At 69.5% G+C, this 45619-nt stretch carries 43 protein-coding genes and 1 pseudogene; 23 read left to right on the forward strand and 21 right to left on the reverse strand.

Annotation, left to right across the window (positions count from 1 at the left end; translation table 11 throughout):
* Positions 1-67: 67 nt before the first annotated feature.
* From H512_RS0120475 to H512_RS0120485, 3 genes are all read right to left on the reverse strand, one after another.
* Positions 68-1096, reverse strand: coding sequence for a LacI family DNA-binding transcriptional regulator (locus H512_RS0120475; protein WP_026784978.1), 1029 nt, complete (start codon positions 1094-1096; stop codon positions 68-70).
* Positions 1097-1108: 12 nt separating this feature from the next.
* Entirely contained in the window at positions 1109-1546 is a 438-nt protein-coding gene (locus H512_RS0120480; protein WP_026784979.1) for a VOC family protein, read from the reverse strand.
* 87 nt (positions 1547-1633) lie between these two features.
* Positions 1634-2455: an aldo/keto reductase gene (locus H512_RS0120485; protein WP_026784980.1), complete on the reverse strand. Its 822-nt coding sequence runs from the start codon at positions 2453-2455 to the stop codon at positions 1634-1636.
* A gap of 146 nt (positions 2456-2601) precedes the next feature.
* On the opposite strand from H512_RS0120485, the gene H512_RS0120490 reads away from it, so the two are divergent.
* The 8 genes and pseudogenes from H512_RS0120490 to H512_RS27715 form a co-directional block, all read left to right on the forward strand.
* The gene (locus tag H512_RS0120490; RefSeq protein WP_026784981.1) at positions 2602-3498 is read left to right on the forward strand and encodes a carbohydrate ABC transporter permease; all 897 of its coding nucleotides are present in this window, start codon (positions 2602-2604) and stop codon (positions 3496-3498) included.
* On the forward strand, positions 3495-4397 hold the full coding sequence (locus H512_RS0120495; protein ID WP_026784982.1) for a carbohydrate ABC transporter permease: 903 nt from the start codon (positions 3495-3497) through the stop codon (positions 4395-4397). The genes H512_RS0120490 and H512_RS0120495 overlap by 4 nt, the downstream gene beginning before the upstream one ends.
* A gap of 12 nt (positions 4398-4409) precedes the next feature.
* Positions 4410-5495 carry an ABC transporter ATP-binding protein gene (locus tag H512_RS0120500; protein WP_026784983.1) on the forward strand — a complete coding sequence of 362 codons (1086 nt, stop codon included), beginning with the start codon at positions 4410-4412 and terminating at the stop codon, positions 5493-5495.
* A 23-nt stretch (positions 5496-5518) separates the two neighbouring features.
* Positions 5519-6763: an ABC transporter substrate-binding protein gene (locus tag H512_RS0120505; protein WP_026784984.1), complete on the forward strand. Its 1245-nt coding sequence runs from the start codon at positions 5519-5521 to the stop codon at positions 6761-6763.
* Between the two features lie 75 nt (positions 6764-6838).
* The gene (locus H512_RS0120510; protein ID WP_026784985.1) at positions 6839-7318 is read left to right on the forward strand and encodes a VOC family protein; all 480 of its coding nucleotides are present in this window, start codon (positions 6839-6841) and stop codon (positions 7316-7318) included.
* A gap of 21 nt (positions 7319-7339) precedes the next feature.
* Positions 7340-8107, forward strand: a complete 768-nt coding sequence (locus tag H512_RS0120515) for a sugar phosphate isomerase/epimerase family protein (RefSeq protein WP_026784986.1) — start codon at positions 7340-7342, stop codon at positions 8105-8107.
* 11 nt (positions 8108-8118) lie between these two features.
* The gene (locus H512_RS0120520; protein ID WP_053240108.1) at positions 8119-8943 is read left to right on the forward strand and encodes a TolB family protein; all 825 of its coding nucleotides are present in this window, start codon (positions 8119-8121) and stop codon (positions 8941-8943) included.
* 380 nt (positions 8944-9323) lie between these two features.
* Positions 9324-9852 (forward strand): annotated as a pseudogene (locus tag H512_RS27715) (transposase); the annotation flags it as partial.
* A gap of 193 nt (positions 9853-10045) precedes the next feature.
* On the opposite strand, the gene cls reads toward H512_RS27715, so the two are convergent.
* Positions 10046-11467, reverse strand: a complete 1422-nt coding sequence (gene cls, locus H512_RS0120530; protein ID WP_026784988.1) for a cardiolipin synthase — start codon at positions 11465-11467, stop codon at positions 10046-10048.
* Positions 11468-11656: 189 nt separating this feature from the next.
* Between cls and H512_RS25320 the strand changes: the two genes are divergently transcribed.
* The 5 genes from H512_RS25320 (at position 11657) to H512_RS0120555 (ending at position 15245) form a co-directional block, all read left to right on the forward strand.
* The gene (locus H512_RS25320) at positions 11657-12139 is read left to right on the forward strand and encodes an MFS transporter (protein WP_053240110.1); all 483 of its coding nucleotides are present in this window, start codon (positions 11657-11659) and stop codon (positions 12137-12139) included.
* A 111-nt stretch (positions 12140-12250) separates the two neighbouring features.
* Positions 12251-12751 carry an MmcB family DNA repair protein gene (locus H512_RS0120540; RefSeq protein WP_169507200.1) on the forward strand — a complete coding sequence of 167 codons (501 nt, stop codon included), beginning with the start codon at positions 12251-12253 and terminating at the stop codon, positions 12749-12751.
* A 351-nt stretch (positions 12752-13102) separates the two neighbouring features.
* A complete protein-coding gene (locus tag H512_RS25325; RefSeq protein WP_156899597.1) occupies positions 13103-14323 on the forward strand; it encodes a polyhydroxyalkanoate depolymerase in 1221 nt (406 codons plus the stop codon).
* A 94-nt stretch (positions 14324-14417) separates the two neighbouring features.
* Positions 14418-14846 carry an Hsp20 family protein gene (locus H512_RS0120550; protein WP_026784990.1) on the forward strand — a complete coding sequence of 143 codons (429 nt, stop codon included), beginning with the start codon at positions 14418-14420 and terminating at the stop codon, positions 14844-14846.
* A gap of 123 nt (positions 14847-14969) precedes the next feature.
* Complete coding sequence (locus tag H512_RS0120555; RefSeq protein WP_425414196.1) at positions 14970-15245, forward strand: BQ00720 family protein; 276 nt, start codon at positions 14970-14972, stop codon at positions 15243-15245.
* A 127-nt stretch (positions 15246-15372) separates the two neighbouring features.
* Here H512_RS0120555 and H512_RS0120560 read toward each other — a convergent pair whose 3' ends face one another.
* On the reverse strand, positions 15373-16422 hold the full coding sequence (locus H512_RS0120560; RefSeq protein ID WP_036793064.1) for a hypothetical protein: 1050 nt from the start codon (positions 16420-16422) through the stop codon (positions 15373-15375).
* A 72-nt stretch (positions 16423-16494) separates the two neighbouring features.
* Here H512_RS0120560 and H512_RS25330 point away from each other — a divergent pair, with 72 nt between their 5' ends.
* The gene (locus H512_RS25330; protein WP_169507201.1) at positions 16495-17499 is read left to right on the forward strand and encodes a heparan-alpha-glucosaminide N-acetyltransferase; all 1005 of its coding nucleotides are present in this window, start codon (positions 16495-16497) and stop codon (positions 17497-17499) included.
* Positions 17500-17584: 85 nt separating this feature from the next.
* Here the strand turns inward: H512_RS25330 and H512_RS0120570 are convergent, their stop codons facing one another.
* Positions 17585-18781 carry an NnrS family protein gene (locus tag H512_RS0120570; RefSeq protein WP_026784993.1) on the reverse strand — a complete coding sequence of 399 codons (1197 nt, stop codon included), beginning with the start codon at positions 18779-18781 and terminating at the stop codon, positions 17585-17587.
* Between the two features lie 121 nt (positions 18782-18902).
* Between H512_RS0120570 and H512_RS0120575 the strand changes: the two genes are divergently transcribed.
* Positions 18903-19232 carry a hypothetical protein gene (locus tag H512_RS0120575; protein ID WP_026784994.1) on the forward strand — a complete coding sequence of 110 codons (330 nt, stop codon included), beginning with the start codon at positions 18903-18905 and terminating at the stop codon, positions 19230-19232.
* A 74-nt stretch (positions 19233-19306) separates the two neighbouring features.
* Here H512_RS0120575 and fabI read toward each other — a convergent pair whose 3' ends face one another.
* The 4 genes from fabI to H512_RS27265 are packed head-to-tail and all read right to left on the reverse strand — an operon-like array spanning position 19307 to position 22215.
* The gene (gene fabI, locus H512_RS0120580; protein ID WP_026784995.1) at positions 19307-20137 is read right to left on the reverse strand and encodes an enoyl-ACP reductase FabI; all 831 of its coding nucleotides are present in this window, start codon (positions 20135-20137) and stop codon (positions 19307-19309) included.
* A gap of 50 nt (positions 20138-20187) precedes the next feature.
* On the reverse strand, positions 20188-21414 hold the full coding sequence (gene fabB, locus H512_RS0120585) for a beta-ketoacyl-ACP synthase I (protein ID WP_026784996.1): 1227 nt from the start codon (positions 21412-21414) through the stop codon (positions 20188-20190).
* Positions 21415-21461: 47 nt separating this feature from the next.
* Positions 21462-21971, reverse strand: coding sequence for a 3-hydroxyacyl-[acyl-carrier-protein] dehydratase FabA (gene fabA, locus H512_RS0120590; protein ID WP_026784997.1), 510 nt, complete (start codon positions 21969-21971; stop codon positions 21462-21464).
* A 22-nt stretch (positions 21972-21993) separates the two neighbouring features.
* Positions 21994-22215: a hypothetical protein gene (locus H512_RS27265; RefSeq protein ID WP_156899598.1), complete on the reverse strand. Its 222-nt coding sequence runs from the start codon at positions 22213-22215 to the stop codon at positions 21994-21996.
* On the opposite strand from H512_RS27265, the gene irrA reads away from it, so the two are divergent.
* Positions 22214-22717, forward strand: a complete 504-nt coding sequence (irrA, locus tag H512_RS0120595; RefSeq protein WP_084798699.1) for an iron response transcriptional regulator IrrA — start codon at positions 22214-22216, stop codon at positions 22715-22717. The genes H512_RS27265 and irrA overlap by 2 nt on opposite strands.
* Positions 22718-23026: 309 nt before the next feature.
* Here irrA and H512_RS25335 read toward each other — a convergent pair whose 3' ends face one another.
* From H512_RS25335 to H512_RS0120620, 5 genes are all read right to left on the reverse strand, one after another.
* Positions 23027-23809, reverse strand: a complete 783-nt coding sequence (locus H512_RS25335) for a GntR family transcriptional regulator (RefSeq protein WP_053240113.1) — start codon at positions 23807-23809, stop codon at positions 23027-23029.
* Complete coding sequence (locus H512_RS0120605; RefSeq protein ID WP_026784999.1) at positions 23809-24678, reverse strand: glucosamine kinase nucleotide-binding domain-containing protein; 870 nt, start codon at positions 24676-24678, stop codon at positions 23809-23811. Before H512_RS0120605 ends, H512_RS25335 begins: the two co-directional genes overlap by 1 nt.
* Positions 24679-24933: 255 nt before the next feature.
* On the reverse strand, positions 24934-26388 hold the full coding sequence (locus H512_RS0120610) for an NAD-dependent succinate-semialdehyde dehydrogenase (protein WP_026785000.1): 1455 nt from the start codon (positions 26386-26388) through the stop codon (positions 24934-24936).
* Positions 26385-27140, reverse strand: coding sequence for an RluA family pseudouridine synthase (locus H512_RS25340; RefSeq protein ID WP_084798670.1), 756 nt, complete (start codon positions 27138-27140; stop codon positions 26385-26387). Before H512_RS25340 ends, H512_RS0120610 begins: the two co-directional genes overlap by 4 nt.
* 73 nt (positions 27141-27213) lie before the next feature.
* Positions 27214-28806, reverse strand: a complete 1593-nt coding sequence (locus H512_RS0120620; protein ID WP_156899600.1) for a Tad domain-containing protein — start codon at positions 28804-28806, stop codon at positions 27214-27216.
* A 241-nt stretch (positions 28807-29047) separates the two neighbouring features.
* Between H512_RS0120620 and H512_RS0120625 the strand changes: the two genes are divergently transcribed.
* Both H512_RS0120625 and rbsK read left to right on the forward strand, forming a co-directional pair.
* Positions 29048-29500 (forward strand): RbsD/FucU family protein, encoded by a 453-nt coding sequence (locus tag H512_RS0120625; RefSeq protein ID WP_026785002.1) that lies wholly within the window; start codon positions 29048-29050, stop codon positions 29498-29500.
* A 9-nt stretch (positions 29501-29509) separates the two neighbouring features.
* The gene (gene rbsK, locus H512_RS0120630; RefSeq protein ID WP_036793066.1) at positions 29510-30442 is read left to right on the forward strand and encodes a ribokinase; all 933 of its coding nucleotides are present in this window, start codon (positions 29510-29512) and stop codon (positions 30440-30442) included.
* A 10-nt stretch (positions 30443-30452) separates the two neighbouring features.
* Here rbsK and xylB read toward each other — a convergent pair whose 3' ends face one another.
* Complete coding sequence (xylB, locus tag H512_RS0120635) at positions 30453-31931, reverse strand: xylulokinase (RefSeq protein ID WP_026785004.1); 1479 nt, start codon at positions 31929-31931, stop codon at positions 30453-30455.
* A 159-nt stretch (positions 31932-32090) separates the two neighbouring features.
* On the opposite strand from xylB, the gene H512_RS0120640 reads away from it, so the two are divergent.
* The 3 genes from H512_RS0120640 to H512_RS25350 all read left to right on the forward strand — a co-directional run bounded on the left by H512_RS0120640 (position 32091) and on the right by H512_RS25350 (position 38607).
* Entirely contained in the window at positions 32091-34568 is a 2478-nt protein-coding gene (locus tag H512_RS0120640) for a beta-glucosidase family protein (protein ID WP_036793067.1), read from the forward strand.
* Positions 34569-35015: 447 nt separating this feature from the next.
* A complete protein-coding gene (locus H512_RS25345) occupies positions 35016-36062 on the forward strand; it encodes an HD domain-containing phosphohydrolase (protein ID WP_053240114.1) in 1047 nt (348 codons plus the stop codon).
* 19 nt (positions 36063-36081) lie between these two features.
* Positions 36082-38607: an ATP-binding protein gene (locus tag H512_RS25350; RefSeq protein WP_169507202.1), complete on the forward strand. Its 2526-nt coding sequence runs from the start codon at positions 36082-36084 to the stop codon at positions 38605-38607.
* Here the strand turns inward: H512_RS25350 and kdsA are convergent.
* Together kdsA and galE are read right to left on the reverse strand one after the other, a co-directional pair.
* Positions 38601-39458, reverse strand: coding sequence for a 3-deoxy-8-phosphooctulonate synthase (kdsA, locus tag H512_RS0120655; protein ID WP_026785007.1), 858 nt, complete (start codon positions 39456-39458; stop codon positions 38601-38603). The two genes, H512_RS25350 and kdsA, sit on opposite strands and share 7 nt — an antisense overlap.
* A gap of 62 nt (positions 39459-39520) precedes the next feature.
* Complete coding sequence (gene galE, locus H512_RS0120660) at positions 39521-40513, reverse strand: UDP-glucose 4-epimerase GalE (protein ID WP_026785008.1); 993 nt, start codon at positions 40511-40513, stop codon at positions 39521-39523.
* Positions 40514-40826: 313 nt separating this feature from the next.
* Here galE and H512_RS26090 point away from each other — a divergent pair, with 313 nt between their 5' ends.
* Both H512_RS26090 and gdhA read left to right on the forward strand, forming a co-directional pair.
* Positions 40827-41888, forward strand: coding sequence for a response regulator (locus H512_RS26090; RefSeq protein ID WP_026785009.1), 1062 nt, complete (start codon positions 40827-40829; stop codon positions 41886-41888).
* A gap of 450 nt (positions 41889-42338) precedes the next feature.
* Positions 42339-43694, forward strand: coding sequence for an NADP-specific glutamate dehydrogenase (gene gdhA / locus H512_RS0120670; RefSeq protein WP_026785010.1), 1356 nt, complete (start codon positions 42339-42341; stop codon positions 43692-43694).
* 58 nt (positions 43695-43752) lie between these two features.
* On the opposite strand, the gene rnk is transcribed toward gdhA, so the two are convergent.
* From rnk to H512_RS0120685, 3 genes are all read right to left on the reverse strand, one after another.
* On the reverse strand, positions 43753-44172 hold the full coding sequence (gene rnk, locus H512_RS0120675; RefSeq protein WP_026785011.1) for a nucleoside diphosphate kinase regulator: 420 nt from the start codon (positions 44170-44172) through the stop codon (positions 43753-43755).
* 388 nt (positions 44173-44560) lie between these two features.
* Positions 44561-45166: a recombination mediator RecR gene (gene recR / locus H512_RS0120680; RefSeq protein ID WP_026785012.1), complete on the reverse strand. Its 606-nt coding sequence runs from the start codon at positions 45164-45166 to the stop codon at positions 44561-44563.
* A 28-nt stretch (positions 45167-45194) separates the two neighbouring features.
* The gene (locus H512_RS0120685; RefSeq protein WP_026785013.1) at positions 45195-45521 is read right to left on the reverse strand and encodes a YbaB/EbfC family nucleoid-associated protein; all 327 of its coding nucleotides are present in this window, start codon (positions 45519-45521) and stop codon (positions 45195-45197) included.
* Positions 45522-45619: the final 98 nt, after the last annotated feature.

The raw sequence follows: 45619 nt of genomic DNA on the forward strand, positions 1-45619 counted from the left end.
CGGCGCCGCTTGGCGCCGGAAGCCGCTGACGAGGCTTCAGTCTGATTTTTCGGCATTGGCGTTGGCGTCAGCCCAGGCCGCGCAGACCGGCGGAGCTTTCGCGAACCACCAGGTCCGGCGTGACCTGCGTGTTGCGCGGCGGCGGCAGTTCGTCCCGACGACGGATCAGTTCGATCACCCGCTCGACGGCAAGCTGCGAGACGCGCGAGGCGTTGTAGTCAACCGTGGTGAGCGGCGTCACGGCGAATTCCGCGAACTCGATGTTGTCGAAGCCGACGATGGCGATATCGGCCGGCACGCGAATGCCGGCCTGGGCGCAATAGCGCAGCACGCCGAGCGCCAGCGAATCATTGGCGGCGAACACTGCCGTCGGCCTGATATCGCGGGCCATCAGCGTCGCCATCGCCCAATAGCCGGCCTCTGCCGAATGGCCCTTCGGATCGACGAACAGTTCGGGATCGGCGACGAGCCCGGCGTCGGCATGGGCCTGAAGGTAGCCCTCCTTCTTCTCGGCGTTGCCGAGGGCCGGCGCCGGATCGATCAGGCCGATGGCGCGGTGCCCGTTGCCGATCAGGTGGCTGACCGCCTTGTGGGCGCCGAGCTGCTCGTTCATCGATACGGCATCGATGCCCGAATCGCCGGCGCCGACCAGCAGCACCACCGGATAGTTTCGCTGGCGCAGTGCCCGGATGTGGTCGAGGCGGCGATGATGGGTCGGGAAGATCAGCATGCCGTCGGCTCGCCGCGCCCGGAAGGTCTCGATCATCCGCGTCTCCACCTCGAGATTGTTGTTCGAGGTGGCGAACAGCGTCGTGTAGCCGGCTTTGGCGAGATGGTTCTCGATCGCCTGGGCGACGTGGGTGAGGATGGGGTTTTCGAGGTCGGTCAGAATCAGGCCGATCGACTTGGTTTCCTGGTTGACCAGCGATTTCGCGACGTAGTTCGGCAGATAGTTGAGTTCGGATGCCGCCTCGCGGATGATCACCTTGGTCTCGGGCGGAATGCGCGGGCTGTCCCTGAGCGCCAGCGACACGGTGTTGATGGAAAAGCCGGTCTTCTCCGCCACGTCCTTCAGTCGCGCCAGCGGCTTTCCCATCGGGCACCTCTCTCAGCGGTTGGCGGGCAGGGCGGAGATCGCCCGGTATTGCAGACAGTCCGCCGCCATTTCCATCAGTTCTATCCGGTTGCCGTCCGGGTCTTCAATCCAGGCGCCGCGATTGCCGTCGAGCCCGGCCTGGATCGGCGAGGTGAGCGTGACGCCCGCCGCCGCGAAGCGGGCGGCCGTCGCCTCGATGTCCTCCACCGAGAAACAGACGTGGTTGACGCCCACCGCCGCCTCGTCGGCCGCCCGTCCGGCATGGCCGGCGGGAAACAGTTCCAGGAATGAGGTGTCGGTGATGCGGAGGTAAACGATCCACGGCTCGCCCTTGTCGTCGACGAGACGCGTCATTTCCCTGAAACCGAGCCCGCCGCAATAGAAGGCGAGCGAGGCCCCGAGGTCCTGGACCTTGAGCGCCAGATGGCCGAATCCGTTGATACCTGACAAGATTTTCCTCCAGTTCCGGACTGTTTGTAGGAGCGTTAATACGAAAGTTGTAGTCGGGCGTTTCACTGAGAGAAACCACCCGGCCGGTCAAGCATCCCAGGCCGGCCCCCAATCGGGAGCGATACCGCGCGGGCCATCGGCAAGCGCGTCGATGGCGGCGATGTCGTCGGGTGGAAGATGCAGCCTGGTCGCCGCGAAATTGGAGGCGATCCGCTCGCGCCGCGACGAAGTGGGGATGGCCGCATATCCCTTGGCCAGTTCCCAGGCGAGGGCCACCTGCTCGACGCTGGCGCCGTGCCGGGCGCCGATCGCCTCCAGCCGCGGATTGCCGGCAAGGCTGCCATGGGCAATCGGCAGGTAGCAGGTGACGAGAATGCCGCGGCGGCGGCACTCTGCGGCAACTTTGTCGTTCTTGAACAGTGGGTTGAGTTCGATCTGGTTGGTGGCGATCCGCCCCGGACCGAGCCGTCGCTCCGCCTCGTCGAGCAGCGCGATGGTGAAATTGGAGACGCCGATCAGCCGGGTCAGCCCGGCCTGATGCGCCGCGACCAGCTGGTCGAGATAGACGGCAAGCGGCAGTTCGCCACGCGGTGACGGCCAGTGCAGCAGCGTTAGGTCGACCATGTCGACGCCGAGCTGATCCAGGCTGCGGCGCAGCGAGGGCGCCAGCTTGCCCGGCCGGTAGTTGTCCGGATCGATCTTGGTGGTGACGAACACCTCGTGCCGCGACAGGCCGGAGCGTCGCAGGGCCTCGCCGACCATCGGCTCGGTGCCGTAGCCCTGTGCCGTGTCGAGATGCCGGTAGCCGACGCCAAGGGCGGCCAGCATGGCCTCGACTCCTTCATCGCCAAGCCGCCCCCAGGTGCCGTAACCCATTCTCGGAATGATGTTTCTCGCCTCGACCGCCATTCCGTACCCCTCCTCCGGCTCTTGGTTGTTCGTCGTGGAGCGCCGAAACCGCCTTGACGAGATCTGTTTCCTATGCTCATATTAGCGTTAATACAAGACCGGCGCAAGAGGAACGACGGTCAAACGACAAGCTTACGGGAGGGACCATGGGCATCCGCTGGAGCCGGCTGACGCCGCAGCTTGCCCTGACGCCGGCCGTCGCGATCACCGCCATCGCCTTCATCGGTTCGATCGGCTGGACGATCCTGCTGTCGCTAACCTCGAGCCGCCGCCTGCCGGACTACGCGATCGACTGGACCAACCCGTTTCGCCAGTACGACCGGCTGTTCGCCGACGTCGGCTGGCGCATTTCGCTGTCCAACCTGATCGTGCTGGCCATCGGCTCGGCACTGGCCATCGTATTCGGCTTCGTGCTGGCGGCGATGATCGAGCGCGAGCGGCGCGGCGAGGACTTCTTCCGCACCGTCTTCCTCTATCCGCTGGCCATTTCGCTGATCGTCACCGGCGTCGCCTGGCGCTGGATCTTCAACCCGGCGCTGGGCATCGAGAGCTTCTTGCATTCCCTCGGCATGACCTGGGTGTCGTTCAACTGGCTCGCCGACGGACGCACGGCCATGTACGCCATCATCCTCGCCTCGGTCTGGCAGAGTTCGGGCTTCTACATGGCCCTGATGCTGGCCGGCCTCAAGGCGATCAACGTCGAGATCTGGAGCGCCGCGCGCATGGACGGCGTGCCTCTCTGGCGCGTCTACATCGAAGTCATCATTCCGATGATGAAGTTCACCTTCCTGACCTGCGCCATCCTCTTGTCGCTCGGGGTGATCAAGGCCTACGACATCATCGTCGCCATGACCAACGGCGGCCCCGGCCAATCCACCTGGCTGCCCGCCTACTTCACCATCAAGGCGTTGTCGGCCAAGGGCAATCTCGCCTTCGCCTCGGCGGCGGCGGTGATGATGCTGGCCATCACCGCCGTGGTGTTCCTGCCGCTCGTCCTCCTCACCGCCTGGCAGCAGCGCGTTCGCAAGGGAGCCGCCGGATGACCGTCTCCGCTTCGCCCGCCCCGGCCGTGCTGTTCCCGCGCCCCAGCAAGCGCATCCGGGGACGCAGCATCGCCGTGCTGGTGTTCCTCGCCATGGCGGCGCTGTTCTTCTCGGTTCCCCTCTACGTGCTGGTCGTCACCTCCTTCAAGACCATGGACCAGATCCGCGAGGGCGCCATCTTCTCGCTGCCCGAGGTCTGGACCTTCGACGCCTGGCGCTACGCCTGGGACGAAGCCTGCTCCGGCCTGACCTGCGAGGGCCTGAAGCGCGGCTTCGTCAATTCGCTGGAGATCCTGTTCCCGTCGCTGATCGCCTCGATCGCCATCTCGGCGGTCACCGGCTACGCGCTGGCGCTCTGGAGCGTCCGCTGGGCCGGCGGCTTCCTGTTCCTGTTGTTCCTCTGCGCCTTCGTGCCGTTCCAGATCATCATGTACCCGCTGATCGTCATCACGGTGAACATGGGCGTCTACGGCACCATCTGGGCGGTAGCCTTCATCCACACCGTGCTGGCCATGCCGGTGCTGACGCTGATCTTCCGCAACTACTACAAGGACATCCCGCCGGAGATCATCAAGGCCGCCATCATGGACAGCGGCTCGTTCTGGCGGATCTTCGTCGAGATCATCCTGCCGATGTCGGGCAATATCCTGATCGTCGTGCTGATCATGCAGATCACCTCGATCTGGAACGACTACCTGATCGGCGTCACCTTCGGCGGCCTCGGCGCGCAGCCGATGACCGTCAACCTCGCCAACATGGTCACCGTCACCACCGGCACCGTTTCCTACAACGTCAACATGGCCGCGGCGCTCCAGACCGCCATCCCGCCGCTGGCCATCTACTTCGTGCTCGGCAAGTTCTTCGTGCAGGGCATCGCCGCCGGTGCCGTCAAGGGTTAACGAGGAGAGTCCATGCCCCGCGTGTCCTTCGAGCATATCGTCAAGAAATTCGGCGCGCTGACCGTCCTCGACGATCTCGACCTGACGGTCGAGAGCGGCGACTTCCTGGTGCTGCTCGGCCCGTCCGGCTGCGGCAAGACCACGCTGCTGAACCTGTTGGCCGGCCTCGCCGACGTTACCTCCGGCCGCATCATGATCGGGACGCGCGACGTCACCGACCTCGATCCCAAGGACCGGCGTCTGGCCATGGTGTTCCAGTCCTACGCGCTCTATCCGACCAAGACGGTCCGTGGCAACCTGAGGTTCGGCCTGTCGGCCAGCAAGCTCCCCAGGGAGGAGATCGACAAGCGCATCGCCTGGGCCGCCGACATGCTGCAGATCGGCCCGCTGATGGACCGCCGGCCGGCCCAGCTCAGCGGTGGCCAGCGCCAGCGCGTCGCCATCGGCCGGGCGCTCGTCAAGCATGCCGACGTGCTGCTGTTCGACGAGCCGCTCAGCAACCTCGACGCCAAGCTCCGTACCGAAATGCGGATGGAGATCAAGAAGCTGCACGAGGAGCTGGGTCCGACCGTCGTCTACGTCACCCACGACCAGATCGAGGCGATGACCATGGCGACGCGCATCGCCATCATGAACGGCGGCAAGATCGAGCAGTTCGGCACGCCGGACGACGTCTACGAGCGGCCGGCCAACCTGTTCGTCGCCGGCTTCATCGGCTCGCCGTCGATGAACCTCTTGCCGGCCACCGCCGAGGACGGCGGGCGGGCGCGCCTTGCCGACGGCAGCCTCATCGACCTCACTGCCTATGCCTTCGACGCGGCGCCTTCCCCCGGCGCCGCGCTGGTGGCCGGCCTCCGTCCCGAGCATTTCACGCTCGCCGCGCCGGCGGAGGCCGCCTGCCGCCTCGATCTTCCGGTGCGCCACATCGAGCGCACCGGCTCGGATGCGCTGCTGTCGCTCGCCTTCGCCGACCGGCGGATCACCGTGCGCGTCACGCCGACTGACGCCGCCCATCTCAGGACCGGCGACCGGGTCGCCGTGGCGTTTCCAAAGGATCGCCTGAATCTGTTCGACGCCCGGAGCGGGCGCCGCATCTAGCTTCGGGCAGGGAGGAGAGGAAGATGACAAAGCATCGCTACAGCCTGGGCCTCGCTTTCGCCGCCACGCTCCTGTCGGGCGCGGCCATGGCCGAGGACCTGGTGATCTATCAGGACTGGTCGTCACCGGCCGAGGTCAAGGCGCTCAACGTGCTGAAGGCCGCCGCCGCGCAGAAGGGGATCAACTGGATCGACATCACCATACCCCATGACACCGGCTCCAACGTCACGCTGCTCAATCTGGTGACCGGCGGCAACCCGCCCAACGTCTTTTCCGAGAACAATCCGGCCGTCTACATGGACCTCGACAAGATGGGTCTCGGCCGCACGATCACCGGCCTGTTCACCGACATCGGCGCCGTCGACCACTTCCCGGCCGTGGTGAAGAAGGTGATCACCATCGACGGCGAGATTCGCAAGATCCCGCTCGGCATCCAGATCGACGGCATGGTCTACTACAGCAAGGACGTTGCCGCGAAGGCCGGTGTCGACCCGGAAGCCTGGACCTCGCTCGACGCCATGTTCGCCGACTTCGACAAGGTGAAGGCGGCCGGCTTCATCCCGCTGGCCATCGGCGCCCAGCAGTGGCAGATCGGCTATCTCACCCACGCCCTGGTGGCGACGCTGGGCGGCGCCGACTATTTCACCGACATCTACGGTGCGGCGCCCAAGGCCGAGGCTCTCGACGCGCCGGTGCTGCGGGACGTGTTCACCTGGCTGCGCAAGTTCCAGGAGGCCGCCGACCCCGGCTCGGTCAATCGCGACTGGAACATGACCACCAACACGGTGATCTCCGGTCAGGCGCTGATGCAGATCCACGGCGACTGGATGAAGGGCGAATGGCGGGCCGCCGGCAAGGAGGCCGGCAAGGACTTCGGCTGCGCGCAGATTCCCGGCGCCAAGGCCGTCGTCGTGTCGGTCGACAGCTGGGGCCTGCTGGGCGGCCAGCCGGAAGCCAAGGACAAGGCCGAGCTGGACTTCGCCGCCACCGTCGTCGATCCGGTGGTCAACGCCGACTTCGCCGCCGCCAAGGGCGCGACGCCGGTACGCGCCGACGCGCCGACCGACAAGCTCGACGTCTGTTCGCACGGCGTCCTCGACATCCTGAAGGACCCGGCGCGGCAGGTGCAGAATCCCCACTCGATGGTCGACCCCGACTGGCAGGCCTCGATCTGGGAGGTGGCCTTCAACTTCTGGAGCAATCCGGACATGAGCGTCGACGAGGCGATCGCCGCCATCAAGAGCAACTACGAAACGATCCTCAAGTGATCCCGACCGACTGAACCGGCGGCATCCGGCCCGGAGCCCTCCGGGCCGGGTATCGCCCAGCATGAGCAGGATATTATGGACAACAGACTTCTCGACGAAGACCGCGTCTTCCAGATCTGCTTCGTCACCCACGACGTCGAGGCGTCGGCGAAATGGTTCTCCGAGCTGACCGGCAAGCCGATCCCGCCCGAGGGCAAGGCCGCCGATCCCGAGGAGGCGCAAGCCGTCTACATGGGCATGCCGGCCGCCGTCGGCTGCCGCATCATCATGTTTGCCTTCGGCAACATCGACGTCGAGTTTCTTCAGCCCGGCCCGGAAAAGAGCGCCTGGCGCGACCTTCTGGAGGAGAAGGGTCCCGGCTGTCACCACATTGCCTTCAAGACACGCAACCTCACCCGGCGGCACGCCTTCCTCGAAGGGCACGGCCACAAGCTGCTGCAACGCGGCGAGTTCGACGGCGGCCACGGCCGCTACGCCTATTACGACACGGTCAAGGACCTCGGCGTGCTGATCGAACTCTTGGAATTCGACGACGACAAGGAGCCGCAGCCGTAAGGCCGACGCAGGAGGACCGCCGTGCGCTACCGGATTTCCTACCAGCTCTATTCGTCGCGGAACTTTCCGCCGCTCGAAGCGCAGTTCCCCATCCTGAAGGCGCTCGGCTACGACGCCATCGAGCCCTGGCTGCCGGCCTACGAGGCCGACGCCCGGGGCTTCCGCCGGGCCCTCGACGATGCCGGCCTCGCCTGTCACGGCTTTCACATGCCGCTCCAGGGCCTGATCGACGAGCCGAACCGCTTCATCGACATCGCGCTTGCCCTTGGCGCCGGCTATCTGATTCCGCCCTTCGTGCCGGAGGAGGAACGGGTCGCCAGCCCGGATTTCTGGAAGGGCATCGGCGGAAGGCTGGCCGAAGCTGCCGAGAGGCTGCGGCCGCACGGCCTCAAGGTCGCCTGGCACAACCACGATTTCGAGTATGCGCCGCTGCCCGACGGCTCGCGGCCGATCGACCACATCCTCGGCGCGGGCGACGACGTATGGTTCGAGATCGATTGCGGCTGGGTGACGCGGGCCGGTGCCGATCCGGCCGCCGAGCTTGTCCGCTATGCGAACCGTATCGCCTTCATCCAGATGAAGGATACCGCGCCGCCCGGCGTGACGGCCGACGACGGCTGGACGGCGACCGGCGATGGCATCATCGACTGGCCGGCGCTGCTGCCGCTGATGCGGAAGACGGCCGCCGAACACATCGTCGCCGAACACGACAACCCCGCCGACTGGCAGCGTTTTGCCGACCGGTCGATCCATTACATGCGCTCGCTCGGCCTGGCGGGCGGCAACTGAGGAAATATGGCATGGCAAGCGAAGTGGCAATTCTTCGGCTCGACGGCCGCGGCGTCGAAACCGTGCTCCGCACCGACCGGCTGGTCGAGGCGCCCAACTGGACCAGGGACGGCAAGTCGCTGATCATCAACGGCGACGGCCGGCTCTATCGGGTGCCGCTCGACCGTCCGGAGATGATCGAGATCGATCCCGGCTTCGCCCGCGACTGCAACAACGACCACGGCATCTCGCCGGACGGCGGGCGGCTGGCGATCTCCGATTCCAGCGAGGCGGGCGACAGTGCCATCTACACGCTGCCGATCTCCGGCGGCACGCCGCAGCGAGTCACCGACCGGACGCCGTCCTACTGGCACGGCTGGTCGCCGGACGGCAGCCGGCTTGCCTATGTCGGCAAGCGGGACGGCAGCTTCCAGGTCTACACCATCGCCGTGGATGGCGGCCCGGAGACGAAGGTCACCTCCGGCTTCGACCATTGCGACGGTCCCGACTACTCGCCGGACGGCGCCTGGATCTGGTTCAACGGCGAGCGGAACGGCGCCGTCGACCTCTGGCGCGTCCGCCCCGACGGCCGCGATCTCCAGCGGATGACCGATGACGGCCGCGTCAACTGGTTCCCGCATCCCTCGCCCGACGGCCGGCACGTCGTCTATCTCGCCTATCTGCCGGGCGTGAAGGGCCATCCACGCCACGAGCATGTGGAATTGCGCCTGATGCCGGGCGGCGGCGGGCGGCCTGAGGTGTTGCTGCCGCTCTACGGGGGCCAGGGCACCATCAACGTGCCCTCCTGGGCGCCCGATTCAACGGCCTTCGCCTTCGTCCGCTACGACCAGCATTGACGGCGATCCGGCGCCGTTGCCCGCCGGATTCGCGGCTCAAGGTGTGATCTCCTTCCAGGCTTTGAAACAGGCCAAATGCCGCAACGGACTCCCTGAATGCAGGCGCCATCCAGCTATCAAGTCCGGGCAGTTGATGGACTGGATCGAGCCTGAGTCTTTCGGGCTCCTCGGTGCGGACGCTGCGGATGTATTCATAGGCTGTCAGGCCGCTGGGGATCCTGAACCCTCGGGCGAAATTGTAGGCCAGGAGGAAATCGCCGATGTATCCGCTCCAGGTGTCGGGCTTACTCGGCCCAGGAGATCGCAAAAGCGTCGAGCCGATGTCGCCGCGGCTTGTCCGTGATGGCTACGACCGTCTTCGTCCTGTCATTTCGATCGAGGTCTGGGACCATAAGTCGCTTGTTGGGGAGCCTGCCCGGCAGGCGGTCGGCGGCCCGGACGCCTTGTCTGATGTTCGACGATACCGGTCTGCCGAAGACGGGAACGCATTCGGTCGGGGTGGCGCCGCAACATGCATCGATGCTGGGCAAACGGTCCAACTGCCAGACCCTGGTATCGCTGGCGCCGGCCAGAGACGAGGTTCCCGTCGCCGTCGGCCCGCGACTGTTCCTGCCCGGCGAGGAAGCCTGGCTGATCGGCGGGTGGCGCTCGTCGGACGAGCGCAGATACGACCTCTCCAACCTGCCCGCCGGTACCGATATCCTGATGCTGGCGGCATGCATCAAAGCCGGATGGGTGTGTGAACAGGCGCATCGGCAGATGAAGGAGAAACTCGGGCCCGATCACCTTGAAGGGCGCTCCCGGCGCGGTCTTCACCGGCATGCGCTGATGATCATGATCGCTTGCGCTTTACAGCGACTGACCGAGGCGCAGCAGGAAAAAGAGTCCCGAACGGCCCGCCGGCAGTGACGCTGCCAGCAGTCCGGAGAGCACTCATTGCAGCGCTGCCTGAGCCGCCGAAACCGCCCTGTCACCGCGACCCGTTCCATCGGCGAAGCAGCAGGGCTGTTCAAAAATTCTGCCGAAGTAATGCCAGAGCGCCGTAAAGCTTTCGGATGTCGTCAGCCGGAAATAACCATTCGGGAAATTCCGCGCAATACCGCTACAGAACAGGTCCGACGATGGTGATCACATTATTCCACAGTCGCCGCCAGACGGCCCAGTCCTGAACCTCTTCCGGCAAAACCCTGCGGCTTTGGGCGAGATAGCTTTCCTGCCTCGCGCGCAGAACCTCCGCCAGTTCCGGATTCTCGACGAGAATGTTGTTTTCATAATTGAGGTCGAAGCTGCGCCGATCCATGTTCGCCGAGCCGATCAGCAGAATCTGGCCGTCCATGGTCAGCGTCTTGGCGTGCAACAGCCCTGCTTCATATTCAAAGATTTTCACGCCGGCACGAAGAAGGTCGAGATAGTAGCTGCGGCTTGCGGCCCCGACGGCAAAGTCGTCGTTGCGTGCCGGAAAGATGATCGTGGTGTCAACGCCCCGGTTAGCGCAGGCGCAGAGAGCCGCCTGCATCGCGGCATCGGGCACGTAATACGGCGTCGTGATGAAGACCGAGCGCTTCGCCGCATAGAGCAGGGTCACGAACATTTCCGGCATGGCCGAATTGCGGAATGTCGGCCCCGTGGCGATGACCTGGGCCTTGAAACCGGCGGTTACCTCCCGCAGCGGCACGCGCAGGAGATCGCCGATGTCGCCGCCGCCATTGCCTATCCAGTCGCTGATGAACAGATGCTGGTTCTGCCGCACCACCGGCCCCTCGAAGCGCAACAGCACGTCGACCCACGGCGCGAACTTCGCCTTGGGCAGGAATTCGGGATCCGCGCAGTTCTGGCTGCCGCAATAGGTGATGCGGTTGTCGATGACGGCGATCTTGCGATGGTTGCGCAGGTCGATGCGGCCGGTGAGGGCGCGAAGAAGCGGATTGCCGATCACCAGCGCCCGGCGGGTTTCCACGCCGGCCGCCGCCATGTTCTGCCAGAGCGGCCCCCGCACGAGATCGCGCGAGCCGAGATCATCGACGAGCACCCGGCAGGCGACACCGCGCCGCGCCGCGCGTTGCACCGCCTCGGCGACCTTCGTGCCGTTGCGGTCGGCAAGCCAGATGTAGAACAGGAGGTGGACGTGATCCGTCGCTGCATCGATATCCGCGACCATTGCGTCGATGGCGGTGTCGGAATTCTCCATCAGGCGGGCGCTGTTGCCGTCGACGGGGACATAGGAGCTGATCGACCGTCCGACGGCGAACAACGCCTCATGCGCGCCTGTCGGCGTGGGAGTGGCGGGCCATCCCGGAGCGTCCTGCGGCAGCGGAAGGTCGTGGAAGGCGGCCTTCAACAGCTCCACCCGCCGGCGCCCGACATTCGTCCGCCCGAGGAAGATATAGGCCAGTGCGCCGACATAAGGCAGCGCCAGCACCAGCAGGAGCCACGCCGCCCGGGACTCCGGCTGACGATGCGCGCGCAGGAGAATATGGGCGGCGGCAAGAACGACAACAAAAACATGCAAGGCTACGAAGATCAAAGCATCCCCCGCGTCGTCGCATTCTCTTGCCGCGGCGCTTCTCCCTGGCGCGGCATTTCCGCTTGCCCTCATCCTTCTCCAGGAGAGCCGGCGCGGTCAAGGCAATGTCGAAGTGCCGGCTGGTATCAATCCGCTCGCTCTATTCCGACTTGACGACACGCTTCGCGGAGTGGCTGCCCCCTTTCCGTCTTGTTCATCGTTCAACTGATCGGCCAGGTTCCCGCTGCCCTGCGGATCATCCATGGCGAGAACCGCCTTCAACGGGACACCGCGACCGTCGGTATGTCTCCCGCGGCGTCTGGTGCGATTCACGCGATGATCCGGGCGTTCATCACCGGACCGCTTACCATCCGGCTCGGCGAGCGGCACATCCTGCTCCCTGGCATGATGGCCGATGCGGCGGGATGGGTCCTGCTGGCGCTTGCCGTGCAGGGATGGATGACAGTGCCGATTCTCGTCCTGCCTGCCGCCGGCGGCAGGCAGTCCTCTCGAAAAGCTTCGACAAGCGGTCAGCAAGGCGCGTTGCAAGGAACGCTCACCAGCCTCGTCAATCTTGCCCCATCGTGGGGCTGCTTGCTTTTGCAGCGCTCCATTCTGCGGTGGATTGTCGGCGCGGCGCTCCGTCTTGTCTGCCTGCCGCTGTTCCGCAGGGCTTTCGCCCCCGCGGCGTGATCGCGATCGTGGCGCGACCCCATGCATGGACGGGAAGAGACGAGACCGGAGACCATGCGTGGCGGTTGATTTTCCGAAACAAATCGGGAACAATGGCGATGGAGATCCATGATGCCCCTGTCGCCCGTCGCCTTTGCCTCGCCCATCGAGAGTTTCGTCAATGACGGCCGCCAGTCGGAAGCCGCCCGCCTGGTGCAGCGCGGCGTCGGCCGCCTTCTCGCCGGCCACGGCTTCTCCGTCCTTTACGAGCTGCCGCTCGCCTCCGGCCGAAGGGCCGACGTCGCCGCCCTCGGGGCCGGTGGCGACATCTTCATCGTCGAGATCAAGTCGTCGATCGAGGACTTCCGCGCCGATCGCAAGTGGCCCGACTATCGCCTCCATTGCGATCGCCTGTTCTTCGCCACCCACGCCGGCGTACCCGCCGACATCTTCCCCGAGGACGCCGGGCTGATCGTCGCCGACGGCTATGGCGGCGCCATCCTACGCGAGGCACCCGACCATCGCCTGGCCGCCGCCACGCGCCGGGCGATGACGCTGCGCTTCGCCCAGGTGGCAGCGCGGCGCATCCAGCAATTGATCGATCCGCAGCTCCCCGACATGGGCGGCTTCTGAATCGTTACGCTAAAAGTTGGATGACTTCTAAAGTCTATGCCGAAAAGGCCGGCCGGCGGGCCTTGTCGCGACTAAGGACGGGGGTGCGGCCGCTTGCCGCGACGGGGCCGGGCGCTATCCTTTCCAGCGATCAATAACGAAACGGCGGAGGGGACCGGCGGGGGCGGTTCTGACTGCCCGGAGGGCGGCGTGCCGTATTATCACAGCTATTCCGGCACAGGGCCCGCCAGTCGGGCGCCGCCGCCGGCTCCCGGACTGCGGCCACCGGAGGCATCCGGCCTCTCGGCCGACCTCTATGCCCGTACCGTTCGCCGCTACCGCCATCCGAATTTCTGCCTCCTGAGCACCGTCGTGTCCGGGGTCCGCGGGCCGGTCGTCGAACGGGTAGTGCATGCCGCGCCCTTCTGGACGCTGACCGCCTTCGACCGTCTGCCGCCCGATCCGGATGTCGCCTTCCCTGCCGTGCTGCTGCTGCCGCCGCACGCCGGCCATTGCCCGACGCTGATCCGCGACACGGTCGCCGCCTTCCTGCCCGGCCACGCCGTGCATGTCGCCGCCTGGACCGACGCGCGCGACGTGCCGCTTGCCGCCGGCGCCTTCGGACTCGGCGAGGCGGCCGAGGCGGTGGCCGACATGACGGCGCTGATCGGCGGCAGCGTTCACCTGGTGGCGATGGCCGAGGCCGGCGTCGTCGGCATCGCCGCCGCGGCGCTGCTTGAAGCGCGCGGCGCGGCGCCCGCCACGCTGACGCTGATCGGCGGCCCGGTCGACTGCCGCGCCGACCACGCCGGCCTGGCCGCCGGCGCCGCCGCCCTGGGGCTCGACTGGTTCGTGCGCACGGTGATCGCGCCGGTGCCGGCGCCGTTCGCCGGCGCCTACCGCGAAGTGTTCCCCGGCTTCTTCACGCTCACCGGCTTCCTGACCAGCACCCTCGACCGCTCGCTGTCCGACCACAAGGAGCTGTTCCTGCGCCTCGTTGCCGGCGACGGCACCGACGGCCACCGCGCCTTCTTCGAGGAGTTCCTGGCGGTGATGGACGTGCCGGCCGAATTCATGCTGCAATGGATCGAGGCGGTGCTGATCGACCGGCCCTTCGCGCTGGATGCCGACGGCGAGGAACCGCTTCGGGTCGCCACGCCGCTGATGACCGTCGAAGCCGGCCGCGACGCCTTCGGAGGTGGCGGCCAGACCCATGCCGCCCATCTCCTCGCCGCCGACCCCGACGGCGGCTGCCGCCATACCGAGCCGGAGGCCGGCCGCTTCGCTCTGTTCCACGGCGCCCGCTGGCGCGCCTCGGTGTTCCCGCGCGTCGCCGACTTCATCGCCAGTCACGCCGCCCCGCCGGCCCGGCGAGCGGCGACGCCGGCCGAGGACCTGTTGACGCTGCCCGGCCTGACGCCGGCGCTGGCCGCCCGGCTCAACCGCGAGGGCGTCTATTTCGTCCGCCAGATCGCCCGGCTCGACGACTCCGCCGCCGACGATCTCGACCGGCGGCTCGGCACCGACGCCCATCCCGTCGTCGCCGCGCTCGGCCGCGAGGCGCGCCGGCGGCTCATGGCGGGGCGGCCTTGAACGGGGGTAGTGGCAAGGCCATATAGGATGGGCTTATGGACGCCGGGTGCCTCAGGGGCCCGGACAAGGTCGCTTCTCTGCGAGGACTTTGGACATGACGAGACTGGCAGGCTTCTCGAGCCCGTTCCTGTTGGGCTTCGACGAGATCGAGCGGGCGCTCGACCGGGTGTCGAAGGCCGCGAACGACGGCTATCCCCCCTATAATATCGAACGCGTCGAGCGCGACGCCCCGGACGGCGACGTATTGCGCATCACGCTGGCCGTCGCCGGCTTCACCCGCGAGCAGCTCGACGTCTCGGTCGAGGAGAACCAGCTGGTGATCCGCGGCCGGCAGTCCGACGACAAGTCACGCCTCTACCTCCACCGCGGCATCGCGGCGCGACAGTTCCAGCGCACCTTCGTGCTGGCCGAGGGCATCGAGATCCTCGGCGCCGACCTCAGGAACGGCCTTCTGTCCATCGATCTGGTGCGGCCACCGCTCGAACGGACGGTGCGACGGATCGAGATCAACGCCGAGGACTGACGATAAACGCGGCGGTAGCTTTTTCCCGATAGAGTGAGTATTGGACCCGCCCGCCTTCGCCGGCTGGTGGCGTCTTCCCTTCCGTCCGGTCCGACCGGACGCGTGGGGCAAGGAGTGACAACGATGGCTTCTTTCACCAAGGACACGTCCGCCGACGAACGGAAGATCATGCCCGACGCCGCTTTCCGGCAGCTCGGCGGCGGTCGCGTCGCCTACCTGCGCCGCGTCTCGTCCGACGACGTGATCGCCGCCCATCCCGGCTATCTCGATCTCCGGCCCGGCATGAAGCTGTGGGCGCTGCATTCGGCCGACGGCCAGCCGATCATGCTGACCGACAGTCGCGAGGCGGCGATCGCCAATGCGGCCGAGGCCGACCTGACGCCGATGCTGGTGCACTGATCGGCTTCTCCGGCAGGTCGCCAGGCGACGCCGGAGGGAGACTTCGGAAAACCCCCGGCCCGTCGCCGGACTTTCCGGAGAGCAATGCGAAAGCCCGTGCCGAGCGGACGAATTTCGCAAATGGCGTTCAGCCCGAACGGGCGGCGAGGGCAAAGCCCTCGTCATTGGGGAATCGCGCGGCGGCCTCCACCGCGACGCGCCGCGCCAGGGCGGCCTCCCCCATCGCCGCGAGCAGCCGGATGCGGCGGCGCGGCACCTCCTTCAGATAGCGCTTCGGCAGGCCCGACAGCACGGCATCGGCGACGACACCCGCGTCGAGGCCGGCCAGCAGCCGCTCGGCGCGCGGCGCGTCGCCCGCCCGCTCGGCTGCCTCGGCGGCCAGCAGCGTCAGGCCGGGGTTGACACCCGGCACCAGCCCCAGCACCTCCTCGGGATCGAGCCCGGCGCCTTCGTCGAAAGCGGCGCGGGCGGCGGCCAGCCGCGCGTGGGCCGGCCAGTCGACGTCCGGAACCAGCAGGCGCCGCGCCGCCGCCTCGGCGGCGATGTCACGGCGGAAGGTGGCGACGACCTTGCGGACGACGTTCAGGCTGTAGAGGTGGTCGTGCACCTCGTGGCTGGACCTGAGCGGCACGACCGTCACCGCCTCCGGCAGCGACAGCGCCGCGAGACGGGCGCCGACGCCGGCGTCATAGGGATCGTAGAGGCCGACGATCAGCCGCGCCGCGCCCCGGCGCGGCGTCGAAAGCAGCCCGCCGAGCTCGGCTTCGCCGTCCCGCATGGCGAGGCCGGCCGTCGCCGAGCGGCTGCCCGGCTCGCCGATGCGCCAGTCCGGCGCGAAGGCGTAGAGTTCGGCCTCCGGCCAGCGCGCCGCCGCCGCCGCCGCGCCAAAGGCGCCCATCGAACTGCCGTAGAGGATGAGGCGGGCCGCGCCGCAGGCTGTCGCTGCGTCGCCGATCCGCCGGTCGATGGCGTCGCCGCGATCGCGATACCAGGCGTTGTCCGGCTCGTTCAGCAGCAGGAGGCTGTGGGTGGTGCCGGCGAACAGCCGTTCGAGGCCGAATTTTCCTTCCGGCACGCGCACCTGGCTGAACACCACCACCAGCGTATCGCCGCCCGGTCGTAACCGGTGGGCGAGGCCGTCGGCGCCCCTGCCGGCATCGAGACAGGAATCTATCATTTTTCCGGACCGGCCGGTTGCCAGGACCGCCCGGCTGCCGCACATCCTTGGACTATGGTGGAGAGAGGGTCCATGGCTGATTCGTTACCTCGCGAGGCGAGCGCCGGGGGCCGACGCCTGCCGCTGGTCGACGTCGCCCGCGGTGCATTGCTCCTCGCCATGGCCTCCTATCATTTTTCCTGGGATATCGCCAACGTCCGGCTGGTCGACTGGGGCGTCGCCAGCGATCCGCTCTGGCGCGCCTATGCGGCGGCGATCGCCGGCAGCTTCCTGTTCCTGTCCGGCCTGTCCTTCCGCCTCGCCGAGCGCGGCGGCCTCGATCCGCTCCGCTATGGAACGCGCCTGGCGCGCCTGGCGCTCGCCGCCGCCGCCGTATCGGTCGGCACCTACATCGTCTTCCCCGAGGCATGGGTATTCTTCGGCATCCTGCACATGATGCTGCTGGCCAGCCTGCTGGCGCCGCTGCTCGTCCGCCTGCCGGCGGCGCTGCTCCTGATGCTGGCGGCGGCGGCGCTGGTGCTGCCCGAGGTCTGGCGGTCGCCGGCCTTCGACGGCCTCGGCTGGGGCTTCCTCGGCCTTGCCGGGACGCCGCCCGTCTCCAACGACCTGGTGCCGGTGTTCCCGTGGATCGCGCCCTATCTCGCCGGCCTCGTCGCTGGCGGGCCGCTGATCCGCCGCGCCGAGAGCCGGACCGGCGCGCCACCGCTGCGGCGCGGCACCGGCTGGCTCGCCGTGCTCGGCCGCCACTCGCTTCTCTTCTATCTGCTGCATCAGCCGCTGCTCTACGGTCTCGCCGTCGGCCTTGCCGCCGTGCTGCCGGTCGATCCGGCCGTGCAGCGGGCGAGCTTCATCGGCGACTGCCGGCTCGAATGCACCCGCCAGGGTGCCGACACCGGCGTCTGCGAGCGCTTCTGCGGCTGCGTCGCCGCCTCGGTCGACGACACCGGCATCTGGAACCAACGCAGCAGCGACCCGTCCTTCGAGCCGCTCCTCTCCACCGCCGTGCAGGCCTGCGGCGCGCCGGCCGCCGGGCTGCCGGTCGATCCGCTGGCCGGGCCGCCGGCCGACGGCGACTAGAACAACGGGCATGCCTGCAGTCGCGATGGCGGGAAGATGCCGCGCCGGTGCTCGCAGGGCAGCGGGCTGGTGAACGCGGGGGACGTCATCCCCGCCGGCGCCGGCACAGCATCGGCCCGTAGAGAAGCGCGAACAGCAGGAAGGCGGCGACCCAGGCGATCGCCGCCAGCGCCAGCGCCGGCGCGATGAGCGCCGGCCACAGCGCCGCGACGATCCGGGCGATCGCCGCGATGAAGGCTGAGGCGTAGAGGATCACCGTGCCGGGCGGCGCGGTCAGCGGCTGGCCGGCATGGCTGCGCGACGCCCGCGTCATCACCGCCAGCGTCATCAGGCCGATGGCGCCGACGGTCCAGGCATGGAGTGCCGCGGTGGCGAGCGGCGGATCGTCCAGCGCCAGGGCGGCGGCGGCGATAAGGAAGCCGAGCGGCACGAAACCGTAGGCGACGTGCAGCACGGTGACCAGCGGCTCGGCCAGGGTGCGCCAGCCCTGCCAGCGGACGAGGCGGACGCCGTGCAAGAGGCCGGCGGCCAGGAGCAGCGCGGCAACGGCGAGCCGGGCGGCGGCGGCCGATGGCGATACCACCCAACCGGCGAAGGCGACGACGCCGATCACCATGGCGACGCGGTCGAAGCGGCCGAACGGCGGCGGCAGCGCGCCGGGATTACACCGCTTCAGCCAGTTGGTGGTGAAGCTCGGCACGATGCGGCCGCCGATGATCATGATCAGCGACACCGCCGCCGCGATGGCCAGCCGGTGGCCGTAGGCCGACGCGCCGTAGCGCCAGACCTCGTAATGGAACAGCGCCTGGGCGATGAGCAGGATCGCCAGCGCCACGATCACCTTCAGGTTGCGCCAGTTCTTGCCGTAGATGACCTCGCGGCCCATGATGGCCAGCAATCCGACCGGGAAGGCCAGCGCCAGCAGCACGACCGCCGGCTGCGGCAGCATCAACGACAGGGTGATGGCGACGCGGCCGGCGAGCCACAGTCCGAACAGGCCGACGAGCGGCCAGCCGACCGCCGGCAGCTGTCCGGTCCAGTTGGGAATGGCGGTCAGCAGGAAACCGGTGATGACGGCCGGCACATAGCCGAACAGCAACTCGTGGATATGCCAGGCGACCGGCGGCAGCGCGCTCGGCACCTCGATGAGGCCGAGGAACCACGGCACCCACAGCGCCACCATGACGGCCGCCTGCAGCGCGCCGAACAGGAAGAACGGCCGGAACCCGAATGAGAACAGCGCCGGCCCCTGCCATTGCCTGTGCCGGTCCATCGTTCTCATGGCCTTTCCTCCTCGCTGTCGCGCATCGGCCCGCCTCGGCAACGCTTGCGCGCCGATGCGGTTCGGTCATTATCCGTGAACGGTGCGGCGCGTGGCAAGGACGGCCGCGGGAGCGTGCGACATGGGCGAGGCGGTGATCCTGCACGGCCTGAGATTTCGCGGTGCCGAGGCGCGGCCGGTCCAGGCCGAACTGCTCGAGCCGCTCGGCGACGACCGCTGGCGCGCTGTCGTCACGCCGGCCGGCCGGGCGCGGCCGGGCGACCGGCTACGCTTTGGCGAGCCGTCGGAGAGCAGCGTCTGCCTGCTGAGCTTCCTCGATGCCGAGGTCGTCGCGCTTGCCGGCGACGCGGCGGTGCTCGCCTTCGCCTTCTCCGGCCCGGCGCTCACCGAAGCCCTGGACCGCCTCGGCTACCGGCCGCCGGACCGATCCGGTTCGGCGTCCCTCGCCTGAGGCACCCCGCCGGCGACGCCAGAGCGTCGGACGATCTCGGACAACCGGATCGTCGTGGACGGCTGCCCCAGCGCTCAGCCGGCCGGCGTATCCTCGGATTCGCGGCGATCCTGCTCCTTCAGCTCCTCGATGCGCGGCATCGACATGATCGAGTAGCCGGAATCGACGAAGTGGATCTCGCCGGTGACGCCCGACGACAGGTCGGACAGCAGGTAGAGCGCCGAGCGGCCGACTTCGTCGATCGAGACGGTGCGCTTCAGCGGCGCGTTCTTCTTCTGGAAGTTGAACATCAGCCGGGCGTCGGTGACGCCGGAGCCGGCCAGCGTGCGCACCGGGCCGGCCGAGATGGCGTTGACGCGGATGCCGTCGCCGCCGAAGTCGGCGGCAAGATAGCGCACCGAACTTTCAAGCGCCGCCTTGGCGACGCCCATGACGTTGTAGTTGGGCATCACGCGCGTCGAGCCGCCGTAGGTCAGCGTCAGGAGCGTGCCGCCGTCCTGCATCAGCGCGGCCGCCTTGCGTGCCACCTCGGTGAAGGAGAACACCGAGATGACCATGGTGCGCGAGAAGTTGGCGCGCGTGGTGTCGGCGTAGCGGCTCTTCAGCTCGGTCTTGTCGGAGAAGCCGATGGCGTGCACCAGGAAGTCGATCTTGCCCCACTCGGCCTTCAGCGCCGCGAACACGGCGTCGACCGACGCTTCGTCCTCGACGTCGCAAGGGAGGAGCAGCTTCGCCCCGACCTCCTCGGCCAGCGGCCGGACGCGGCGGCCGAAGGCCTCGCCCTGGTAGGTGAAGGCCAGCTCGGCGCCGGCGGCGGCCAGAGCCTTGGCGATACCCCAGGCGATGGAATGATCGTTGGCGACGCCCATGATCAGGCCGCGCTTGCCGGCCATCAGTCCGTTCATGATCCAAGTCCTGCAAGAAGAAACCGCCCGGTGGGAGCCGGGCGGTCGGGTCAGGCGGCGTAACGCTGGAAGACCAGCGTGGCGTTGGTACCGCCGAAGCCGAAGCTGTTGGAAAGCACGGTGTCGATCCTGGCGTCGTCGATGCGCGTCCTGACGATCGGCATGTCGGCGAAGGCCGGGTCCAGTTCCTCGATGTGGGCGCTCTCGACGATGAAGCGGTTGTTCATCATCAGCAGCGAGTAGATCGCTTCCTGCACGCCGGTGGCGCCGAGCGAGTGGCCGGTCAGCGACTTGGTGGCCGAGATCGGCGGGCAGTTGTCGGCGCCGCCGAACACCGTGCGGATCGCCTCGATCTCCGGCGCGTCGCCGGCCGGCGTCGAGGTGGCGTGCGGATTGATGTAGTCCACCTTGCCCTTCACCGTCGACAGCGCCTGGCGCATGCAGCGCACCGCGCCCTCGCCGGACGGGGCGACCATGTCGTAACCGTCGGAGGTGGCGCCGTAGCCGACGATCTCGCCGTAGATCTTCGCGCCGCGCGCTTTCGCGTGCTCCAGTTCCTCGAGGATGAGGACGCCGGCGCCGCCGGCGATGACGAAGCCGTCGCGGTTCTTGTCATAGGCGCGCGAGGCGGTCGACGGCGTGTCGTTGTATTTCGAGGCCATGGCGCCCATGGCGTCGAACAGCACCGACAGCGTCCAGTCGAGTTCCTCGCAGCCGCCGGCGAACATCACGTCCTGCTTGCCGTACTGGATCGCCTCGTAGGCGTTGCCGATGCAGTGGTTGGAGGTGGCGCAGGCCGAGGAGATCGAATAGTTGACGCCCTTGATCTTGAACCAGGTGGCCAGCGTCGCCGAGGCGGTGGAACTCATGGCCTTCGGCACCGCGAAGGGGCCGACCTTCTTCGACGAGCCGCTGTCGATGGTCTTCAGCGCCGATTCGACGATGGTGCGCGTCGAGGCGCCGCCCGACCCCATGATGATGCCGGTGCGCTCGTTGGAAATGTCGCCCGCCTCGAGGCCGGCGTCGAGGATCGCCTGATCCATGGCGACGTGGTTCCAGGCGGTGCCGCCGCCGTGGAAGCGCATGGCACGCCGGTCGACCACCGTTGCCGGATCAAGGGTCGGCGCGCCGTAGACCTGGCAGCGGAAGCCGTGCTCGGCGAAGGCCGGGGCGAAGGTGATGCCGGAGCGGGCGTCATGGAGGGACGCCAGGACCTCCTGGGTGTTGTTGCCGATCGAGGACACGATGCCCATGCCGGTGACGACGACGCGTCTCATGGCTGTCTTCCTTGGTTTCTGGCCTTATTTCCGATGCGAAACGGCGCTCAGGCGGCCTTGAACAGACCGACGCGCAGATCCGTCGCCTTGTAGATGGTCTCGCCGTCGGCCTTCAGCCAGCCGTCGGCGATGCCGAGCACCAGCTTGCCGCGCAGCACGCGCTTCAGGTCGACGCCGTATTCGACCAGCTTGACGGCCGGGGTCACCATGCCGCTGAACTTCACTTCGCCGACCGACAGCGCCCGCCCCTTGCCGGGCGAGCCCGACCAGCCGAGGAAGAAGCCGAGCATCTGCCAGAGGGCGTCGAGGCCGAGGCAGCCGGGCATCACCGGATCGCCCTTGAAGTGGCAGGGGAAGAACCAGAGGTCAGGCCGGATCGCCAGCGTGGCGCGGATGAGGCCCTTGCCGAATTCGCCACCCACCTCGGCGATCTCGGCGATGCGGTCGAACATCAGCATCGGCGGCATCGGCAGTTGGGCGTTGCCCGGCCCGAACAACTCTCCGCGCCCGCAGGTAAGGAGATCCTCATACTCGTAGCTGTTCTTGCGAAGACTCATGCTGCTGTCCGTACCTTATTCCTCATGGCGCCGCGTAAAGCGGCGCCGGTCGCCGTCCATGCGGGCGGTTTTCACGTGGTCGGTCGATCTCTAACACAGCAAAAGCGTCCTCGAAAGCCTTGCGGCACGCGCCGGGACGGGCATTTTGGCGCGTTCTTGCAGTCTGGCGCCACTTTGCTAATATGTCGCAATCGAAAAAGTTCCAGCCGGCGTTGCCGGCCACCCCCTGGATGACCAACATCATGGACCGCCCCCTGACTTCCAGCCCGCCGATCGCCGTCACCGAAACGGCACGCCGCCTCACCGCGGGCGCCCAGCCGGCGCCCGGCGCGTCCCTGATCACCAGGATTCCGGTGCGCACGCGCCTCAGGGACGTCGGCCTCAGGCCGACCCGCCAGCGCGTGGCGCTGGCCGAGATCCTGTTCTCGCACGGCCACCGGCATCTGTCCGCCGAGGACCTGCACGCCGAGGCGGTGACCGCCAAGGTGCCGGTGTCGCTGGCCACCGTCTACAACACGCTGAACCAGTTCACCGAAGCCGGCCTGCTGCGCGAGGTGGCCGTCGAGGGCACGCGCACCTATTTCGACACCAATACCGACGACCATCACCATTTCTACGTCGAGGACGAGAACCGGGTGTTCGACATCCCCGGCGCCCACGTGGCGATCGGCGAGCTGCCGCCGGCACCCGAGGGCATGGAGATCGTCCGCGTCGACGTGGTGGTCCGCCTGCGGCCCAAGCGGTAAGGAAACCAGGCAGACGCCGGTCTGCTTTTCTCCTGCCTCGGTAGCCGGCGGGGCTTTTAGTCGCAGCCTCAGTCGCCGGCGGGCCTCCGCTTCGCTTTGCGTCTTTCGGGGCTTCGTCCCGAAAGACCCGGTGCGCGCGGCGGCGCTTGGCGCCAGAAGCCGCTTTTGCGGCTTCTTGTCTTTTTCCTGCCTCGGACGCCGGCGGGCCTCCGGCCCTTAGGCTTTACGCTCCGCTGGGCGCATTTCGAGGCCTGCCTCGAAATGCCGCTCCGCGCGGCGCGGCCCGGCGCCGGAAGCCGCTCTCCGGCTTCAGCTTCCTTCTCCCGACAGCTCGGCCACCACCTCGTAGCCGTCGCCGCGGCAGAAGGCGCGGCTGATCTCGACCGCCCGGCCGCCGGCCGTGTAGCCGACGCGCTCGACGCGCATGGCCGGCGTTCCCTCCGGCACTTCCAACAGTCCCGCCTCCACCGCGCCGAGCGCCACCGCCCGAAAGCGCTCCAGCCCGCGCACCGCCGCGAGCCCGCCGGCGGCCAGCGCCTCGGCCGGCGACAGCGTCGCCGCCTCGACGTCGACGGCGGCAGCCGGCAAGGTCGTCAGCTCCAGGATGCGCGGCTTGCCGCCGACGCAATGCAACCGGTAGAGCCGCAGCACCCGCTCGCCGGGGCCGAGGCCGAGCGTCATCGCCTCGGGTGCCGACGGCGGCCCGGTCAGCCGGTCGACGAGCCGGGTCTCCACCGCCTCGCCGCGCTCGACCAGTTCGTCGGCGTGGCTGCGCAGCACCGTCCGGCGACGAGCCGTCTCGCTCGTCCCCCCGGCGGCACGTTCGGACATCCCGCCAGCCACGCTGGCGCCGGCGCCCGGCCGCGTCATGATCAAGCCTTCGGCGACGAGCGGCGCCAGCGCCTGCCGCACGGTGATGCGCGACACCGAAAGGCCGGCGGCCATCGCCCGCTCGGAGGGCAGTGGCGCGCCGGCGGCGAGCCGTCCCTCGGCGATGGCAGCCCGGAGCGCCACTTCCAAGCGGCGGCAGAGCGGCGCGTCGCCGCCCGTCAGCCGCCAGGCGCGGCCGACCAGCTCGGTGAGGGGCTCCATCACGACCCGGCCTCCCGGCGAGCGAGGCGGAGGGCGCCATCGAGCGCGTCGCCGAGGGGATCGACAAGCAAGCCGGCGAAGCGGGGTGCGAGAAGCGGCCGATATCGGCCGGCGAGGCCGCCCATCAGCGCGACAGCGCCGATGCCCTCGCCGACGAGGCGTCCGATCAATGCCGTGACCTCGGCCACCGCCACCGCGAGGAGGGCACCGGCCACCGGATCGCCGATCGCCGCATGGTCGAAGACCAGCGGCGCCAGCGCCGCCCAGTCGGCCGGCCGCGCCGCCTTGCCGAAGGCCGACAGCGCCGGTGGCGATCCACCCAGCCGGGCGACCATGGCCTCGGTGAACGGCGATGCCTCGGCGAGCCCCTCGTGGGCGTCCAGCGCCCGCCGCGCCGCCCGTTGGCCGATCACCGCGCCGGAACCGCCGTCGGACAGCGACGCTCCCCAGCCGCCGACGCGCAGGCGCCGGTCACCGACGCGGCCATAGGCCTGACTGCCGGTGCCGACGATCAGGATGCCGCCGTCGCCGCCGGCAAAGGCACCCTCGAGGGCGATCTCGGCGTCGGTGACCACTTTGAGGCCGGCAAAACCGAAGGGCATGGCGGCAATGCGGGCGGCGGCCTCGGCGTCGGCGGCGCCGGCGGCGCCGATCACCGCCACCACGTCGGCCCGGTCGGCATCGGTGAGACCGGCGGCGGCGAGCGCGCCGCGTGCCGCCGCATCGAGCGCCGCAAAGGCGCCGGCGGGATCATTGCCGACGTTGGCCGGACCGGCGGCGCCCTCGCCGAGCGGACGACCGTCCCCGCCGGCAAGCCGCGCCCGCGCGCCGCTGCCGCCGCCATCGATGCCGAGGAAAAATCGCCGCATGGTCCGCCGGCTCCCGCGCCGCTGTCGGAGGCAGCAAAGCCCCTCGCCGGCCGGCTGGCAACCGGCCCCGGGCCGGTATCAACGATTATCTGGGCGGGCCGCCCGCAATGGACCAGTCGCGAGGCGGTTTGCGGCGCTTCGGAGTGGTCCGGGCCGGGCTCGGGAGTCCGGATCGAGAGTCCGATCCGGAGTCCGGTAGAGAGTCCGAGCGCGAGTCCGATGTCGGGGGCGGGCTCGACAGTTCGAGTTCGGCGTTCAGCGGTCGAGGCCGGCGATCAGCAGGTATTTCTTCTCGACATATTCGTCGATGCCGTGCTGCGAGCCCTCGCGGCCGTTGCCGCTCTCCTTGACACCGCCGAACGGCACCAGCTCGGAGGAGATGGCGCCGGAGTTGATGCCGACCATGCCGGCCTCGATGCCCTCGGCGACACGGAAGATGCGGCCGACGTCGCGGGCATAGAAATAAGCGGCGAGGCCGAACTCGGTATCGTTGGCGAGGCGGATCGCCTCCTCCTCGGTCTCGAAGCGGAACACCGGGGCAAGCGGCCCGAAGGTCTCCTCACGGGCAACCACCATTTCGGGGGTGACGCCGGTCAGCACCGTCGGCTCGAAGAAGCTGCCGCCGAGCGGCGAGCGGCTGCCGCCGGTCACCACCTTCGCCCCCTTGGCCAGCGCGTCGGCGACATGCGCCTCCACCTTCTCCACCGCCCTGGCGTTGACGAGCGGCCCCTGCGTCACGCCGGCCTCGCGGCCGTCGCCGAGCTTCAGCGCCCTCACTGCCGCCGTCAGTTTCTCGACGAAGGCGTCGTGGATGCCGGCCTGCGCGTAGATGCGGTTGGCGCAGACGCAGGTCTGGCCCATGTTTCGGAACTTCGAGGCCATCGCCCCCTCGACGGCGGCGTCGAGGTCGGCGTCGTCGAAGACGATGAACGGCGCGTTGCCGCCAAGCTCGGTGTAGACCTTCTTCACGGTGCCGGCGCACTGGACGAGCAGTTTCTTGCCGACCTCGGTCGAGCCGGTGAAGGAGACGACGCGCACCGCCGGATGGCTGGTCAGCACGTCGCCGATCACCTGCGACTTGCCGGTGACGACGTTGAGCACGCCGTTCGGCAGGCCGGCCCGCACCGCGAGGCGGGCGAGCGCCAGCGCGGTGAGCGGCGTCTCGGAAGCGGGTTTCACCACCGCCGTACAGCCGGCGGCCAGCGCCGGCGCCACCTTGCGGGTGATCATCGCCGCCGGGAAATTCCAGGGCGTGATGGCGGCGACCACGCCGGCCGGCTGGCGGATCACCAGCACGCGGGCGCCGTCCTTCGGCGAGGGCAGAGTCTCGCCGGCAATGCGCTTGGCCTCCTCGGCGTAGAACTCGACGTAGCCAGCGGCGTAATCGATCTCGCCTTTGGCTTCAGTCAGCGGCTTGCCCTGCTCGGCGGTCATGATCTGCGCGAGGTCGTCGCGGTTCTCGACGATCAGGTCGAACCAGCGCCGCATCAGCCGCGCCCGCTCCTTGGCGATGAGGCCGGACCAGGCCGGCATCGCGGCGGCGGCGGCCTCGACGGCGCGCGCCGTTTCAGGGGCATCGGTCAGCGGCACGCGGCCGACCACCGCGCCGGTCGCCGGGTCGGTGACGTCGAGGGCGGGGGTGCCGACGAAGGCGCCGTCGATCAGGCAGGCTTGAACGAGCAGCGAGGGGTCGTTGAGCGGAAGCGTCATGGTAGCGACCTTTCCGGAACAGCCTCGCCCGCGGTGGGCGCGACGAGGTGGAGGAGCCGGCCGTCGGCGTCGACGGCGCCGAGGCGGGTGAGCAGACGCAACATATGGGGCGGGACCGGCGCCCTGGCAACGACCGGCGGCTTCTTGCGGTAGTAGGGCAGCACCAGCTGGCGGGCATGCAGATGCAGGTTGCGGTCGACGCCGCGCGCCGGATCGCCGCCATAGACGCCGTCGCCGACGATCGGGCAGCCGAGATGGGCCATGTGGACGCGGAGCTGATGGGTGCGGCCGGTATGCGGGCGCAGGTCGACCACGCTGAGCCGCTCGCCTTCGGCGATGACGCGATAGTCGGTGACCGACGGCTGGCCGGCCGGATCGACCTTCATCCACCAGGAGCGCTTCTCGTGGGCGACTTTGGCGAGCGGCGCCTCGATGCGGCCCTCGGCGGCCGGCAGGCGACCGAGCACCACGGCGAGATAGGTCTTCTCGGCCTTCTGGCCGGCGAACAGCTCGCCGAGTTCGCGGATCGCCCGGCGATGACGGCCGAGCGCCAGACAGCCGGAGGTGTCCTTGTCGAGCCGGTGGCCGAGTTGCGGCGGGTTGGGCAGGCCGAACTGCAAGGCCGGGAAATGCTGGTCGAGCGTCTCGCCGCCGCCGAAGCCGGCGTGCACGGGCAGGCCGGCCGGCTTGTCGATGACGAGGAGCGAGCCGTCACGGTAGAGGATGCGGGCGATCAGCTCGTCGTCGGTCATGCGAGGTTCCGGACTGCCGCGGCACGGCGCCGCTCCGGGTCCGTTCATAGCCCGAAGGCCACGTGAAGCGAAGCTATTTCGCCTCGCCGAGCAGCGTCGCGCCGTTGCAGGAGGCGCCGGCGGCCACCACGTCCATGCGTCCCGGCACGATGCCGAGGGTGGCGAAGGTGCTGGACAGCACGCCGTCGATCGGCCTGATGGCGCCGACGATCAGCCGGGCGATCTCGTCGCGCACGCCGGCTTCGGTCATGGTATCGCGTGCCGTGCCCTCCAGAGACACCAGGATCTGCGTCTCGGCGGCCAGCCGCTCCAGGCGGTTGCTGAAATCGATCGGTGCCCTGAGGCTGGCCACATCGTCGGCACCGTCGGGCCGGAAGACGATCTCCACCGGCGGGTCGTCGGCGAAGGCCGACCGGCCGCGGCCCCAGGCCGTCACGCCGCCGGCGGCCAGCAGGCGGGCGTAGTCGGAGGCGCCGGACGGCGAGGCGGTGCCGTCGGAGGCGGCGAGCGCCACGCCGGCGCGCACCGGCCGGCCGGTGACGGTGACCTCGGCGCCGGAGGGGCCGCAGGCAATGGTCTTGATGCGGGCGTCACCAGCGCCGAGCGCCACCTCGAGCGGCAGCTCGATGGCGGCGACACCGGGAATGGCGAGGCCGCTGACGGTGAAGCGGGCGGCGATGCGGATGCCGGGAATGCCGACGAGGCCGTCCTCGCCACCGACCAGCACGGCCGCCGCCGCGCCGTCCGACGCCAGCGTCAGCGTCACCGCATCGATGCCGATGGCGGGCGCCGCGAGATCGACCGTGGCGGGGCTGGCCGCCAGGCGGGCGCGCATCACCGCCTGCAGGAACTCGAGCGGCCTGAGCGGCGCGGCCAGCGTCAGATCGGCATCCGAGCCGGCCAGACTGAGCACGCCGGACAGCGGCAGCGGCATCTCCTCGGTCTCGCCGGCCGCCGTCGCCAGACGGTCGAGAATGGCCAGGACCGCCGCCGCGTCAGCCGAGCGCCGCGCCGCGCCGCGATAAAGCGCGGCGAGCGCCGCCATCAGCTCGCTCGCCTTGAACGACGCCCCGGCCACGGCGGTGACGCCGGTGTCGGTGCCGCCATCGCGGGCGGTGAGGGTACGGCCGAGTTCGGCCGCGAGATCGGCGACGGTGAAGCTGGCGGCGCCGAGCCGCGCCCGCTCCTGGGGTGTCAGCGCGCCGGACGGCCCGAACAGCCGCGCCTCAATGGCCTCCGGCACCGCCGGCAGCGCCGGCACGGCCGTCGACCGCTCGACGAGCGCGGCGACGCCCGACCGCCGGGCGAGGGCGGCGGCGGTGACGATCCGCTGGCCGAGGCCGAAGGGCGTGCCGAGTAGGCGGCGGCCGATCGTCGACACGGTGACGCGCGTCACCTCGCCGGCGCCACTCTGGAAGGCGAGACCGGAGGGACCGGGCCGCGCCGCGCCCCATTCGACGACGACTTCGGCATCGGGCCCGGCGACGGCGCGCGCCACGGCGGTCGCATTGCCGCCCTTTGCTGCCGCCAGCGCGGCGGCGGCGGCGGCTTCGCCGGTGAGGCGGCGGGCCTCGGCAAGGCGCAGCCAGTCGGCGGTGGCAACAAAGGACAGAATGAGAAGCACGGCGCCGGCCGCGACGAGGCCGACGACGATGGGCGCCGTCAAGTGGCGGAAATGGGAGAAAAGGGATCGGAACGGCAAAATAGAGAAACCGCTTTCAGTGCTATCGACCGACTATTGCCCGAATTCTCTTCCGAGCGGTTAACCCGCGAAGAAATGTGTCGGACGATCGCCGCCACCGGTACCCATGCGGACCTGACAAACGGCCGCCGACGGCCTATGGATGGGTAAGGCGCGCGACGCCCGCCAACGAGGCCCGGAGACGCCGGGACCCACAGGAGGAATCATGCTCAAGGCCATCGATCCGCTGCTTAATCCGGACCTTCTCTACGTGCTGGCCGCCATGGGTCACGGCGACACGCTCGCCATCGTCGACAGCAATTTCCCCATCCATTCGGTGGCGGCCGAGACGGTCTACGGCGAGCCCTTGCGGCTCGACGGCGTGTCGGCGCCGCGCGCGGCGCGGGCCGTGCTGTCGGTGCTGCCGCTCGACACCTTCATTCCCACCGCCGCCTTCCGCATGGAAGTGGTCGGCGAGCCGGACAAGTGGACCGACGTGCAGCACGAGTTCCAGCAGGAGGTGTTCGACGCCGAGGGGCCGACCTTCAAGCTCGGCGGCATCGAGCGCTTCGCCTTCTATGAAGCGGCCAGGAAGTCGTTCGCCGTGCTGCAGACCGGCGAGGGCCGGCTCTACGGCTGCTTCCTGCTCACCAAGGGCGTGATTCCTCCGAAGGGTTGAGGCAGCCGAATGACCAACATTCAGAAATCCGGCGTCGCCATCCTCGGCATCTTCGCCGTCGACGTCACCTTCCTCGCCCCGCGCCTGCCGGCCATCGGCGAGACGCTGGCCGGCTCCGGCTTCATCCTGGGTCCGGGCGGCAAAGGCTCCAACCAGGCGGTGGCGGCGGCGCGGGCCGGCGGCGAGGTGCGCTTCATTACCAAGATCGGCAAGGACGCCTTCGGCGACATCGGCCTGAAGACCTGGGCCGAGGCGGGCGCCACGCCGCACGTGCAGCGCATCGACAGCCACCCGACCGGCTCGGCCTTCATCTTCGTCAACGACCACAACGGCCAGAACGCCATCATCGTCTACGCCGGCGCATCGGGCACGCTGACGCCTGCCGACCTCGACCTCGAGGCGGCGACGATCGCCGCGTCGAAAGTGTTCGTGACGCAGCTCGAACAGCCGGTCGACGCCGCCGTCCGCGGCTTGCAGATCGCCCGCGCCGCCGGCACGATCACCGTGTTCAACCCGGCGCCGGCCATGGCCTTCCCGGACGAGGTCTACGGCCTCTCCGACTATATCGCGCCCAACGAGACCGAGGCGGCCATGCTGACCGGCATCGCGCCGGGCACGGTGGACGACGCCCGCAAGGCCGGCGACGCGCTGCTGGAGAAGGGCGCCCGGAACGCGCTGATCACGCTGGGCGGCAATGGCGTGCTGCTGCACAATGCCGAACGGTCGGTGCACCTGCCGGCGCGGGCGGCCGGCGAGGTGATCGACACCACCGGCGCCGGCGATGCTTTCCTCGGCGGCTTCGCGGCGGCGCTGTCCAAGGGGCTCGATCCGGTGGAGGCGGCGCGCTACGGCTCGGCGACGGCCGGCATCTCGGTGACGCGGCGCGGCGCCGCCGCCTCGATGCCGACGGCGGCCGAGATCGAGGCGTTCCTGGCAAGCTGACGGCCTCGGGTCACCTCGGAAACAGCGGCTTCAGCGCAAGATAGAGATCGCGATAGAGCGGCAGGCGGGCGGCGAGCGCCGCCTGCCGGCTTGCGTCGGGGGTGACGACGTCCCGCACCGGCGGCTTGACGCAAACCTCGGCGACGGTCTCGCCGGTGACGGCGAGGCGCGCCAGCCGGGCGACGCCGAAAGCCGGGCCGCGCTCGCCGCCCTCATAGCGGCGAATCGGCCGGCCCAGGGCGCTCGCCACCACCTCCATGACGAAGCGGCCGCGGCTGCCGCCACCGACGGCGGCCAGCGTCTCCGGCACCGGACCGGCGGTTTCCAGCGCCGCCACCGCGTCGACCAGCGTGAAGGCCATGCCCTCGACGGCCGCCTGCATCAGGTCGAGGCCGTCGGTGCCGCCGTCCATGCCGAAGAACACGCCGCGCGCCGCCGGGTCGTCGTGCGGCGTGCGCTCGCCCTGCAGATAGGGCAGGAAGGTGACCGGCGAGATCGCCCGACCGCGTGCCGCCACCGCGTCGAGCGCCGCGCCGAGATCACCGGCACCGGTGACGCCGGCCGTCCAGGCCAGCACCGAGGCGCCGTTCAGCATGGCCGCCATCTGGAACCAGCGGCCCGGCAGGGCGTGGGCGAAGGCATGCACCAGCGCGCCGGGGTTGGGCCGGTAGTCGGCGGTGGTCAGGAACAATTGGCTCGACGTGCCGAGCGAGATGAAGGCGTCGCCGTCGTCGACCGCGCCGATGCCGATGCCGGCCGCCGCGGCGTCGCCGGCCCCGGCCACCACCGGAATGCCCTCGGGAAGACCGGTGGCGGCGGCGGCCGCCGCCGTGACGTGGCCGGACACCTCCGGCCCTTCGAGAAGGCGCGGCAGCTGCGCCTCGTCGAGCCCGACCGCCGCGACGATCTCCGGCCACCAGCGCCGCTTCTCCTCGTCGAGCAGCAGGCTGCCGGCGGCGTCGCAGGGGTCGGTGGCGCACTCGCCGGTCATGAGGAAGCGCAGCCAGTCCTTGGGCAGCAGCACTCGCCGCGTCGCCGCCAGCACCTCCGGCTCGTGCGCCCGCAGCCAGGCGATCTTCGGGGCGAGGAAGCCGGCCATGGCCGGCACGCCGGCGATGCGGCCCAGATCGGGCAGCGCCGCGTTGAGGGCAACCGCCTCGGCCGCCGCCCGGCCGTCGTTCCAGAGGATGGCCGGCCGCAGCGGCCGGTCGTCGGCGCCGATCAGCACCGCGCCGTGCATCTGGCCGGACAGCCCGACCGCGACGACGCGGCCGAGCACGCCCGGCACCGCCGCCTCCATCGCTGCCAGCGCCTGCCGCACCGCCTGCCACCAGATGTCGGGATGCTGCTCGGACCAGCCGGGCGCCGGACGGCTGGTGGCGAGCGGCACCTCGGCGGCGGCCACCTGTTGCTCGCGGCGGTCGACGGCCAGCGCCTTCACCGCCGAGGTCCCGATGTCCAGCCCAAGAAAACATGCCCTGTCGGCCACGCCCGCCTCCCCCGTTGTCGGCCCAGATTTAGAGCGATGCACGAAGCCCCGCCAGCCCCGCTGCCGCCGCCGTTGGTCGAAGCGGCCGTCCCTCGCCGGGCGGCGCGCGACGTGCTAAGGAGACATCGCTTGTATCGTTTCAGGCTGGGGGAGGATGACATGGCCGGACGGGATATCGAGGCGCTGCTCGACGCGATGACGCTCGACGAGCAGGTGTCGCTGCTGGCGGGCGCCGACTTCTGGACGACGGTGGCGGTGCCACGGCTCGGCATCCCCGCGATCAAGGTCTCCGACGGGCCCAACGGGGCGCGTGGCGGCGGCTCGCTGGTCGGCGGCGTCAAGGCGGCGAGCTTCCCGGTCGGCATCGCCCTCGGCGCCAGCTGGAACCCCGCTCTGGTCGAGGAGATCGGCGGGGCGCTCGCCGAGGAGGCGCGCTCCAAGGGCGCCTCGGTGCTCCTCGCCCCCACCGTCAACATCCAGCGCTCAGCCGTCAACGGCCGCAATTTCGAGTGCTATTCGGAAGACCCGTGTCTGACGGCGCGGCTCGCCGCCGCCTACATCACCGGCCTGCAGAAGGGCGGCGTCGGCGCCACGGTCAAGCATTTCGCCGGCAACGAATCGGAGATCCAGCGCACCACCATGAGTTCGGACATCGGCGAGCGGGCGCTGCGCGAAATCTACCTGCCGCCCTTCGAGGCGGCGGTGAGGACGGCCGGCACGCTGGCGGTGATGAGTTCCTACAATCGCCTCAACGGCACCTTCACTTCCGAGCACAAGGCGCTGCTGACCGACCTCCTGAAAGAGGAATGGGGATTCTCGGGCGTCGTGATGTCCGACTGGTTCGGCTCGCACTCGACGGCCGCCACCGTCAATGCCGGCCTCGACCTCGAAATGCCCGGCCCGACGCGCGACCGTGGCGACAAGCTGGTCGAGGCGGTGCGCAGTGGCGAGGTGACGGTGGAGACGGTGCGCGACGCCGCCCGCCGCATCCTCCGCCTGATCGAGCGGGTCGGCGGCTTCGACAGGCCGGAAATTCCGGCTGAGCGGGCGATCGACAGGCCGGAGCACCGGGCGCTGATCCGCCGGGCCGGCGCGGAAGCCATCGTGCTGCTCAAGAACGACGGCCTGCTGCCGCTCGACCTCGCCGGCAAGAGCGTGGCGGCCATCGGTCCCAATGCCGAGGCGGCGCAGATCATGGGCGGCGGCAGCGCCCAGCTCAATCCGCATTATGCCGTCTCGCCGGCCGACGGCCTCCGGCCGCTGATGTCCGACAACCAGCTCCGCAGCGCGCCCGGCGTCGCCGCCAACCGGCTGATGCCGCTGATATCGGGGCCGTTCGAGGTCGACGTCTACGGCCGGCCCGACCTCGCCGGCCCGGTGGCCGAGCACCAGAGCCATCCGCTCGGCGAGGTGATGTGGTTCAACGAGGTGGCGCCGGGCGTCAGGGACGCCGATTTCTCGCTGCGCGCCACCACCCGCTTCACGCCATCGGAGACGGCCGAGCATGTGTTCGGCCTCGTCAGCATCGGGCCGAGCCGCCTCATGGTCGACGGCCGGACGGTGGTCGACATCCGCGACGGCTGGACGCCGGGCGACAATTACTTCGAGTGCGGCAACCGGGAGGCGCGCGGCAGCATTGCCCTCGACGCCGGGCGAACGGTGGACGTCGTCGTCGAATACCGCTTCGTGCAGGCGATCGCCCTCAACCTCAAGGCGATCCGGGTCGGCGTCGCCGTGCCGCTCGGCGACCGGGCCTTTTCGGACGCGATGGCGCTCGCCCGCAGCTCCGACATCGCCATCGTCTACGCCGGCCGCTCCGGCGAGTGGGACACCGAGGGCAACGACCTGCCCGGCATCGCGCTGCCCGGCCGGCAGGACGAACTGATCGCCGCCGTCGCCGACGCCAATCCCAACACCGTCGTCGTGCTGCAGACCGGCGGGCCGGTGGCCATGCCCTGGCTCGACAAGGTCAGGGCGGTGATCGAGGCCTGGTATCCCGGCCAGGAGGCCGGCAACGCCATCGCCGACGTGCTGACCGGCGCCGCCGAGCCGGGCGGCCGCCTGCCGCAGACCTTCCCGCGGCGCATCGAGGACACGCCGGTCGTAACGGGAGATCCGCGGACCTATCCCGGCAAGGACGGCCACGTCACCTATGGCGAGGGGGTGTTCGTCGGCTACCGGCACTACGAGAAGGCCGGCGTCGCGCCGCTGTTCCCGTTCGGCCACGGTCTCAGCTACACCACCTTCGACTGGAGCGCGCCGACCGTCGACCAGCCGGCCTTCGGCGGCGACGGCGTCGTCACCGTCCGCGTCGCCGTCACCAACACCGGCACCCGCGCCGGCACGGAGGTGGTGCAGCTCTACGTGGCGCCGCCGCCCGGCCGCGTCAGCCGGCCGGCCAGGGAACTCAGGGCCTTCGCCAAGCTGCAACTGGCGCCTGGCGAGACGGCCGAGGCGGTGCTGACGCTCGACGCCCGCGCTTTCTCATATTTCGACGAGGAGCGGCACGCCTTCGTCGCCGAGAAGGGCCGCTACCGGCTGGTTGCCGCCGCCTCGGCGCTCGATCCGCGCGGCAGCGTCGAGGTCGAGCTGACCGGCGAGATCGTCGAACGGGTGACGGCACGCCTCGGCGCCTGACGCCGCACGACACAGAAAAAGAAAACCCGGACGTGGCCTTTGCCATGTCCGGGGTGGTTATCCTGCGACCTTGCGGCTCGCGGCGACCGAGAGGCGTGTGCTTTCGGAAAGTGAGCTGGATTTCCGTCGGCGCGATGGAATGGTTATGCCCCCTCGGCGGGCGGCCTGCCAGCGGCAATTGCCGCCCCGGCGCCAAGTCTTGACAAACCATGAACGAGACACGCCGACCCCTGTCATTTCCGACAGGGCTGGTGGCAAAGCGTCAAGCCTACTCCCGGCAATTCGCCTAAAAGACGGCCAGTTGGGCGCGTCATGGCTAACACCGCCTTTCCGGCTTCGTTCAAATGCCGGGCAGGCCGGTTGACGCGGCGTTTGGCATGCTCATTGTCCGATGCTTCATGTTTCCCGCGTATGTTTTTCCGGACGCAAATCCGCCGGGAACCCGCCATGAAACTCCTTCTCGTCGACGACAATCCGAGCAACCTGTTCATGCTCGGCAAGCTGGCGCAGAGTTCCGGCATCGCCGACGTGCAGTCGTTCCGCGACCCGTTGCAGGCGCTCGACGAGGCGCGCCGGACGCGTTTCGACCTGATGATCGTCGACTACATGATGCCGGGGATCGACGGCCTCGCGCTGATCGCCGAGATACGCCGCCTGCCCGATTATGCCGACGTGCCGATCGTCATGGTCACCACCGTCGACCAGCGCGAGATCTGCTACGCGGCGCTGGAGGCCGGCGCCACCGACTTCCTGACCAAGCCGGTGGACATGGCCGAGGCCAAGGCGCGGCTCAGAAACCTCGCCCTGCTGCGCGAGATGCAGAACAAGCTGCGCGACCGCGCCGACTGGCTGCAGACCGAGGTGCGCAAGGCCACCCAGGAGCGGGCCGGCCTCGAGGAAGAGATCATCCTGCGCCTCGCCCGCGCCGTCGAGCGGCGCGACCCGGCGATCGGCAGCCACCTGTTGCGCGTCGCCCGCACCGCCCGCGAGCTGGCCGAGGAACTCGGCCAGAGCGAGCAATACTGCCAGGACCTCTATGTGGCGGCGCTGATGCACGACATCGGCAAGATCGGCCTTCCCGACGATCTTCTCAACAAGCCCGGCGCCTACACCGACGACGAGCGGCGGCGCATGCAGGCGCACACGCTGATCGGCGGCGAGATCCTCGACGGCTCGCGCTCGCGCGTCATCCGCCTCGCCGCCGAGATCGCCGAGACGCATCACGAAGCCTGGGACGGCAGCGGCTATCCGCGCGGTCTGAAGGAGGCGGCGACCCCGCTGTCCGGCCGCATCGTCGCCGTCGCCGACGTGTTCGACGCCCTTACCTCCGAGCGCCCCTACAAGGCCGCCTGGAGCGCCGAGGACGCCGCCCGCTACATCGCCGACCATGCCGGCCGGCAGTTCGACCCGGACGTCGCCAAGGCTTTCTCGCTGCGCTACTTCCGCATCCTCCGCCTCGGCGAGGCCGGCGCCCCGTTCGGCACCGCCGCCTAACGCCCCCGGACCGCCCGCCGTGACCGCCGTTCCCGCCGACCCGACCGGACAGGACCGCCCCTTGCGGGGCACGCTGTTCTACGTCGTCGTCGGCCTCCTGTTCCTCGTCTCGGCCATCGCCGTGTTCGCCATCCTGATCCGCCAGCAGGCGGAGACGGCGGACCTCGGCGACACCCGCGCGCTCGCCGCCGCCTACCGGCTCGACCGGGCGACCGGGACGCTGTCGCGGGCGCTGGAGACGGCGCGGCGGCAGCCGTCGGAAGCGGCCGGCCAGATCGTCGCCGCCCGCTTCGTGCTGGTCGATGCCGGCGCCCGCGACCTCGCCGCCGCCTCGGCCGCCGCCGATGGCCTGCCGGCCGCCTTTGCCGCCGATCTCGACACGGTCGGCCGGACCGTCGCCGATCTCAGGCCCCGGTTCGCCCACCTCGCCGGCCTGCCGCTGCCCGACGACGCCACCCTCGCCGACCTGGCGGCCCGCTTCGACCGTCTCGCCACGCTCACCAGCCGGCTCGCCGCCGTCGCCGAGACGGCGGAACTGGCCCTCCGCGCCGACGAGCGAACCTTCCGCGACCAGCTCTACCGGGTGCTCGGCGTGCTGGTCGGCGCGCTGACCCTTTCCATGGCCATCTTCATCTTCAGCCTGATCCGGCAGATCCGGGAGATCTGGAGTTCGCGGGCCCGCCTCGAGGCGATGGCCGGCGAACTGAGGGAGGCGGTGGCGGCGGCCGAGGCGGCCAATCAGGCGAAATCGGCCTTCCTCGCCACCATGAGCCACGAGATCCGCACGCCGATCAACGGCGTGCTCGGCATGGCCGACCTCCTGAAGGACACGCCGCTCGACGCCGAGCAGCGGGGCCTCGCCGCCAACATCGAGGTGTGCGGCCGCAGCCTGATCGCCCTCGTCAACGACATTCTCGACTTCTCCAAGCTGGAGGCCGGCTCCTTCGACGTCGACCGCGTGGTGTTCGATCCCGTCGCCACCGCCGAGGCGGCGCTGACCATGGTCGAGGCGCCGGTGCGCGAGAAGGGCCTCGTCGCGGTGCTGGCGCCGGAGATCGCCCTCGGCGCCCGCTATTCGGGCGACCAGACGCGCATCCGCCAGGTGCTGATCAACTTCCTCTCCAACGCCGTCAAGTTCACCGAGAGCGGCCTGATCGCCGTGCGCGTCCGCGAGGCGGCCGGCGGGGGCCGGCCCAGGCTGCGTTTCGAGGTGGAGGACACCGGCACCGGCATTTCCGAGGAAGGGCAGAAGCGCCTGTTCAAGGAATTCTCGCAGGTCGACGCCTCGATCACCCGCCGCTTCGGCGGCACCGGGCTTGGCCTGGCCATCAGCCGGCGCATCGTCGAGGGGCTCGGCGGGGCGATCGGCGTAACCAGCCGCGAGGGGCGCGGCTCCACCTTCTTCTTCGAGCTGCCGCTCGACCGGGCCGCCGACGCCGAAATCGACCCGGCGCCGCTATCCGGCGCCCGCGTCTCGGCGGCCGGCCGCTTCCCGGCCGAGGCGGCGGCGATCGCCGCCACCTTTGCCTATCTCGGCGCCGGCGCCGCGGGAACCGGCGCGGAGGCCGACATCACCGTCGCCGTCGTGCCGCTGCCGCCCGACCACCGCAAGGCGCGGCTCGACATCGCCTTCTCGCCCACCGCCCGCTGCCGCGGCGGCACCCGGCCGGTCAACGCCCTGACGCCGGCGGTGATCGCCGCCTCGATCGCCGGCAGCCTTGAGGCCGAGGACGCGCCGCGCGCGCCGGGCGAGGAGGCGACGGTGCCCAGGGGGCTGAAGGTGCTGGTGGTCGAGGACAACCGCATCAATCAGCAGGTGGCGCTGCGCCTCCTGAGGCGGCTCGGCATCGAGGCGGCGCTGGCCGAGAACGGCGCCGAGGCGCTGGCCATGGTCAATGCCCGCGACTTCGACGTGGTGTTCATGGACATGCAGATGCCGGTGATGGACGGCCTCGAGGCGACGCGGGCCATCCGCCGGTCGAGCGGCCGCGGCCGCGACGTGCCGATCGTCGCCATGACCGCCAACGCCTTCGCCGCCGACCGCGAGGCCTGCCTCAGGGCCGGCATGAACGCCTTCCTGCCGAAGCCGGTCGAGCGCGACGATCTCGTGGCCGTGCTGCTCGGGCTCGAGCGCGGCGGCGCAACGCGGCCACGCCCGGCACCCGTCGACGGCACGCGCGGCGAGGCGGTCAACCGCCGGCGCATCGAGGCGCTGGTGCGCGAACTCGGGCCCGACGACACCGCCTTCCTGCTCGACGCCTTCGCCACCGACGCCGCCGGCCTGCTCGCCGACCTGTCGTCGGCGCTGGAAGGCGGCGACGCGGACCTTGCCAAACGCAGCCTGCACACGCTGAAGGGGGCGGCCGCCAACGTCGGCTTCGACGAGATGTCGCAGCGGGCGGCGGCGCTGATGGCGGCGCTGCCCGATCCGGACGTCGGGGCGCTCGGCGAACTGATGATGGCGATCGCCGGCGCCGGCAGCGTGGTGGCCGGCCTGAAGGCCGGGTTCGCGGCCGAGGCTGCGCCGGCGGCGGCGGCTCAGTAGCTGTCGGTCAGCGACCGGTTCTTGGCGACGGCATCGAGCGCCTTGAGGTCGGCGAGAAGCGGCGCCATCCAGGCGAGCGGCAGCATGTTGGGCCCGTCGGACGGCGCACGGTCGGGATCGTCGTGCGCCTCGACGAACACCGCCGCGCAGCCGACCGCCATGGCGGCACGGGCCAGCGCCGGCGCGAAGACGCGCTTGCCGCCCGACGACGAGCCGCGGCCGCCCGGCTCCTGCACCGAATGGGTGGCGTCGAACACCACCGGCCAGCCGGTCTCGGCCATGGTCGGCAGGCCCCGGAAATCGGTGATCAGCGCGCCGTAGCCGAAGGAGGTGCCGCGGTCGGTGAGAAGGATGCGCTCATTGCCGGTCGAGGCGACCTTGTCGGCGACATTCTGCATGTCCCAGGGGGCGAGGAACTGCCCCTTCTTGACGTTGACCGCCTTGCCGGTCTCGCCGGCAGCGATCAGCAGGTCGGTCTGGCGGCAGAGGAAGGCCGGGATCTGCAGGATGTCGACCACCTCGCCGGCCCGCCGCGTCTGCTCGACGTCGTGGACGTCGGTCAGCACCGGGCAGCCGAAGGTGTCCCTGATCTCGGCGAGGATGGCGAGGCCCGCCTCGATGCCGACGCCGCGCACGCCTTTCAGCGAGGTGCGGTTGGCCTTGTCGTAGGAGGCCTTGAAGACGAAGGGCACGCCGGCCGCCTTCGCCGTCTCGGCGAGGAAAGCGGCGATCTTCAGCGCATGCTCGCGGCTCTCGATCTGGCAGGGGCCGGCGATCAGCGCGAAGGGGGCCGTGTTGGCGAAGGTGACGGAGCCGACGGTGACGGCTTTCTGCGGCGTGGCAACGGCCATGGCGGGAACCTCGTGAGAAAGGAAGCGCCCGGCCGCGATCGGCCGGGCGGGAGGCAGCGCGTTCAGCGCTGGAAGTTGCGGCTCGCCAGCGATTTCTCCCAGGCGAGCGCGTGGCCGACGATGGTGTCGAGATCGTCGAGCTTCGGCTGCCAGCCGGTGAGAGCGCGCAGGCGGCTCGAATCGGCGACCAGCGCCGGCGGATCGCCGGCCCGGCGCGGCGCCAGACGGACGGGGAAGTCGACGCCGGAGACGCGCTTCACCGCGTCGATCACCTCAAGCACCGAGAAGCCGCGGCCGTAGCCGGCGTTGGCGACGAAGGTGTCGCCGCCGGCCATCAGGTGCTTCAGCGCCAGAACGTGCGCCTCGATCAGGTCGGTGACGTGGATGTAGTCCCTGAGGCAGGTGCCGTCGGGCGTCGGGTAGTCGGTGCCGAAGACATCCATGCCGTCGCGCTGGCCGAGGGCGGCCTGGGCGGCGATCTTGATCAGATGCGTGGCGCGCTTCGACGACTGGCCGGTGCGGCCCCTGGGGTCGGCGCCGGCGACGTTGAAATAACGCAGCGCCGCGTAGCGGAAACCGTAGGCATAGGCGCTGTCGCGCAGCATGATCTCGGTCATCCACTTGGACGATCCGTAGGGCGACACCGGGCCGAGCGGTACGCTCTCGTCGATCAGCTCGACGCCGGGCTCGCCGTAGACGGCGGCCGTCGAGGAGAACAGGAAGGCCTTGACCTTGCCGCGCACCGCCGCGGCGATCAGCGCCCGCGACTTCACCGTGTTGTTCTCGTAGTAGGAGAGCGGGTCGGTCACCGAATCCGGCACGACGATCGAGCCGGCGAAATGGGCGATGGCGGTGATGCCGTGCTCGGCGATCAGCCGGTCGACCAGCGCGCCGTCGCCGATGTCGCCGACCACCAGCGTCGCCGCGCCCGGCAGGACGGCGTCGTAGCCGGTCGAGAGATCGTCGAGTACGACGACGCTCTCGCCGCGATCGACGAGGGCATGCACCATGTGGCTGCCAATATAGCCGGCACCACCGGTCACCAGAATGGACATGGAAGACTCCTCGGTTCCTGTCGGCGTCCTTGCCCGGACGCCAAAGGCGAGACTTCTCTATCGCCCGTTTGTCGTCGTTTTTCCAGTGGGAGGATGCCGGGTAGGACCATGGCCGCCGAGAAAGGCGCGGACACCGGTTCTGGGCCTCTGGCACGCGGGCGGCGGCCGGCCCAAATTCATGTGCACATTTCAGATGGGCAGGGGAAATTAACCGCTCGTTAACTACTTTTTCCGCAGTTTCCCGCATATTTTCCAGCATCCGCGGTAAAGAAGCGATTCGATAGCCGGGGTAGAGACGGGAAGAGGATCGTTCATGGCTCGACTGTCGGGGCCGTTCATACCAGCCATCGAGGGCAGATCCGCGGCGCGGCGTCTCCGGATCGTCGGCGCGGCCGGCGCCGACCTGGAGCGGCGGACGATCACCGTCCTGCACGTCGGCGACAGGCCGGAAGACACCTTCCTCATCGGCCGCCTGGTCGGCGCGCTGCCGGGCTTTGCCGCCGCCCTGGTCGCCGCCGGCACCCGCGAGGCGGCGCTGTCGGCGCTGTCGCGCCAGCGGTTCGACATCGTGCTGTGCGATTTCTGGATGGCCGGCCACACCACGCTGTCGCTGATCGACGAGATCAAGGCGACGGCCGACGTGCCGGTGATCCTCACCTCGGCGCTCGACAACGACGACATCGAACTGATCGGCCGGCGGGCCGGCGCCGACGGCCTGCTCACCAAGAGCGATCTGGCGGTGTCGACGCTCGACCGGGTGTTCTCGACGCTGCTGGCCCGCCGGCCGGCGCCGCGCCGCGATGCGGCGTCGATGCTGCGGGCGCTGATGCAGAGCCTCCATGCCGCCGGACTGGCGCTGCGCAGCGAGGTATCCGAGGACCGCGCCGAGCATCGCGAATTCCGGCGGCGGGCGCTTGCCCGCTCGATCGCCGACCTCGACGCGGCAAGCCGGACCGGCGCCGGCGTCCAGCGCATCGACGCCATCCCGTTCTTCGTCGACGCCGTCCGCAAGCAGGACGAGCGGGCCGCCGGCGGCGTCCGCTTCCTCGCTCCGTCGCTGCCGCTGCCCATCGAGACCAGCCCGACGCTCTATGCCGATCTCGTCGAGGGCTTCCTCGCCGAGGCCGGCGACGCGGCGGCGGCCGGCGGCAAGGCGACGGTGTCGCTGCGGGCCGCGTCCGGCCGGCTCGGCGCGACGATCCGGGCGAGCGGCGGCGAGGCGACGGCCGGCGACGCCGAGGCGCGGGCGGCGGCCGACGAGCGCAGGCGGCTGGTCGAGAGCCTGGCGCTGGCCTGCGGCGGTCGGGTGGCCTTCGCCACCGCAACCGGGCACGTCCTCGATCTGCCGCTGCGGCTCGGCCATCCCTTCGTCTGACGGACTACGCACAAATACTCTGGAGCATCACCCGGCAGCGTTGCGGGCCGGCGCAGTGCGCCTGCCGCCATGGCGGAACGGCGGCCGAAAATTGCGTCAATCGGGTTGAAGATTGCGGCCCTGGCTGGCGATTTTTTCATCGATTGCTCTAGAAACGGTCAATCGACGGCTTGCGCCGTGATTTGTCCTTCACCATAGTGCGCGCCGATTGGGCGTTCACCGTTTCCCAGCGGACGCGGGGTCCCATCGTCTGCTGGGCCGGGGGCGTCGCCGCGCTTTCCATCAGGACCCGCGATGGTTGTGACGCCCGGCCCTCACGCCGGGCGCCGTCCCTGCCTTTTGCCGCAACGGCAGGCGCCGTCGCGCGGGAAGCGGCCCGATCGCATGACATGGGGTCCGGCGTCCCGGCGGGGGGCGGGCGGGCCGGAACTCACGGAAAGGAAGTCGCACGTGGTCTCGATCGACGAAAAGCTGGTTCCCATCCTGGCGGAGGTGCTGCGGCGCAATCCGGCCGAGGCGGAATTCCATCAGGCGGTGCGCGAGGTGCTGGAAAGCCTCGGCCACGTGGTGGCCAAGCACCCCGACTATCTCGCCGACGCGCTGATCGAGCGCATCTGCGAGCCGGAGCGCCAGATCATCTTCCGCGTGCCGTGGACCGACGACCAGGGCCAGGTGCGCATCAACCGCGGCTTCCGCGTGCAGTTCAACTCGGCCCTCGGTCCCTACAAGGGCGGCCTGCGCTTCCATCCGTCGGTCAACCTCGGCATCATCAAGTTCCTCGGCTTCGAGCAGATCTTCAAGAACGCGCTCACCGGCCTGCCGATCGGCGGCGGCAAGGGCGGCTCCGACTTCGACCCCAAGGGCAAGTCGGACGGCGAGATCATGCGCTTCTGCCAGTCGTTCATGACCGAACTCAGCCGGCATCTCGGCGAGCACACCGACGTTCCGGCCGGCGACATCGGCGTCGGCGGCCGCGAGATCGGCTGGATGTTCGGCCAGTACAAGCGGCTGACCAACCGCTTCGAGGCCGGCGTGTTCACCGGCAAGGGCCTCAGCTACGGCGGCTCGCTGGTGCGCAAGGAGGCGACCGGCTACGGCACCGTCTACTTCACCTCGGCCATGCTGGCCACCAAGGGCGCCGACTTCACGGGCCGGCGGGTGACCATATCCGGCTCGGGCAACGTCGCCATCTACGCCATGGAGAAGGCCATCAAGCGCGGCGGCAAGGTGGTCGCCTGCTCCGACAGCGCCGGCTACATCGTCGACGAGGCCGGCATCGACCTCGATCTCGTGAAAGAGATCAAGGAAGTGCGGCGCGGCCGCATCTCCGACTACATCGAGCTGAAACAGAAGGGCACGCATTTCGTGCCGGCCGGCAAGGGCAGCATCTGGGACGTGCCCTGCGAGGTCGCCCTGCCCTGCGCCACGCAGAACGAATTGTCCGGCCGCGATGCCGAGACGCTGGTGCGCAACGGCGTCATCGCCGTCGCCGAGGGCGCCAACATGCCGTCGACGCCGGAAGCGGTGCGCATCTTCCAGGATGCCGGTGTGCTGTTCGGCCCCGGCAAGGCGGCCAACGCCGGCGGCGTCGCCACATCGGCGCTGGAGATGCAGCAGAACGCCAGCCGCGACAGCTGGACCTTCGAGGCGACGCGCGAGCGGCTCTCCGGCATCATGAGCGGCATCCACGACCGCTGCGCCGAGACGGCCCGCGAGTACGGTGTCGCCGACAACTACGTGCTGGGCGCCAATATCGCCGGCTTCATCCGCGTCGCCGAGGCGATGCGCGCCCAAGGCGTCATCTGAGGCTCGCCAGAGCCCGCGGAGGGCGGCGGCAGCGCCGCCCTCACGATGCCGTGCCCGCTCACGACGCCGCGGCAATATCCTCGACGCTGACTTCGATGACGTGCAGGCGGCGCGTCCGGCCGTCGCGGTCGGTCCAGTCGATGGCCTGGCCGGCGGTGAGGCCGATCAGCGCCGCGCCGACCGGCGTCAGCACGGAGACGAAGCCCTTCTCGATGTCGGCCTCGCCCGGATAGACCAGGCGGACGGTACGCGGCCCGGCGTCGTCCATCGCAAAACGCACCACCGATCCCATGCGAACCGTTCCGGCCGGCAGGCGGTCGTCGGCGACGACGCGCGCCCGCTCGAGTTCGGCGGCGAGCTGGTCGGCGGCAGCGGGATCGCGTTCGGACAGCGCCTCGGCCAGATTGACGAGACGCTCGTGGTCGGAGCGGGCGAGCGCGATGGCGGGCAGGTGGCGCCGGCGGCTGGAAACGGTCATGGGGTCCTCGATGAAATAGCCAGCCACCGCCGGTCGGCGGGGCGAAGATGACGGGAAAAATGAGGCGTCGCGCGGAGCCGGCTTTCAGGAAAGCCCGGCGGCGGTGCCCCACGGCCGGGGCGCGACGAGCCGGACCGTGAGATCAGTATCCCGCGACGGGATAGATCCTGCAAAGCATTCGGAGATGGTTGATCCGCGGTTCCATAGCCAAGAAGATCGGCATTACCGGCGATAAAGTCAAGCCGGGAGGTTTTGCCGCCTTAGGCGCCGGCGGCAGGTTTTTCTTGCCTCAGGCGCCGGTGGCGGCTCCGCCGCCTCGGCTTTCGCTCCGCTTTTTCGTCTTTCGGGGCTTCGTCCCGAAAGACCCGCCGCGCGGCTTCATGTTTCCTCAGAACGGCGTGCGCGAGCGGATGGCGGCGGTGAGCGTACCCTCGTCGAGATAGTCGAGTTCGCCGCCCACCGGCACGCCATGGGCAAGGCGCGTCACCTTGACGCCCAGGCCGTCGAGGCGGTCGGTGACGTAATGGGCCGTCGTCTGGCCGTCGACGGTGGCGTTGACGGCCAGGATCACCTCCTTGACCGCCGGGTCGGCCGCCCGCTCGACGAGGCCGGCGATGTCGAGATCGTCGGGTCCGATGCCGTTGATCGGCGACAGCACGCCGCCCAGCACGTGATAGCGGGCGTTGATGGCGCCGGCCCGCTCCAGCGCCCAGAGGTCGGCGACGTCCTCCACCACCACGATCAGCGAACCGTCGCGCGTCGGATCGGTGCAGACGGCGCAGGGGTCAGCGGTGTCGACGTTGCCGCAGACCGAGCAGACGCGGACGCGGTCATGGACGGTCTTCATGGCCTCGGTGAGCGGGGCAAGCAGCTGGTCGCGCCGTTTCACCAGCTGCAATGCCGCCCGGCGGGCCGAGCGCGGCCCGAGGCCGGGCAGGCGGGCGAGCAGCTGGATCAGCCGCTCGATTTCCGGTCCTGTCACTCTGCGCGCCACGGGCGTCTCCGGACTCTCTTGAAACCAATCAGAAGGGCAGCTTGAAGCCCGGCGGCAGCGGCAGATTGCCGGTCACCGCCTGCATGCGCTCGGCAACCTGCGCATCGACATGCGCCTTGGCATCAGTGAAGGCGGCGACGATCAGATCCTCGACGATCTCGGCCTCCTCGGGCTTCAACAGCGAGGGATCGATGCGGACGCCCTTGACCTCGCCCTTGCCGGAGACGGTGACCGCGACGAGGCCGCCGCCCGACGTGCCGGTCGCCTCGATGCGGGCGATCTCCTCCTGCGCCTCGGCCATGCGAGCCTGCAAGGCCTGCGCTTCCTTCATCATCTTGCCGATGTCGCCGAACATGGGATCCTCTCTTTATTTTCGCCTCAGTCGCCGGCGGGCCTCCGGCCCTTGGCTTTCGCTCCGCTTTACGTCTTTCGGGGCTTCGCCACGAAAGACCC

Origin of the sequence: Pleomorphomonas koreensis DSM 23070 (genome assembly GCF_000425185.1) — a bacterium.
GTDB lineage: Bacteria > Pseudomonadota > Alphaproteobacteria > Rhizobiales > Pleomorphomonadaceae > Pleomorphomonas > Pleomorphomonas koreensis.

Bases quoted from the DNA above. Each gene is read 5' to 3' on its own strand.
- H512_RS0120475 (WP_026784978.1), bottom strand. From the start codon at position 1,096: ATGGGAAAGCCGCTGGCGCGACTGAAGGACGTGGCGGAGAAGACCGGC.
- H512_RS0120485 (WP_026784980.1), bottom strand. From the start codon at position 2,455: ATGGCGGTCGAGGCGAGAAACATCATTCCGAGAATGGGTTACGGCACC.
- H512_RS0120490 (WP_026784981.1), top strand. From the start codon at position 2,602: ATGGGCATCCGCTGGAGCCGGCTGACGCCGCAGCTTGCCCTGACGCCG.
- H512_RS0120495 (WP_026784982.1), top strand. From the start codon at position 3,495: ATGACCGTCTCCGCTTCGCCCGCCCCGGCCGTGCTGTTCCCGCGCCCC.
- H512_RS0120500 (WP_026784983.1), top strand. From the start codon at position 4,410: ATGCCCCGCGTGTCCTTCGAGCATATCGTCAAGAAATTCGGCGCGCTG.
- H512_RS0120505 (WP_026784984.1), top strand. From the start codon at position 5,519: ATGACAAAGCATCGCTACAGCCTGGGCCTCGCTTTCGCCGCCACGCTC.
- H512_RS0120510 (WP_026784985.1), top strand. From the start codon at position 6,839: ATGGACAACAGACTTCTCGACGAAGACCGCGTCTTCCAGATCTGCTTC.
- H512_RS0120520 (WP_053240108.1), top strand. From the start codon at position 8,119: ATGGCAAGCGAAGTGGCAATTCTTCGGCTCGACGGCCGCGGCGTCGAA.
- H512_RS0120540 (WP_169507200.1), top strand. From the start codon at position 12,251: ATGCCCCTGTCGCCCGTCGCCTTTGCCTCGCCCATCGAGAGTTTCGTC.
- H512_RS0120550 (WP_026784990.1), top strand. From the start codon at position 14,418: ATGACGAGACTGGCAGGCTTCTCGAGCCCGTTCCTGTTGGGCTTCGAC.
- H512_RS0120555 (WP_425414196.1), top strand. From the start codon at position 14,970: ATGGCTTCTTTCACCAAGGACACGTCCGCCGACGAACGGAAGATCATG.
- H512_RS0120560 (WP_036793064.1), bottom strand. From the start codon at position 16,422: ATGATAGATTCCTGTCTCGATGCCGGCAGGGGCGCCGACGGCCTCGCC.
- H512_RS25330 (WP_169507201.1), top strand. From the start codon at position 16,495: ATGGCTGATTCGTTACCTCGCGAGGCGAGCGCCGGGGGCCGACGCCTG.
- H512_RS0120570 (WP_026784993.1), bottom strand. From the start codon at position 18,781: ATGAGAACGATGGACCGGCACAGGCAATGGCAGGGGCCGGCGCTGTTC.
- H512_RS0120575 (WP_026784994.1), top strand. From the start codon at position 18,903: ATGGGCGAGGCGGTGATCCTGCACGGCCTGAGATTTCGCGGTGCCGAG.
- fabI (WP_026784995.1), bottom strand. From the start codon at position 20,137: ATGAACGGACTGATGGCCGGCAAGCGCGGCCTGATCATGGGCGTCGCC.
- fabB (WP_026784996.1), bottom strand. From the start codon at position 21,414: ATGAGACGCGTCGTCGTCACCGGCATGGGCATCGTGTCCTCGATCGGC.
- fabA (WP_026784997.1), bottom strand. From the start codon at position 21,971: ATGAGTCTTCGCAAGAACAGCTACGAGTATGAGGATCTCCTTACCTGC.
- irrA (WP_084798699.1), top strand. From the start codon at position 22,214: ATGGACCGCCCCCTGACTTCCAGCCCGCCGATCGCCGTCACCGAAACG.
- H512_RS27265 (WP_156899598.1), bottom strand. From the start codon at position 22,215: ATGATGTTGGTCATCCAGGGGGTGGCCGGCAACGCCGGCTGGAACTTT.
- H512_RS25335 (WP_053240113.1), bottom strand. From the start codon at position 23,809: ATGGAGCCCCTCACCGAGCTGGTCGGCCGCGCCTGGCGGCTGACGGGC.
- H512_RS0120605 (WP_026784999.1), bottom strand. From the start codon at position 24,678: ATGCGGCGATTTTTCCTCGGCATCGATGGCGGCGGCAGCGGCGCGCGG.
- H512_RS0120610 (WP_026785000.1), bottom strand. From the start codon at position 26,388: ATGACGCTTCCGCTCAACGACCCCTCGCTGCTCGTTCAAGCCTGCCTG.
- H512_RS25340 (WP_084798670.1), bottom strand. From the start codon at position 27,140: ATGACCGACGACGAGCTGATCGCCCGCATCCTCTACCGTGACGGCTCG.
- H512_RS0120625 (WP_026785002.1), top strand. From the start codon at position 29,048: ATGCTCAAGGCCATCGATCCGCTGCTTAATCCGGACCTTCTCTACGTG.
- rbsK (WP_036793066.1), top strand. From the start codon at position 29,510: ATGACCAACATTCAGAAATCCGGCGTCGCCATCCTCGGCATCTTCGCC.
- H512_RS0120640 (WP_036793067.1), top strand. From the start codon at position 32,091: ATGGCCGGACGGGATATCGAGGCGCTGCTCGACGCGATGACGCTCGAC.
- H512_RS25345 (WP_053240114.1), top strand. From the start codon at position 35,016: ATGAAACTCCTTCTCGTCGACGACAATCCGAGCAACCTGTTCATGCTC.
- kdsA (WP_026785007.1), bottom strand. From the start codon at position 39,458: ATGGCCGTTGCCACGCCGCAGAAAGCCGTCACCGTCGGCTCCGTCACC.
- galE (WP_026785008.1), bottom strand. From the start codon at position 40,513: ATGTCCATTCTGGTGACCGGTGGTGCCGGCTATATTGGCAGCCACATG.
- H512_RS26090 (WP_026785009.1), top strand. From the start codon at position 40,827: ATGGCTCGACTGTCGGGGCCGTTCATACCAGCCATCGAGGGCAGATCC.
- rnk (WP_026785011.1), bottom strand. From the start codon at position 44,172: ATGACCGTTTCCAGCCGCCGGCGCCACCTGCCCGCCATCGCGCTCGCC.
- H512_RS0120685 (WP_026785013.1), bottom strand. From the start codon at position 45,521: ATGTTCGGCGACATCGGCAAGATGATGAAGGAAGCGCAGGCCTTGCAG.